At 70.3% G+C, this 55,476-nt stretch carries 36 protein-coding genes and 2 pseudogenes; 17 read left to right on the top strand and 21 right to left on the bottom strand.

What is annotated here, in order from left to right; translation table 11 throughout:
* The 4 genes and pseudogenes from ACGFSA_RS27205 to ACGFSA_RS27190 all read right to left on the bottom strand — a co-directional run.
* Positions 1-368, bottom strand: a pseudogene (locus ACGFSA_RS27205) (hypothetical protein); the annotation flags it as partial.
* A gap of 399 nt (positions 369-767) precedes the next feature.
* Complete coding sequence (gene prfB / locus ACGFSA_RS27200; RefSeq protein WP_393308539.1) at positions 768-1,874, bottom strand: peptide chain release factor 2; 1,107 nt, start codon at positions 1,872-1,874, stop codon at positions 768-770.
* A 78-nt stretch (positions 1,875-1,952) separates the two neighbouring features.
* Positions 1,953-3,191 (bottom strand): serine/threonine-protein kinase, encoded by a 1,239-nt coding sequence (locus tag ACGFSA_RS27195; protein WP_393308537.1) that lies wholly within the window; start codon positions 3,189-3,191, stop codon positions 1,953-1,955.
* 156 nt (positions 3,192-3,347) lie between these two features.
* Entirely contained in the window at positions 3,348-5,012 is a 1,665-nt protein-coding gene (locus ACGFSA_RS27190; RefSeq protein WP_393308535.1) for a serine/threonine-protein kinase, read from the bottom strand.
* 479 nt (positions 5,013-5,491) lie between these two features.
* Between ACGFSA_RS27190 and ACGFSA_RS27185 the strand changes: the two genes are divergently transcribed.
* The 6 genes from ACGFSA_RS27185 (at position 5,492) to ACGFSA_RS27160 (ending at position 17,620) form a co-directional block, all read left to right on the top strand.
* Complete coding sequence (locus tag ACGFSA_RS27185; RefSeq protein WP_393308533.1) at positions 5,492-8,839, top strand: FHA domain-containing protein; 3,348 nt, start codon at positions 5,492-5,494, stop codon at positions 8,837-8,839.
* A gap of 293 nt (positions 8,840-9,132) precedes the next feature.
* A complete protein-coding gene (locus tag ACGFSA_RS27180; protein WP_393308531.1) occupies positions 9,133-10,500 on the top strand; it encodes an ABC transporter substrate-binding protein in 1,368 nt (455 codons plus the stop codon).
* Between the two features lie 4 nt (positions 10,501-10,504).
* A complete protein-coding gene (locus tag ACGFSA_RS27175; protein ID WP_393308529.1) occupies positions 10,505-11,890 on the top strand; it encodes a carbohydrate ABC transporter permease in 1,386 nt (461 codons plus the stop codon).
* A gap of 97 nt (positions 11,891-11,987) precedes the next feature.
* Positions 11,988-12,863: a carbohydrate ABC transporter permease gene (locus ACGFSA_RS27170; RefSeq protein WP_393308527.1), complete on the top strand. Its 876-nt coding sequence runs from the start codon at positions 11,988-11,990 to the stop codon at positions 12,861-12,863.
* A gap of 182 nt (positions 12,864-13,045) precedes the next feature.
* Positions 13,046-15,361 (top strand): CDP-glycerol glycerophosphotransferase family protein, encoded by a 2,316-nt coding sequence (locus ACGFSA_RS27165; RefSeq protein WP_393308525.1) that lies wholly within the window; start codon positions 13,046-13,048, stop codon positions 15,359-15,361.
* A 57-nt stretch (positions 15,362-15,418) separates the two neighbouring features.
* Positions 15,419-17,620 carry a CDP-glycerol glycerophosphotransferase family protein gene (locus ACGFSA_RS27160; RefSeq protein ID WP_393308523.1) on the top strand — a complete coding sequence of 734 codons (2,202 nt, stop codon included), beginning with the start codon at positions 15,419-15,421 and terminating at the stop codon, positions 17,618-17,620.
* A gap of 98 nt (positions 17,621-17,718) precedes the next feature.
* On the opposite strand, the gene ACGFSA_RS27155 is transcribed toward ACGFSA_RS27160, so the two are convergent.
* From ACGFSA_RS27155 to ACGFSA_RS27130, 6 genes and pseudogenes are all read right to left on the bottom strand, one after another.
* Complete coding sequence (locus tag ACGFSA_RS27155; RefSeq protein ID WP_393308520.1) at positions 17,719-18,093, bottom strand: hypothetical protein; 375 nt, start codon at positions 18,091-18,093, stop codon at positions 17,719-17,721.
* Positions 18,094-18,175: 82 nt separating this feature from the next.
* Entirely contained in the window at positions 18,176-19,693 is a 1,518-nt protein-coding gene (locus ACGFSA_RS27150) for a methyltransferase domain-containing protein (RefSeq protein ID WP_393308518.1), read from the bottom strand.
* A gap of 30 nt (positions 19,694-19,723) precedes the next feature.
* Complete coding sequence (locus tag ACGFSA_RS27145) at positions 19,724-20,953, bottom strand: hypothetical protein (protein ID WP_393308549.1); 1,230 nt, start codon at positions 20,951-20,953, stop codon at positions 19,724-19,726.
* Between the two features lie 251 nt (positions 20,954-21,204).
* Positions 21,205-24,747, bottom strand: a complete 3,543-nt coding sequence (locus ACGFSA_RS27140; RefSeq protein WP_393308547.1) for a CDP-glycerol glycerophosphotransferase family protein — start codon at positions 24,745-24,747, stop codon at positions 21,205-21,207.
* Between the two features lie 95 nt (positions 24,748-24,842).
* Positions 24,843-25,227, bottom strand: a pseudogene (locus ACGFSA_RS27135) (CDP-glycerol glycerophosphotransferase family protein); the annotation flags it as partial.
* Positions 25,228-25,350: 123 nt separating this feature from the next.
* Positions 25,351-25,959, bottom strand: coding sequence for a TetR/AcrR family transcriptional regulator (locus ACGFSA_RS27130; protein WP_393308516.1), 609 nt, complete (start codon positions 25,957-25,959; stop codon positions 25,351-25,353).
* Positions 25,960-26,143: 184 nt separating this feature from the next.
* Between ACGFSA_RS27130 and ACGFSA_RS27125 the strand changes: the two genes are divergently transcribed.
* Together ACGFSA_RS27125 and ACGFSA_RS27120 are read left to right on the top strand one after the other, a co-directional pair.
* Positions 26,144-27,058, top strand: a complete 915-nt coding sequence (locus ACGFSA_RS27125; RefSeq protein ID WP_393308514.1) for an ABC transporter permease — start codon at positions 26,144-26,146, stop codon at positions 27,056-27,058.
* Positions 27,059-27,062: 4 nt separating this feature from the next.
* Entirely contained in the window at positions 27,063-27,842 is a 780-nt protein-coding gene (locus ACGFSA_RS27120; RefSeq protein WP_393308545.1) for an ABC transporter ATP-binding protein, read from the top strand.
* 125 nt (positions 27,843-27,967) lie between these two features.
* Here ACGFSA_RS27120 and ACGFSA_RS27115 read toward each other — a convergent pair whose 3' ends face one another.
* The gene (locus ACGFSA_RS27115) at positions 27,968-32,989 is read right to left on the bottom strand and encodes an NAD-glutamate dehydrogenase (protein WP_393308512.1); all 5,022 of its coding nucleotides are present in this window, start codon (positions 32,987-32,989) and stop codon (positions 27,968-27,970) included.
* A gap of 381 nt (positions 32,990-33,370) precedes the next feature.
* On the opposite strand from ACGFSA_RS27115, the gene ACGFSA_RS27110 reads away from it, so the two are divergent.
* The gene (locus ACGFSA_RS27110; protein WP_393308510.1) at positions 33,371-33,937 is read left to right on the top strand and encodes a DJ-1/PfpI family protein; all 567 of its coding nucleotides are present in this window, start codon (positions 33,371-33,373) and stop codon (positions 33,935-33,937) included.
* A gap of 54 nt (positions 33,938-33,991) precedes the next feature.
* Here ACGFSA_RS27110 and ACGFSA_RS27105 read toward each other — a convergent pair whose 3' ends face one another.
* On the bottom strand, positions 33,992-34,705 hold the full coding sequence (locus tag ACGFSA_RS27105; protein WP_393308508.1) for an HAD family hydrolase: 714 nt from the start codon (positions 34,703-34,705) through the stop codon (positions 33,992-33,994).
* Positions 34,706-34,757: 52 nt separating this feature from the next.
* Positions 34,758-35,264, bottom strand: coding sequence for a DUF6912 family protein (locus ACGFSA_RS27100; protein WP_393308506.1), 507 nt, complete (start codon positions 35,262-35,264; stop codon positions 34,758-34,760).
* A gap of 290 nt (positions 35,265-35,554) precedes the next feature.
* On the opposite strand from ACGFSA_RS27100, the gene ACGFSA_RS27095 reads away from it, so the two are divergent.
* Positions 35,555-35,971, top strand: coding sequence for an Rv3235 family protein (locus ACGFSA_RS27095; protein ID WP_393308504.1), 417 nt, complete (start codon positions 35,555-35,557; stop codon positions 35,969-35,971).
* Between the two features lie 291 nt (positions 35,972-36,262).
* Here ACGFSA_RS27095 and secA read toward each other — a convergent pair whose 3' ends face one another.
* Positions 36,263-39,088, bottom strand: a complete 2,826-nt coding sequence (gene secA / locus ACGFSA_RS27090; protein ID WP_393308501.1) for a preprotein translocase subunit SecA — start codon at positions 39,086-39,088, stop codon at positions 36,263-36,265.
* Between the two features lie 240 nt (positions 39,089-39,328).
* Between secA and ACGFSA_RS27085 the strand changes: the two genes are divergently transcribed.
* Positions 39,329-39,952, top strand: a complete 624-nt coding sequence (locus ACGFSA_RS27085) for a GNAT family N-acetyltransferase (RefSeq protein ID WP_393308498.1) — start codon at positions 39,329-39,331, stop codon at positions 39,950-39,952.
* A gap of 34 nt (positions 39,953-39,986) precedes the next feature.
* Positions 39,987-41,162, top strand: a complete 1,176-nt coding sequence (locus ACGFSA_RS27080; RefSeq protein ID WP_393308496.1) for a winged helix-turn-helix domain-containing protein — start codon at positions 39,987-39,989, stop codon at positions 41,160-41,162.
* 24 nt (positions 41,163-41,186) lie between these two features.
* Here ACGFSA_RS27080 and ACGFSA_RS27075 read toward each other — a convergent pair whose 3' ends face one another.
* The 7 genes from ACGFSA_RS27075 to mtnA form a co-directional block, all read right to left on the bottom strand.
* The gene (locus ACGFSA_RS27075) at positions 41,187-41,939 is read right to left on the bottom strand and encodes a response regulator (protein ID WP_393308494.1); all 753 of its coding nucleotides are present in this window, start codon (positions 41,937-41,939) and stop codon (positions 41,187-41,189) included.
* Positions 41,940-42,125: 186 nt separating this feature from the next.
* Complete coding sequence (gene hpf / locus ACGFSA_RS27070) at positions 42,126-42,815, bottom strand: ribosome hibernation-promoting factor, HPF/YfiA family (protein ID WP_366138174.1); 690 nt, start codon at positions 42,813-42,815, stop codon at positions 42,126-42,128.
* A gap of 322 nt (positions 42,816-43,137) precedes the next feature.
* Positions 43,138-43,869 carry a ComF family protein gene (locus ACGFSA_RS27065; protein WP_393308492.1) on the bottom strand — a complete coding sequence of 244 codons (732 nt, stop codon included), beginning with the start codon at positions 43,867-43,869 and terminating at the stop codon, positions 43,138-43,140.
* A gap of 147 nt (positions 43,870-44,016) precedes the next feature.
* Positions 44,017-45,834 (bottom strand): LpqB family beta-propeller domain-containing protein, encoded by a 1,818-nt coding sequence (locus tag ACGFSA_RS27060; RefSeq protein WP_393308543.1) that lies wholly within the window; start codon positions 45,832-45,834, stop codon positions 44,017-44,019.
* 34 nt (positions 45,835-45,868) lie between these two features.
* A complete protein-coding gene (gene mtrB, locus ACGFSA_RS27055; RefSeq protein WP_393308490.1) occupies positions 45,869-47,893 on the bottom strand; it encodes an MtrAB system histidine kinase MtrB in 2,025 nt (674 codons plus the stop codon).
* Position 47,894: 1 nt separating this feature from the next.
* Complete coding sequence (gene mtrA, locus ACGFSA_RS27050; protein WP_187740742.1) at positions 47,895-48,584, bottom strand: two-component system response regulator MtrA; 690 nt, start codon at positions 48,582-48,584, stop codon at positions 47,895-47,897.
* A gap of 4 nt (positions 48,585-48,588) precedes the next feature.
* Positions 48,589-49,731, bottom strand: a complete 1,143-nt coding sequence (gene mtnA / locus ACGFSA_RS27045; RefSeq protein WP_393308486.1) for an S-methyl-5-thioribose-1-phosphate isomerase — start codon at positions 49,729-49,731, stop codon at positions 48,589-48,591.
* A 140-nt stretch (positions 49,732-49,871) separates the two neighbouring features.
* Here mtnA and ACGFSA_RS27040 point away from each other — a divergent pair, with 140 nt between their 5' ends.
* The 5 genes from ACGFSA_RS27040 to ACGFSA_RS27020 are packed head-to-tail and all read left to right on the top strand — an operon-like array spanning position 49,872 to position 55,322.
* Positions 49,872-51,074: a hypothetical protein gene (locus ACGFSA_RS27040; protein WP_393308484.1), complete on the top strand. Its 1,203-nt coding sequence runs from the start codon at positions 49,872-49,874 to the stop codon at positions 51,072-51,074.
* A 4-nt stretch (positions 51,075-51,078) separates the two neighbouring features.
* Positions 51,079-51,768 (top strand): DUF4129 domain-containing protein, encoded by a 690-nt coding sequence (locus tag ACGFSA_RS27035; RefSeq protein ID WP_393308482.1) that lies wholly within the window; start codon positions 51,079-51,081, stop codon positions 51,766-51,768.
* Entirely contained in the window at positions 51,765-53,003 is a 1,239-nt protein-coding gene (locus ACGFSA_RS27030; protein ID WP_393308480.1) for a DUF4350 domain-containing protein, read from the top strand. Before ACGFSA_RS27035 ends, ACGFSA_RS27030 begins: the two co-directional genes overlap by 4 nt.
* Positions 53,000-54,001, top strand: coding sequence for a MoxR family ATPase (locus tag ACGFSA_RS27025; protein ID WP_266984982.1), 1,002 nt, complete (start codon positions 53,000-53,002; stop codon positions 53,999-54,001). Before ACGFSA_RS27030 ends, ACGFSA_RS27025 begins: the two co-directional genes overlap by 4 nt.
* Before the next feature lie 10 nt (positions 54,002-54,011).
* Positions 54,012-55,322: a DUF58 domain-containing protein gene (locus ACGFSA_RS27020; protein ID WP_393308541.1), complete on the top strand. Its 1,311-nt coding sequence runs from the start codon at positions 54,012-54,014 to the stop codon at positions 55,320-55,322.
* Positions 55,323-55,476 lie beyond the last annotated feature (154 nt).

Genomic DNA, 55,476 nt, shown 5'->3' with positions numbered 1-55,476 from the left:
CCCGCACCAGCCTGGTCACCCGCACCACCCTGGTTACCCGCACCAGCCTGGTCACCCGCGCCACCCTGGTTACCCGCACCAGCCTGGTCACCCGCGCCACCCTGGTTACCCGCACCAGCCTGGTCACCCGCGCCACCCTGGTTGGCGGTGCCGCCCGGGTCGACGCCACCAGGTCCCCCGCCGTTATCACCGCCGGCCTCGCCGGCGATGCCGACCTGGGCGTTGACGGAGGCGTCACCGGCGTCCACGCCGATACCGATACCGATACCGACGGCCGAAGCCGCACCGGCAGCGGTGAGCGAGGCACCCGCGGCGATTACCGCACCTGCGGCTATCCGCGCGACGCGGACCCGCGTCTTCTTGGTCATCTGCTGCTACCCCCAGTAGCTGTTCTCGTCAGTGGAGCAGCCATATGCGGGCTCACGGCTCTGCCGGGGGGCACTCGGCCGGGGCCACGTCGTGCCGTAGCCAAGCCACCCTCCCCGTTCACACCTGTCCCAGACATACGCATGCTGCAGTAGCACCCTGTCCACAGATAAGGACGACGTCAAGCCCGTTCCACGCAATGTGCACCGTTTTGCGGCCGGTTGACCGTCATTCAGAATCACGACTGTGACGCAGTCACCACGGCGCCCACGCAACTCGCAGCCCCAACTCCCCTTCCCGGGGCGGAATTCCGTGTACCTGCCCGGCCGGGCCGGCTGCCGAAAACGGCGGTGCCGGAACCCCCTGAAGGGCCCGGCACCGCCGTTCGTACGCTTCGGTGGTTACTTCTCGCGCTGCTTCCGCCAGCGGATGCCCGCCTCCAGGAAGCCGTCGATCTCGCCGTTGAAGACCGCTTCGGGGTTGCCGATCTCGAACTCCGTGCGCAGGTCCTTGACCATCTGGTACGGGTGCAGGACGTACGAACGCATCTGGTTGCCCCAGGAGTTGCCGCCGTCGCCCTTGAGCGCGTCCATCTTGGCCTGCTCCTCCTGGCGGCGGCGCTCAAGGAGCTTCGCCTGGAGGACGTTCATCGCGGACGCCTTGTTCTGGATCTGTGAGCGCTCGTTCTGGCAGGAGACGACGATGCCGGTCGGCAGGTGGGTCAGGCGCACCGCGGAGTCGGTCGTGTTGACGCCCTGGCCACCGGGACCGGAGGAGCGGTACACGTCGACGCGGAGCTCGGACTCGTCGATCTCGATGTGGTCGGTCTGCTCGACGACCGGCAGCACCTCGACGCCCGCGAAGGACGTCTGGCGACGGCCCTGGTTGTCGAAGGGCGAGATCCGGACGAGCCGGTGGGTGCCCTGCTCGACGGAGAGCGTGCCGTAGGCGTACGGAACCTGGACGGCGAAGGTGGTCGACTTGATGCCGGCCTCCTCCGCGTACGACGTCTCGTAGACCTCGGTCTTGTACCCGTGCCGCTCGGCCCAGCGGATGTACATGCGCTGGAGCTTCTCGGCGAAGTCGGCGGCGTCGACGCCACCGGCCTCGGCACGGATGTTGACCAGCGCCTCACGGGAGTCGTACTCGCCGGAGAGGAGGGTACGGACCTCCATCTCGTCGAGCGCCTTCTTGACGGACTCCAGCTCCCTCTCGGCCTCGGCGAGGGTATCGGCATCGCCCTCGTCCTCGGCGAGCTCGAAGAGAACCTCAAGATCGTCGATACGGCCGCGGAGTGCCTCGGTCTTGCGGACCTCGGCCTGGAGGTGCGAAAGCTTGCTGGTGATCTTCTGCGCCGCCTCCGGGTCGTCCCAGAGGGACGGCGCCGCCGCCTGCTCCTCGAGCGCGGCGATGTCCGCCCTCAGCGCTTCGAGGTCCAGGACGGCCTCGATCGACCCCATGGTCGAGGAGAGGGACTTCAGCTCTTCGGAAATATCGACGACTGCCACGGGTCCAGCGTAACGGCTGTCGGCTCGGACCATCCCCGGGCCGTCCTTTCCACGGGGATCCGTGCGGTCGCGGCGCGGTTACGGAGCCGCCGGCACCGAGTTCTTCGTGTCCTGCGGGGTCGTGTCCGCGTCATTGCCGCCGAAGGCCAGCCAGCCGCCCACGCCCAGGGCCACGCACAGCACCAGCGCCACCGCGCCCAGCGTGATGCGGCGCTTGCGGATGGCCGCCGACTTGTTCCGCGCCGAGCCCGGACGGGGCTGGCCCGGGGCGCGGGGGGCCCGGGCGGTGCCCCGGGGGCCGCCGGAGAGCTCGTCGGGGCCCGGGACGCGCATGCTGGTGTGGGTGTCCCTGTTGGAGTCCGGGGAGGCGCCGGGGACCAGCGGGACCGCGCCACGACGGCGGGGTTCGTCGGGGGCCGGGGCGTACTGCTGCTCGTCGTAGGGCTGCGGTTCCGGTTCGGCGCCCGGCTCGTCGACATCCAGGGGCGGGATGCCGGCCAGGTGCGGGAGCTGCTCGCGCAGACGCGCCGCGAGCTCGGAGGCGCGCAGCCGGGAGGCCGGGGCCTTGGCCAGGCACTGCACCAGGAGCTGCCAGAGCTCCTCGGGGATGCCGGGAAGCGGGACCACCGTCTCCGTGACGTGGCGGCGCAGCACCGCGCCGGGGTGGCCGCCGCCGAAGGGCGTGAAGCCCGCGAGGAGCTCGTACAGCACCGTCGCGAGGGCGTAGATGTCGACGGCGGCGCGCGGCGGGAGGCCCTCGACGATCTCGGGGGCCAGATAGTCCGGCGTACCGATGATCTTCGTGGCCTTGGTGCGGCGCGGGGTGTCGATCAGCTTGGCCACGCCGAAGTCGGTGAGCAGCGCGGGGTGCGAGCCGCCGGGGCCGAGCGGTCCCTCCATGTCGAGCAGGATGTTCTCCGGCTTGACGTCGCGGTGGACCACTCCGGCGGCGTGCGCCGCCGCGAGGCCGTCCGCGACGTCCGCGATGATCGCGACCGCCGCCTCGGGGGCGAGGCGGCGCTCGCGGTCGAGGCGGGTGCGCAGATCCGTACCGCGTACCAGATTCATGACCAGCGCCAGGTCGTTGCCGTCCACGACGAGGTCGTGGACGCCGACGATGTGCGGGTGGTCGAGCCCCAGCAGGGCGGTGCGCTCCTGGACGAAGCGTCCGACCAGCTCCTGATCGGACGCGAGGTCCTCGCGGAGCAGCTTGATGGCGACGGGGCCCTCAGGACCCTCGCCGAGCCACACCGTGCCGGCGCTGCCGCGCCCCAGGATCTGGTGGGCGGTGTACCGGCTGCCGATATTCCGTGCCAAGACTGCTCCCTCAGCGGCTGGCGTTGGACCCCCGATCGACAAAGTTACGCGGCGATCGGGGTGTTACGTGCCCTGGATGGCGCCGACCTTCACTTCTGCGGGCGAAATCGCTCCGCAGAAGTCGACAAAGCTACGAAGTTGGTGATGCGGGCTCGGTCAGCCGCCACTGCTGCTGCCCAGTTTCGAGAGCCAGTCGGTGACGGAGGAGACCGCGTCGCCGATCGCCTGCCAGTAGCTCTGCCCCTGCCCGATCCAGTTCTGCAGCGGCGTCAGTTCCCAGATCAGCCAGCCCGCGACGAAGAGCAGCACCACTGTGAAGAGGCAGCCCTTGAGACAGCCGAGACCCGGGATCTTCATCGGGTTGGCGCTGCGCTGCCTCGGCTCGCGGGGCTGGCGCGGGGCCGGCTGCTGGGGCGCCGGCTGCTGCGGAGGTGCGTACTGCTGCTGGGGGTGTTGCGGTTGCTGGCGGCGCTGGGGGTACTGCTGGGGCTGCTGCTGCGGGTACTGCTGGCGCTGCGGCTGCTGCGGGTACTGCTGGTGCTGCGGCGACTGCTGGCGGTGCTGCGGAGCCTGCTGCGGCTGCTGGCGCTGTGGCCGACGGCGCAGCGGATCCTGGCTCGGATCGAGGTACTGGACCTGCGTCTGCTCGTTGCGGTCGCGGGCCGCCTGCAGCTGGGACTGCCACGGGTGCGGGCCGTCGGGCTGCGGCGGGCCGTCGGGGCGCTGCGGTACGGGCGGCATGACCGCGGTCGGGTCGGCGTGCCCGCCCTGGCCCTGCCCCTGTCCGTACCCCTGGCCGGGTGAGTGCTGCATGACGCTGGTCGCCGCGTTCGGGTCGTACGCGCCCGCATTGCTCGGCAGCACCTGCGTCGGGTCGGCCGCACCGGGGGTCTCCGGAACGGCTGCGGGCGCCGGGTCGGGCGCGAGCAGGGCGCCCACGCCGTCGGCGGCCGCGATCTGCGCCGAGGTGGCGTGCACACCGATGCCGGCCGCGACGGTACGCAGGCCGCGGGCCAGGTTCTCCGCGCCGGGCCGTTGGTCCGGGTCCTTGCTCAGGCAGCGCTCCATGACCGTCCAGAGCGGCGCCGGGACGGTGGTGGGGCGGCGGGGCTCCTCACTGAGGTGCCGGTGCAGGACCTCGAGGGCCGTGCCGCCGGCGAACGGCGGGCGCCCGGTGACCAGCTCGTACAGCAGGATGCCCGCGCCGTAGATGTCGACGGCGGAGGTCTGCGGGCGGCCCTCGGCGGACTCCGGCGCCACATAGGCGGGCGTGCCGACGAACTCATGGGTCCGGGTCAGGCCCGGGGAATCGGCGAGCCGTGCGATGCCGAAATCGGTCAGCATCGGATGCATCTGGCCGTCGCGCTCGGACAGCAGGACATTCGCCGGCTTCAGGTCGCGGTGGACGACACCGTCGGCGTGGCTGGCGGCGAGGGCGTCCGCGATCTGGGCGGTGAGGAGGGAAGCGGCGACCGGGGTGAGCGGGCCGTTCTCGCGGAGGTAGCGGTGCAGGTCGGGCCCGTCGACCAGATCCATCACGAGGGCGAGGAGATCGCCTTCGACGACCAGGTCGCGGGTGCGCACGATGTTCTCGTGGGTGAGCCGCAGCAGCACGGACCGCTCGCGCAGGAACCGCATCACCACGTCCGCGTCGTTGGCGAGCTCCTCCTTGAGGACCTTGATAGCCACGGTCTCGCCGGGCTGGCCGGCGACGGCCGCCTCGGTGCCCGCGGTCTCCCGCTGGCGGGCGCGCCAGACGGTGCCCGTCGCGCCGCGTCCCAGCGGCTCTTCGAGCAGGTACTTGCTGCCTACCGGCCGCACGTCATGCGCTCCCTGCTGATCGTGGTGGTTACGGCCTCCCGGAGCACGCCCCGGGAGTTTCCGGCCCACTCTAATGCCGCTCCGACGGCTTCGAACGGGTCACCGGTCGGTCACCTTCCGGTCGTGGACGAGGTGTGAGCCATCGTGTCCGAAAGAAGACGCCCACACCGGACAGATGGTTGCCGTACACACGTGCGCCTGGCCGGTTTCCGATGGTTGCCCCGCTTCTGTGCACGGCTCCGGATACCGGCCCAAGCAGGCACTTTTGGGTTCACAGCCGACCTTTCAAGATCACTTCGAGGTGGCCCCCGGGCGCGTTGTCAGCGGCAGGTGCGAGGATGCCTCCAGCACGGAACTGTGGGGTCGGAACCTCGCGGTACGTGACGACCTGTACCGGACGACGCGTCCGTGCCGGGTGGGGGGAATCACAGGGCGTTTCCCCTGCCGGGCACCCCGCGCAGAAGGGACCGCTGACGGCGATGCAGATCCGGCTGACCGTCCTCGCGCCGCGCAGCGGCCAGACCCCGGCGCGCGCCTGCGACGTGCTCGTCACCGCCCCCGCGGGGACGGCACTCGCCGCCGTGGCCTCCAACCTGGCCGCCGCCGTTTCCGGGCCCGACGGCTCGCTCGGCAGCGGAGCGGTGGTGCTGTTCGCCGGCCGCGACCGGCTCGACGCGCAGCGGTGCGCGCTCGGCGAGCCGCCACTGGTCGACGGCGCGGTGCTCTCGCTCCAGGTCCCCGGGGAGGACGAGTCGGCGGCCGACGCCGTTCCGGCGCAGTTGCACGTGGTCGCGGGGCCCGATGCGGGCGGCGTCCATCTGCTGCACGGCGGACAGATACTGATCGGCCGGTCCGCCGACGCGGACGTCCCGCTCGACGACCCCGATGTGTCCCGGCTGCACTGCGCGGTGACGGTCTCCGAGGACGGCGCGGTCTCGGTCGCCGACCTGGGCTCCACGAACGGCACCTCCCTGGACGGTACGGAGGTCCGCGACCGCCCGGTCCGGCTGAGGCCGGGCGCGCTGCTGCGGCTCGGCGAATCGACGCTCCGGCTGACGTCGGGCTCGCCCACGCCGTCGCTGGCGACCGCGCCGGACGGCGAGGGGCATCTGCGGGTCGCACGGACGGCGGGCGGGAGCCTCTCGGAGGTACCGGACGGGTACGCCACCGGTCATGCGTACAGCGCGGGCGCCGCACCCGTGGCCTACACGGACGGCGCACCGGCCGGGTCCGACGACGGGGGCGTACGGGGCACCGCCCGGCGGGCGTCCGGCCGATTCCCGGACGACGAGACACCCCGGCGCGGCGGGATAGGGGCCTGGGCGCGCCGGCTGGCGGGGAACAAGGGCGAGCCGGTGCACGAGGCGGCGCCCGACGAGGCGGGGGCGGTGGGCCTGCCGGGCCCGCTCGCGTCCGTACCGCGCCCGCGCTCGCCCTCGGCGGGGACATGGCCCGACCCGGCGGCCATGCTGCTGACCGCGCTCGGGCCCGGACCCCGGCTGTGGGAGCGCGACGCCGAGCACCCCGAGGCGCTCGTGGTCCGGCTCGGTACCACGGACCGGGCGGAGCTGCCCGCCGTGCCGGTGACCGTGGGACTTCGGGAGGCCGGTTCGCTGGGGCTCGCCGGTCCGCGGGAGCGGCTGGCCGGGCTCGCCCGCTCGACGGTGGCACAGCTCGCCGCGCTGCACTCCCCGGCCGACCTGGAGATCGTGCTCATCAGCACGGACCGTGCCCGCAGCGCCGACGAGCGCAGGCGCGAGTGGGTGTGGCTCGGCTGGCTGCCCCATCTGCGGCCGATGCACGGACAGGACTGCCGGCTGCTGCTCGCGTACGACCGTGAGCAGGCGACGGCGCGCACGACGGAGCTGGTGCGCCGACTGGACGACGGGCCGCTCGGCACCGACTGGGCCAGCGTCGACCGGAGTACGGTCGCCGAGGCCGCCCGGCGGTACAAGGGGCCGTTCACCGTGGTGATCGTCGACGGCGACCCCGGATCCGCGGTACTGCGCGAGACCACGGCACGGCTGGCCGCCGCGGGTGCGGCGGCCGGGATCCATCTGATCTGTCTGGCCGAGACGCCGGCCGCGTCGCCCACCTCGCCTGTCGCGGCGACATACGAGGCGGCCTGCCATGCGTCGATCGCGTTCCGTGAGTGTGGAGCGGTGGCGATGCTGAGCGGCGACGTGGCGACGGCACTGCGGCTGCTGCGCACGGCGGGCGGACAGGCCGCGGGCCACGGCACGGTGGCCACGGTGGACGCGGTGTCGGCGGCGTGGGCGGAACGGTTCGGGCGGGCGCTGGCACCCTTGCGTACGGAGGGTCCGGCGACGGCGCCCGGCCGCCCGCCGGCGGCAGCCCTCCCCCGGTCCGCCCGCCTGCTGGACGAACTGGGCCTGGCCAGAGCCACCCCGGCCTCCCTGATGGCCCGCTGGGCCTCGACCTCCGAGACCCAGCCGGGGGCGACGGTGCGTGGGTCGGGGAGCTGGAGAGGCGGTGGCGGCGGGACCGCTCCCGGCGGTGCCGGTGATCCGGAGGCGGCTGCCGTGGGCGCCCGTGGTTCGGGCCGTACGGCATACCCGGACACCGACTCGTCCGGCTCGGGCCGCACCCACCACCCCGCCGCGCCCGCACCCCGCGTCGGTGCGCGGCGTTACGGCAGCGCGTCCGGCGACTTCGCCGGCTCCCGAGCCGTTCCCGGGGCGGAGCATGCAACAGACACCGGCATGCCCGCGGCCGCCACCGCCGCGCCCGGCGCCGCAACCCCGCCGCCTCCCGCCTCCGCCGTCGCCTTCGCCGGGCGGCCCGTCGTCGTTCTCGGTGCCGGGCCCCGGGGTGCGGTCAGTGTCGATCTGGCTGATGAAGGGCCCCACCTGCTCATCGAGGGCCCGGCCGGCAGTGGACGTACGGAGTTGCTGCGAGCCGTCGCCGCCTCGCTGGCCGCTGCCGCGCGTCCCGACCGGCTCGGCATCCTGCTGGTCGACGGAGCCGGTGGTGAACGCGGCGAAAGCCTGCACCCCTGCGCGGAACTCCCGCATGCGTTCACCCATTTGGTCGCCTCCGATCCGGTCAGAATGCGCGAGTTCGCCCAGGCCCTGGGTGGCGAGCTGAAGCGGCGGGCCGAGCTGCTCGGGCGGCTCGACTTCAACGACTGGCATGCCCGGCACGACGTGGCGCAGCAGACGGTCGGCCGACGCGCCCCCAGCGCCGCCGAGCAGCGCGGTGACCTGGACCCGGCGATGAGCGGCACGCTCCGGCTGCGGCCCGCCGCCGCGCGGTCCGCGGATCCCGGTCCGTCGCCGCTGCCCCGGCTCGTCGTGCTGGTCGACGACTTCGACGCCCTGGTCGCCCCCGCGCTCGGCAGCCCGGGACGGCCCGCCGCCGGTTCGGTCGTACGGGCGCTGGAGTCCGTCGCCAGGGACGGTGGCCGGCTGGGCGTGCATCTGGTCGCGACGTCCGCCCGCGCCGACCGCACGGAGGACACGGAGCTTGCCCGTGGGGCGCGGCTGCGCGCGGTGCTCGACGCACCCGTCGCCACACCCTCGCCGGAGGATCCGGCACCCGGCCGCGGTCGGCTGGGGCATCCGGACGGGCGGGTGACGCCGTTCCAGGGCGGCCGGGTCACGGGCCGCATTCCGCGCACCGCGACCCTGCGGCCCACCGTCGTCCCACTGGAGTGGGAGCGGATGGGCGATCCGCCGACCCGGCGCCCGGTCCGGGAACTGGGCAACGGACCGACGGACCTGGCGCTGCTGGCCAGCGCGCTGGAGCGGGCCGCCCGTTCGGTGAACGCCGAGCGAATAGCTCCGCTCGCGCCCTACCACTCCTGAGGCGTCCTCGCCCCGGTCGCCGGCGCGTCCTCGATCTCTCCCATGGCCTCAAGGGCATGGGAGGGACCCCCTCGACGGGCTTCATCCGCAAGCCCGTCCGGCGATCCGAAAATGCCTGACTTCACGTCACGAGCCCATCACAATCGATTAGTTGGGGCTGAAAGCGGTATTGCGGCGTCCGCGCACCGGGCGTAGGACTGGTGCGCACAGGACGACCTGATGGGCGAGCGGCACCGCCGACCGACCGGCGGTCCCGCCCGTCCGTTCACGCGCACAGGAGAGACGGGGCAGCGATGCGCACAACGCTTCGGATTCGCAGGGCCGCGATGGTGTTCACCGCCGTCGGCGCACTGGCCCTCACCGGCTGCGGCGACGACGGCGGCAGCGGAAAGGGAAAGACGGGCGGAGGGTCCGGCAGTGACGAGCCGAGTTCCTCGGCCGTCGCACTGCCCAAGCTGGACGGCGAGAAGATCTCGGTCGCGGCCGTCTGGACCGGGCCCGAGCAGGCCAACTTCATGAAGGTCCTCAAGGAGTTCGAGAAGCGCACGGGCGCCACGGTCACCTTCGTCCCGGCACAGGACCCGATCGTCAACTTCCTCGGTACGAAGATCGCGGGGGGCCAGCCGCCGGACGTCGCGATGATCCCGCAGGTGGGTGCGATCAAGCAGGCTGTGGAGAAGAAGTGGGCCAAGCCGGTCGGCGCCGACGCGAAGGCGCAGCTGGCGAAGAACTACGCGAAGGTCTGGCAGGACCTCGGCGCGGTGGACGGCACCCAGTACGGCGTCTACTTCAAGGCCGCCAACAAGTCCCTGATCTGGTACAACGCCAAGGCGTTCGAGAACGCGGGGGCGAGTGAGCCGAAGACCTGGAAGGACTTCATGGCGACGGCCGAGAAGGTCTCCGCCTCGGGTGTCACCCCGGTCTCGGTCGGCGGCGCGGACGGCTGGACGCTCACCGACTGGTTCGAGAACGTCTATCTCTCCCAGGCGGGCCCGGAGAAGTACGACCAGCTGGCACAGCACAAGATCAAGTGGACCGACCCGTCCGTCAAGGACGCGCTGACGACGCTCGCCGAACTCTTCGGCAAGCCGTCCCTGATCGCGGGCGGCGCCGACGGTGCCCTGCAGACGGAGTTCCCGGTCTCGGTCACCCAGACCTTCACCGGCGGTGACCAGCCGAAGGGCGCCATGGTCTTCGAGGGCGACTTCGTCGGCGTCAACATCGCGCAGACCAAGGCGAAGATCGGTACGGACGCCAAGGTGTTCCCGTTCCCGGCGGTCGGCGCCGAGTCGCCCGTGGTGACGGGTGGCGACGCGGCAGTGGCGCTGAAGGACAGCAAGGGTGCCCAGGCCCTGCTGACCTGGCTGGCCTCGGCCGATGCCGCGAAGATCTGGGCCGAGCAGGGCGGGTTCATCTCGCCGAACAAGTCCCTGGACACCGCCGCGTATCCGAACGAGGTGCAGCGCACCATGGCGAAGGCACTGATCGCGGCCGGTGACGCCGTCCGGTTCGACATGTCCGACCAGGCCCCGCAGTCGTTCGGCGGGACGCCCGGGAAGGGCGAGTGGAAGACGCTCCAGGACTTCCTGAAGAACCCGAAGGACATCGCGGGGACCCAGGCGAAACTGGAGTCCGACGCGGCCAAGGCGTACAAGAGCTGACGGGATGACGACAGCGACAGCGGGGGGCACCGACGCGGTGCCCCCCGCCGACAAGCGTCCCCCCGAGCGCTCCGAGCGCCCTGATCACACAAGCACGCGCCGGAGTGTGACCGGCACCCGGAAGATCATCGCGACGCTCTTCCTGCTGCCCGCGCTGGTGCTGCTCGGTGCGCTCGTGGTCTATCCGATCGTGTACTCCGTCTACCGGTCGTTCTTCGACCAGGCGGGTACGGGCTTCGCCGGCCTCGACAACTACAAGGCGCTGTTCACGGACGACACCATCCGCACAGCGGTCAAGAACAACGCGATCTGGGTCGTCTTCGCGCCGACGATCTCCACCGCGCTGGGGCTGATCTTCGCGGTGCTGACCGAGCGGATCCGCTGGGGCACGGCGTTCAAGCTGATCGTCTTCATGCCGATGGCGATCTCGATGCTGGCGGCTGGCATCATCTTCCGGCTGGTGTACGACCAGGCGCCGGAGCGGGGGGTCGCCAACGCCGTCTGGGTGGGCGTGCACGACACGTTCGCGGAGTCGGCCGGCTATCCGAAGGCACACCCGCTGCCGGTCCATCCGCTGAAAGCGGGCGGCGGCGGGTCGTTCGTCACGAAGGCGCCGGTACGGGCCGGTATACCCGTGCGATTGCCGCTGGTCGGTGTGGCGCCCGCGAAGATGCCGACGGACGCGAAGCCGGCGAAGGCAGCCCCGACGGAGTCCGGGAAGGTCACCGGCACCGCGTGGCTGGACTTCACCATGGGCGGCGGTGGGAAGCCCAATGTCGTCGACGCCAAGGAACTCGGCCTCAAGGGGCTGAAGGTCGAGGCGGTCAAGGACGGCAAGGTGGTCGGCTCGGCGACGGCGGCCGCGGACGGTACGTTCACTCTGCCCGCCTCCGCCGAAGGCGCCTTGCTCAGGCTTCCCGCATCGAACTTCAGGGAGCCGTACAACGGGGTCGACTGGCTCGGCCCGTCCCTGGTGACGCCCGGGATCATCGGGAGTTACGTCTGGATGTGGGCGGGCTTCGCCATGGTGCTGATCGCGGCGGGCCTTGCGGGTCTGCCGCGTGAACTCCTCGAAGCGGCCCGGGTGGACGGGGCGAACGAGTGGCAGGTGTTCCGCCGGATCACCGTGCCGATGCTCGCGCCCGTCCTGGCGGTGGTGCTGGTCACCCTGATGATCAACGTGCTGAAGATCTTCGATCTGGTCTTCATCATCGCGCCGGGCTCCTCCCTCGACGACGCGAACGTCCTGGCGCTGCAGCTGTACCGGTCCTCGTTCGGCACGGACGCGGATCTCGGGATCGGCAGCGCCATCGCCGTACTCCTGCTGCTGCTGGTGATCCCGGTGATGATCTTCAACATTCGCCGGATCCGCAGGGAGGGGCGCCGATGACGACTCCGTCGACCACGGCCGCCTCCGGCCGGGGGTCCGGGGGTTGCCTCCCGGGAAAGCACAGCGACATTCGCCGGATACGGAAGGAGGGGCGCCGATGACCACCCCTACGATGAAGGCGACGCAGTCCCTCGGCTCACGGATCGCGGCCCGCACCGGCGGCGGCGCGATGCGGGTCTTCCTCCTCCTGGTGGGCCTGTTCTGGCTGATGCCGACCATCGGGCTGCTGCTCTCCTCGTTGCGCGGCGCCGACGACATCGCGGCGACCGGCTGGTGGAAGGTCTTCACCGCTCCGTCCGAGCTCACCTTCGACAACTACAGCCGGTTGCTGGACAATTCGACCATCACCCACTCCCTGGTGAGTACGGTCATGATCACCGTGCCCGCGACCGTCCTGGTCGTGGTGATCGGTTCACTGGCCGGGTACGCCTTCGCCTGGCTGGACTTCCCCGGCCGCGACTGGTGGTTCCTGCTGGTCGTCGGGTTGTTGGTGGTCCCCGTGCAGGTCGCCCTCGTCCCGGTCTCCAAGCTCTTCGGCGAAATCGGGATCTTCGAGACGACCTTCGGCGTGATTCTCTTCCACACCGCCTTCGGGCTGCCGTTCGCGATCTTCCTGCTGCGGAACTTCTTCGCGGAGATCCCGCGTGAACTCCTGGAGGCGGCACGGCTCGACGGGGCCGGCGAGATCCGGCTCTTCACCCGGGTCGTGATGCCACTGGGCGGTCCGGCGATCGCCTCGCTGGGGATCTTCCAGTTCCTCTGGGTGTGGAACGACATGCTGGTCGCCCTGATCTTCGCGGACTCCGACTCCCCGCCGATCACTGTGGCGCTGCAGCAGCAGGTGCGGCAGTTCGGCAACAACATCGATGTGCTGGCGCCCGGCGCGTTCGTCTCGATGGTGATTCCGCTCGCGGTGTTCTTCGCCTTCCAGCGCCAGTTCGTCTCCGGTGTGATGGCGGGCGCGGTCAAGTAACCGCACACCGAACCGACCGCAATCCACCAGCTGTACGTCAACGTGGGGCGGGTCCCGTTACCCCTAACGAGACCCGCCCCACCTGCCACTTCGCGCGAACGCCACGTTCGGCGTAACCTTCCCACCCCATCGGTCGTTTGCGGAACACCCGCCCGCGCCAGCGAACGACCCATGGATGTGTTGTGCCCCGGTTCAGTGTCATCGTGCCCGCGTACCAGGTTCAGGCGTATCTGGACGAGAGCCTGGACTCGGTGCTGACCCAGTCCTTCGAGGACTTCGAGATCATCGCGGTCGACGACTGCTCCCCCGATTCCTGCGGCGCGATCATCGACGGGTTCGCCGCCCGCGACAGCCGGGTACGGGCCCTGCACCTGCTGGAGAACGTGGGTCTTGGCCTCGCCCGCAACGCCGGGATCGCGCAGGCCACCGGCGACTATCTGATCTTCCTGGACAGCGACGACACCCTCGCCCCCGGCGCCCTGCGGGCCATCGCCGACCGGATCGGGGAGACCGGCGAACCGGACGTCCTGGTCTACGACTACGCCCGGACGTACTGGACCGGCGAGAGCGTACGCAACACGCTCGCCGAGCATCTCGCCGAGACCGGCCCTGTCACGTTCACGCTCGCCGACCGGCCCGGACTGCTGAAGGTCCTGATGGTCGTCTGGAACAAGGCGTACCGCCGAACGTTCGTCGAGGCCGAGGGGTTCACCTTCCCGCCCGGCTACTACGAGGACACCCCCTGGACCTACCCGGTGCTGATGGCCGCCGGTTCGATCGCGGTCCTCGACCAGGTGTGCGTCGGCTACCGGCAGCGGCGTCAGGGCAACATCCTCTCCACCACCAGCCGCAAGCACTTCGACATCTTCGACCAGTACGACCGGGTCTTCGCGTTCATCGACGCCCGCCCCGCACTCGCCGCGTGGCGGCCGCTCATCTTCCGCAGGATGCTCGACCACTTCTCGACGCTGTTCACCACCCGCGGCAGGCTGCCGCACGGCAGCCGCACCGAGTTCTTCCGCCGAGCCCGCGCCCACTGCGCCCGCCACCGCACCCCCGGCGCGCCCGCCACGCGCCGCACCCGGCTGCGCCACGGACTGATCCGGGTCGGCGCCCACCGCACGTACCGTGCCCTGTGGTCCGCCAAGCTGCTGCGCGGGCGGCTGCGCCGGCTCACCGGGGCCGTGCGCCGGGTGGCGCGGGCCGCCTCGCTCCAGGCCTACTACCGCATCCAGCTGCGGCTGCCGGTCCGCGCGGACCGGGCGGTGTTCGCCGCGTACTGGCACCGCGGCTACGCCTGCAACCCGGCGGCGATCGAGGCGAAGGCCCGCGAACTGGTGCCCGGGCTGCACACGTCCTGGATCTGCCGCCCCGAGGACGCGCACACCGTCCCCACCGGGACCCGTCCGCTCGCCCCGGGGACGTACCGCTACTGGCAGGCTCTCGCCCGCTCCACGTACCTGGTGAACAACGTCAACTTCGACCGACGGCTGGTGAAGCGGCCCGGCCAGGTACTGCTCCAGACCCATCACGGCACCCCGCTGAAGACGATGGGCCTGGACCTTCGGGACCGTCCCGCGGCGGCCCGCTCCATGGACTTCGAGCGGCTGCTCGCCAACGTCGACAAGTGGGACTTCTCCCTCTCCGCGAACCGGCACTCCACCCTCGTATGGGAGAAGGCGTATCCGTCGGGATCGGCCGGCTGCACGACGCTCGAGTACGGCTATCCGCGCAACGACCTCTTCCACCGGGCCACCGCCGCCGATGTGGCGCGGCTGCGCGAGTCGATCGGCGTCCCCGAGGGCGCCACCGCCCTGCTGTACGCCCCCACCCACCGCGACTACCGGCGCACCCAGCACCTCGACCTCGACCTGGAGCGGGTGGTCCGGGAGCTCGGTCCGGGCTTTGTGATCCTGACCCGCGCGCACTACTCGTACGAGGCTCCGCTGGTCCGCGAGCCGCACCCGCGGATCATCGACGTCAGCGGCCATCCGTCGGTCGAGGCGGTCGCGCTCGCCTCCGACGCCCTGGTCACGGACTACTCGTCGCTGATGTTCGACTACGCCAATCTGGACCGGCCCATCGTCATCCACAGCAGCGACCGGGAGGCGTACGAGGCCGCCCGCGGCACCTACTTCGACCTGCACTCCTGCCCGCCGGGCGCGATCGCGCACAGCGAGGACGAGCTGCTCGACATCTTCGCCACCGGCCACTGGCGTGGCTCCCGCTCCGCACAGCTGCGGGCGGTGTTCCGGGCGCGGTTCTGTCCGTACGACGACGGGCACGCGGCGGAGCGGGTGGTGCGCCGGGTCTTCCTGGGCGACACCGACGTGCAGGTGACCGCGGTCCCGCCGGCGGAACAGCGGCCGGTGCCCGTCGTCGTACGTGCGCCCGCCACGGATCCGGGACCGCCGGCCTTCCGGGGCCGCTCCGGCGGACGGCAGGCGGCGCCCGCCGAGCACGGCCTCGCCGGGACGCAGTCCGTCAACGGGACCTGATCGCCGTCTCTCCTCCCAGCTTTGCCCCACTGTGCCAGTGACCGAGAAAGAGCGTGTATGCCCCGGCTGAGTGTCATCATCCCCGTCCGTCGCGCCCGCGGACATCTGCGCGAGTGCCTGGAGTCGGTGCTCTCACAGTCGTTCACAGACATCGAGGTGGTCGGTGTCGATGACGGGGCGCCGGACGGCTCGGGACTGCTGCTCGACGAGTTCGCCGCCCGGGACGACCGAGTGCAGGCCCTTCACCTCCCGGCGGACGAGGGTGCGGGCGCCGCCGGTCGGCGCAACGCCGGGGCGGAGCGGGCGCTCGGCGACTACTTCCTCTTCCTGGAGGGCAACTTCGTCCTGTTGCCGGGCGCGTTGCAGGCCGTCGCCGACCGGCTCGATGCCACGGGCGACCCGGACCTGCTGCTGTTCGGCCACCACAAGCGGCCGTTCCGCGGCCGTCCCCAGCCGACCCGGTCGCTGGAGTTGCTGGGCGAACTGCCCGCGGGCCGGCTCACCCTCGCCGAGCATTCCGGGCTTCTCGACATCGCCCCGGTCTCCTGGAACCGGGCCGTGCGCCGCAGCCTCCACGAATCGGAGAAGCTGGCCTTCGGACCGGGACAGCACGGAGAGCGGATGTACGCGCTCCGGACACTGGCCACCGCCGCATCGGTCGCCGTTCTGCCGCTCGCCTGTGTCGAACACCGCCGACAGCGTTATCTGTCGGACCTCGCCGACGAGTCGGAGCCGACGGACGGCACGACACCGCTCCAGCTCGTGGAGGCGTACACCGGGCTGATGACGTTCCTCCGGGAACGGCCGGTGCTGCACCCGCTGCGCGCCCTGCTCTTCGACCGGGCCGCCCAGGAACTCCTCGGCGGGTATCCGTCGGTGAAGCGGCGCCGCAGGCGGTACGTACGGTCCGTGGCCACGTTCCACCGTACGCACCGGCCCGAGGGGCACCGGTTCCCCGGCGGCGCCAAGGGACTGCGGCCGCAGCTGATCGGCGCCGGCCGGTACGTGGCGCTCGGCGCCCTCGACACCGTGCTCGCCCTGCGCCGGGGTGCGCGCTCCGCACCCGCCGTACTCCGCGCGCTGGCCAAGCGCACGCTGTCCGCGCGCTACTACTGGTACCAGCGCAGACGCCCGCTCGACCGCGGGCTCGCCGTCTACGCCGCGTACTGGAACCGCGGCGTCAGCTGCAATCCGGAAGCGATCTTCCGCAAGGCCGAGGAGCTGGCTCCCGGAGTGCGCGGGGTGTGGGTGGTGTCGAAGAACCAGGTGGACGCGGTGCCGCCCGGCATCGACCACGTGGTGCCGGGGACCCGCCGCTACTGGGCGCTGCTGGCCCGCGCCACGTACTTCTTCAACAACGTCAACTTCCCTGACCACCTGGTCAAGCGCCCCGGCCAGATCCATGTCATGACCCACCACGGCACCCCACTGAAAATCATGGGCCTGGACCAGATGGAATATCCGGCGGCGGCGCAGGGCCTGAACTTCGACCGGCTGCTCCAGCGGGTCGACCGGTGGGACTGGAGCGTTTCCGCCAACCCGCACTCCACGGAGGTGTGGGCCCGCGCCTACCCGAGCGCCGCGCGCTCGCTGGAATCCGGCTACCCGCGCAATGACGTTCTGACGACCGCCACGGGCGCACAGATCGCGAAGATCCGGGCCGGGCTCGGTATCCGGCCCGGGCAGCGCGCCGTGCTGTACGCGCCGACGCACCGCGACTACGAGGCGTCGTTCACCAGCCGGATCGATCTGGAACGGCTCGCCGATGCGCTCGGCCCCGGCACCGTGATCATGGTCCGCGCTCACTACTTCTACGACGGTGCGGGGCTGCCGGACCGTCCGACTCTCCTCGATGTCTGCGACCATCCGCGGATCGAGGAGCTGTGCCTGGCGGCCGACGCGCTGGTGACGGACTACTCGTCGGTGATGTTCGACTACGCGGCGCTGGACCGCCCGATCGTGGTGCACGCCCCGGACTGGGAGACGTACCGCACGGTCCGCGGGGTCTGCTTCGATCTGCTGTCCGGGTCGCCGGGCGACACCCCCGGGGCGGTCTCCACCAGTACGGAGGAGCTGGCCCGGATCTTCCTCGACGGCAGCTGGGACAGCGCGGAGAACGGGGCGCTGCGGGCGGCGTTCCGGGCGCGGTTCTGTCCGTACGACGACGGGCACGCGGCGGAGCGGGTGGTGCGGGCGGTGCTGCTGGGGGAACCGGCGGCGCCCGGCGGGCGTTTGCCATCGATCGCCGGACGGGCTTGATCGTCCCGCCCGGAGATCGATGGCGCACCCGGCTCCGGGGATGCGCCTTATGGCCTGCCCCACGGTAGGGAGTGGGCTCCCGACCGCGGGGGAGGCCGTTAGCGTTGCTGGCCCGCCATGACCGTGGCGAGTCCGATGACGACAAGCAGCGAGCCGCCCCAGGTCCACATCGAGGTCCGCTCGTGCAGCACCGTCGATCCGGCCATCACGATCAGCAAGTAGCCGAGCGCGTTGAACGGGTACGCGATGCTGAGCGGCACCTTGGCCAGTGTCGCCATCCAGGCGAGCGCGGAGACCGCGAAGACGACCAGCCCGAGGATGACCCACGGGCTGGTCGCGGCGCGGATCACGAGCGATCCCCCGTCGCGCCCGGCCGTCGCCGCGGCACCCTTCATACCGTGTTTGAGCATGATCTGGCCGCCCGCCGACGCGAACACGGCGAACAGGAGCAGCGTCAGACTGGGCAGGGTCAAGGTCTTGCTCCTGACTGCGGGGGCGGGCGGCGGCCCGGGTGCGCGTGAGGGGGCGGGCACGGAGGCGGCGGGAGCCGCGGTCTCAGACCCCGATCCGGTCGGCAGGGTCGTACGGTCGGTTGAGGATGTCCTGAACATCGACGTGCTCTCCAGCGATGATCGTCTCGGCCGCATGCGGGGTGAGCAGTGCGACGTGCTGATAGCCGAACAGCGTCGGCCGGATCCGGGTCAGCAGCTTCGAGAGCCCGCTGAGGATCATGGGGAGGGGGCCGCGGCCGCCGAGCAGGGACCAGAACGGCGCCCCGGTGGAGGCGATGTCGAGGACGTCGTAGCCCGCGTTCCGGACGGTGCGGCGGAGGCTGGCCCGGGTGAAGAAACGCAGATGCGTTTCGTCGAGGATGCCGCGCCGGTCGTAGTCGAAGATCCCGAGCGCGACCCGCAGCCGTGAGTACCAGTGGCTGAAGTTCGGCACGGAGAGCAGCACCTGGCCGCCCGGCCGCAACACGGTGGCCACCTCGGAGAGGACACGTTCGGGGCGGGAGAGGTGCTCGATGACATCGCCGGCGACCACGTAGTCGAAGTCGACGCCGATCTCGGCGGGCAGCCCCTCCTCCAGGTTGGCGAGATGGAAGTGTGTGCACTTCTCGCGGACCCCTGGCACCTCGATGTAGTCGACGCCGGTCACTTCGTGGCCGAGGGCTTCGAGGCGCTGGGCGAACAGCCCGCCGGAACAGCCGAGATCGAGCACCCGGCCGGGCGGGAGCGCCCGCATCTTCTCCAGGATGACGGCGTGCGAGGAGCCGTCGCCCTCCTTGAAGGCGTACTCGACCGGCTTGGGGATCCAGGCGCAGGTACCGAACCCCTTGACGGCGAGGCGGTATTCGAGGACGTCCTTGACGACATCCTTCGCGTACTTCATGCCGTTGACGTAACAGATCTCGTCGCCGTAGTACGTCGGTACGGGGATCTCCTTGATCCGCATTCCTTCGTTGAGCAGCTGGACGATGATCTGCGTGTCGAAGTCGAACGCGTCGGTGTTCCGGCCGATCGGCAGTTTCTTGAGTGCCGCGACGCTGTAGGCGCGGTAGCCGGAGTGGAATTCGGTGAGCTGCGAGCCGAGGAGCCCGTTCTCCAGCCGGGTGAGAATGCGGTTGCCGAGCCATTTGTACATCGGCATGCCGCCCTTGAGGGCGCTGCCGGACTTCATCATCCGCGATCCGAACACGGCTTCGCATTCGCCGCGTTCAATGGGGGCGACCATGTCGGGAAGCAATTCGGGGGCGTACTGTCCGTCGGCGTGCAGCAGCACGATGATGTCGAGTCCGTGTTCGGCGGCCAGCGCGTATCCGGCCTTCTGGTTCCCGCCGTACCCGAGGTTCTTGGTGTGCCGCATCACGACGGTCCGGGGCATCCCCTCCGTCTGGGACCAGCGGCATCCTGCGGTGAAGGTCGCGTCATGGCTCGCGTCGTCGAGAATGAGGACCTCCGAGATCCGGGACCGGAAATCCTCCGGAATGCGGTCGAGGGTGTTCTCCAGCGTCGTCTCGGCGTTGTACGCGACCACCAGGATGCCGATCCTGGGGCTGGTGCTTTCCTTCACGGGAGGTTCTCCAGTTGTGCTCGGGTGTGGTCAGTTGCCGGCGGAACCGGACGGCTGTGAGGCACGGAGCGCCGTGACCGACGCCCGTTCGACGGAGGTCGACGAGGGCGCGGTCGGCGGGGCGGCAAGGATCTTGCGGACGCCGGCGACCAGTCCGATCGCGAGGACGAACCACCCGGCGGCGCCGAGCTGCAGCACCGTTTCGCTCCAGCGCACGGCGGAGCGCCCGTGGTAGCCGAGGACGGCCGTCCAGCCGAGCACGCAGTTGTACGCGAGTCCCTCCCAGAACCCGATGACGAACATCGCGGCTGCCGCCCAGGTCAGGTACTGGAGGCCGGAGGCGGTGGAGAGGAGGAGCAGCAGGCCCATCGTCACGGCGACGACCACGGGCAGCTGCGCGGGCCGCACCCAGGCCAGCCAGACGCCGACGGCCACGCAGATCAGCACGAAGAGGAAGTGGCCCTCGCCGCGGATGAAGGCGATGAACGGCTCCGGCAGACCGAGCACATCGGCGAACCGGACGAGCCCCCAGAGGCGATAGTTGCCGCCCGCGTACTCCAGGACGTTCTCCTTGAGGTTCTCCGGCACGGTCACCAGGACCGGCCCCCAGACGAGGGCGACCAGGGCGGTGAACCCCGCCGTGAAGCGGACGAACACCGGCCGCCCGCCGCGCAGCGCGACGACGAACAGCGCGGGGATCACCACGACAGGGATGAACTTGACGCTGATGGAGAGCGCGGCGGCCACCCCCGCGGCCAGCGGCGCCTTCCGGTCGGCCAGCAGATACCCGGCGGCGAGGGCGAAGGTGATGGCAACCGCGTCGGTGTTGCCGTGGTACCCGGAGGTGGCGATCAGTACGGGGCTGAGGGCCACGCCCGCTCCGCAGGCGACCGCGGTACGGAGAGAGCCGCGCCGCCGGACGATTTCGAACACGACGAGCGCGCAGAAGAAGTCGGCGATCGAGGCAGGTGATCGGATCAGCGTCCCGAACGGAATTCCGAGTTTGGCAAGTTCGTTCAACCCGAGAAGCATCCATCCGGCCAGCGGCGGATGGTTGTAGACGGGCAGGCCGGGCAGCGGCTGCTCATAAATGCGAATGGGGCCGTAAACAGTGATGGCCTTTGCGAAACCTTGGAAGATGCGCACGTCGGCGGGGCCCGGCTTGTTTGCCGCGATCAGCATTCTGACGAGCAGCCCGACGGCTGCGGTGAAGAGCACGACAGCTCTTGCGCGTCGTACGCTCCAGGTGTCGCACCGCATTCGGATACCCATGAAAACAGAACATAGCAACCTGAGGCCGCTATACAGCGCACCGATCAACATACTTAAGTGGGACGGGAATCGATTACCTGCTCAACAGCACCCGCACCGGATGGCGCGAATCACTCGAACGGTCCATGCAGCCCGCATTCCCACGAGCCCGTTCGCGTTCATCGCCGCTTCACGACCGAGCCCGATGCCGGTCCCCCCGGTGTACGGGGGCCGGCACCCGGGAACACCGGTCGCGCCGCCTAGAGCATCCGGTCGACCACCCGCCGCGCCGCGTGCCCGTCGTCGAGATCGCAGAAGTCCCGCCGAAACGCCTCGTACGCCTGCGCGTGTCCCTCGGTCGCCCGGACCGGATCCCGCAGCGCCTCGACGAGGTCGGCGGAGTCGGGGATCAGGGGACCGGGGGCGCGGTGCTCGAAGTCGAAACAGAAGCCGCGCAGGGTGTCGCGGTAGTGGGCCAGGTCGTACGTGTGGAACAGCATCGGGCGTCCGGTCTGCGCGAAGTCGAACATCAGCGAGGAGTAGTCGGTGACCAGCGCGTCGCTGATCAGCATCAGCTCGCCGACGTCCCCGTAGCGCGAGACGTCCCGCACGAAGCCGCTTCCGGTGTCCGGGAGCCGGTCGGTGACCAGATAGTGGCGGCGCACCAACAGCACGCTGTCGGAACCGAGTTCCCGTTCGGCGGCCGCCAGATCGAGCTGCAGGTCCAGGGCATACCTGCCGCCGCCCTGCGGCCGGTCCTCGCGCCAGGTCGGCGCGTACAGCACGACCCGCCTGCCCGAAGGGATCCCCAGCCGCTCCCGCACCGAGGCGGCCACCTTGGTGCGGTCCGAGGCGTGGAAGAGGTCGTTGCGGGGGTAGCCGCACTCCAGCATCTCCCCCCGGTAGCCGAAGGAGCGCCGCAGGACGGGGGTGGAGAAGCTGTTCGGGGAAACGAGGACGCTCCACTGACTCGCACGCTGCTCAATGGTGGCGATGTAGGCGGCGTTGGCCTGGGCGGTGCCCGCGAGGTCGAGGCCGATGCGCTTGAGGGGGGTGCCGTGCCAGGTCTGCACGACGGTCTGGCCGTCGCGCCGTTCGAACCAGTCGGGCAGCTGGGTGTTGGTGACGATGTGACGGCTGCGGGCCAGCGCCTCGTGCCAGGCGGCGGAGCCGTGGACGACGGCGGTGGCGCCCGCCGGGATGCGGGCCTGCTGATCACGGACGACCCACAGGTGCTCGAATTCGTTCGTGCGGGCGGCCAGTTCCTCGTAGATCGCCCGCGGTGAGTCGGAGTACTGGCGGCCGTCGAAGCTGCTGTAGAGCACGGCCTCGCGCAGGGGTGCCGCCGTGCGCTGCCGTCCGTACGCCTCGCGCAGCAGCCGCTTGCCGCGGACGCCGCGTTCGGCGGCGGTGAGCACCGACGCGCAGTCGATGAGCAGCTGGTCGTGGTAGCGCCGCTCGACGGCGTACCGGCGCCCCTCAAGGGTTCGCGTGGCGGGGAGGGTGCGGTGGGCGGCGGTCGGGATGCGCAGCGGCAGGTCGAGCGCGTCGTCGGTGGCACCCTTCTCGCGGAGGAAGAGGTACCAGTGGCCCTCGCCGAGCGGCAGTGCCCCGCCGGGTGCCTCGACGGCGTCCGGCCGCAGCTCGGCCCGGAACCGGCGCGCCTCGGCGGGTCCGGAGAGGGCCACCGCGAACACGGCCTCCTCCCGGTGTCCGCTGTGCCGGGCGACCAGCTCGACGGGGCGGTCCGGGTCGTCGGGGAAGGTGCCCTCCAGAAGCAGCAGGCCGTCCTCGGTCCAGCTCGCCAGCTCGCAGACGGGCTGTACGGTCCGGTCGCTGATCAGCAGATTGCCGCGGGAGGTGGCGGTGAGAGCGAGCTCCCGCCTGCCGCCGTCCGCGCCGCGCGCGACCGGGTAGCGGCCCGGCAGGACGGGACCCGGCACATCGATCGGTGTCCGGCGGCCGTCCGGTCCGACGAGGTGGAGGCTGTACGGGACGGTGCCCGCGCCCGTCGGCGGCCGGGCAGCGGTCAACGCGCCGAGCGGGATCTCGGCGGTGAAGCGCCGCCAGCCCGCCGCCGACGGCACGGCGCCCTCGTGGACCGCCGCCGGACAGTCGAAGGAGGTGCCGGAGGGCCGGTGGGTGAGGCCGATCCGCAACGGGCCCGTGCCGAGGCGGTCGCGGATCATGCCGTCGATCACCACGGTGCGTGTCCCGTCACCCGCGTCGCCCTCCCGGTGCGTCTCGAACCGGGCGTCGATCCGCTCGGCGTGCAGCACCAGATTGCCACTCTCGAAGGCGGGCACGATCCGGTGGTCACCGTCCGGCCGGTGCACGGGCGGCGCCGCCGCCGCCTCATCGGTGGAGACGTCGGAGCGGCGCAGCATCCCGTGCCCGGCGATGCCGATTTCGAGCCGCCAGGTGAGCCGTTCGGCAGGGCCGCCGGGATCGATCCGGAGCCTGGCCGGGTCGACGACCGTCTCGAAGCCGGACCGGTCGTAGTCGTGCAGGCTCTGCCGGGAGCGTGCGGTGGCCTCCGGCTCGTCGACGGTACGCAGCCGCAGCGGCACGAGATGCCGTCTGCCGGCCCGCAGCCAGCCCGCCCTGAACTCGCTGCGCCGCGAGGCGGCGGGCAGGTTGCGGATGTAGGCGTACCCCTTGAGGTGCAGCTGTCCGCCCTGCCAATGGGCCTCGCGCAGCCGGGCGGTGAGCGGCAGGTCCCGGTCGCCGACGCGCAGCACCGACCGTGGCACGGGCCGCGTCAGTCCCGGGTACGAGGCGGTGCGGCGCCGCACGCCCCGTACGGCGAACGCGCCCGGTTCGGCCTTGTCGTGGGCGAGCAGCGCCAGCAGTTCGTCGGTGCGCCGTTCGCGTACGAGGTGCCACATCAGGCGCAGGCGCAGCGGCAGTCCGTCGAGGACGGTGGGGTCGACCTGGTCGGTGAACTCGTTGGCGTACGTGAGGAAGGCGCGGCGGTACTCGTCGTCGCCGTCGGGCAGCGCCTCCATGAAGTACCAGAGGTCGTTGGCGAGGACATGCGCCTCGTAGCGGCGCTTGTCGGCGGCGCTGCGGTGCTCGTCGAGGAAGGTGGAGACGCCCAGTACGTGCGAGGCCCGGTCCTGGATGCCGCGGACGACGGCGCGGCGGGTGGTGATCGAGCCCGCCCGGTCGCGCCAGTGGTAGACGGGGTCCTTGACGATGTCGACGGTGCGGGCCAGGAAGTGGGCGGGGAGGACGACGGGAATGTCCTCGTAGAGGGCGCCGACCGGGAAGGCGAAGGCGTGCTCGTTCCAGAAGGACCGGCGGAAGACCTTGTTGCAGGCGATCCGGTCGGCGGCCAGGTCCCAGTCGCGGGAGATGTGGGTGCGCAGCCGGGTGCTCGCCATGGGTTTGCGGAAGTTGGGCGACTGCTGGAGCTTGCCGGAGGCGCGCAGCCGGAGCACATTGCCGGACGCGAGGTCGGAGCCGGTCTCGTCGAGTGCGCTGACGAGGAGTTCGTACGCGCGGGGCGGAAGGATGTCGTCGCTGTCGACGAAGGCGAGGTAGCTGCTGCCCGGATCGCAGTTGCGGACACCGGTGTTGCGGGCGTGCCCGAGTCCGCCGTTCTTCTGGCTGACCAGCCGGAAGCGGCTGTCCTGCGCGGCGAATGCGGTGGCCAGGGCGGCACTGTCGTCGGTGGATCCGTCGTCGACCATCACCACCTCCAGATCGGCCATGGTCTGCTCCGCGAGGGACTTCAGGCAGTCCGTCAGGTAGAGCTCGACGTTGTGGACGGGGACGACGACACTGAGCCGTGGCGGCATGTTGAGCACGTCCGTTCATCGGGGGCCTGGTTGTCCGTACGGCTCAACCCCGCGAACGCCCGGGGGTCACCGGTTACGGCCTCGAACGTGTGACATTAGGCGCCGTCCAGGAACAGTCGTCGGACCACGCGTTCGGCGGCGCGCCCGTCGTCGTACGGACAGAACCGCCCCCGGAACGCGGCCCGGAGCGCGGTGGCCTCCGCCGACCGTCGCTCCCCCGACCTGAACACCTCGAGCAGTTCGTCCTCGGTGGTGGCGGCGGCGCCCGGGGTGTCGCCGGGGCGGCGGCCGGACAGCAGGTCGAAGTAGGTGCCGCGCGAGGCCCGGTAGGCGGCCCGGTCCGGGGCGTAGCTGACGATCGGGCGGTCCGGACAGGCGTGGTCGAACATTCAGGGACCAGCAGTCGGTGATCAACACGTCGGAGGCGAGGCAGAGTTCCTCGACGGACGGGTGCCCGGTCACGTCGATCACACAGGCGCCGTGCAGCTGCGCGGAGCGCGGGGGTGCGCGGCCGAAGTCGCTGGTGCTGACGTGCGACGGGGCGCGGGCCTGGCGGGGCGGCGGCCAGGGTCGTGGACCGGCTGCTGGCGGCGGAGGGGGCGGTCAGTTCTTCTTGAGGGCGGCGACCGCCGAGGCGGCGAGATCGTCCAGGTACCCCTTGGGCAGCTCGCCGCGGACGACCGCGAGCCGCCAGTAGAGCGGTCCGACGATCAGGTCCAGCGCGCGGTCCGGGTCGCTGCCCTCGGGCAGCTCGCCGCGGGCGACGGCGTCCCGGACGACCACGGCGGCGATGCCCTGCTGCGGGTCCAGCAGGGCCGCCTTGATCGTGTCCGAGATCTCCGGGTTGCGTGCCGCCTCGACCAGCAGGTCCGGGATGACCTGCGAGGCGACGGGGTGACGCAGGGCGTAGGCGGCCAGCTGCAGGACTGCGCGGACGTCCCCGTACAGCGAACCGGTGGCCGGTGCCGGCATGCCCTGGACCGCGACGGCGGAGACCAGGTCGAGAACCAGCGCCAGCTTGGACTTCCAGCGGCGGTAGACGGCGGTCTTGCCGACGCCCGCGCGCCGGGCGATGCCCTCGATCGACATCCGGGCGAAGCCGACCGCCGCCAGTTCCTCGAAAACGGCGCTGCGAATGGCATCGGTGACGTCCTCGCGCAGCACAGCGGCTCCGGCGGGTACGCGACGGCGGGTTCCGGGGTCGGTGGTCATGGCCAGAATGATAGTCCGTAACGACGAAACGGTTGCGTTGCGACGTCCTCGCGCCTTAACCTCGACGTAGCGACGATACGGTTCCGTTCCGACGATCGCGATTGTTCCTGTCCTCCCGTCGAAAGCGATCGTGGTGAGCCAGACAACAGCCTCAGCGACCCCGCCGGCCGCATGTGCCCAGGCGGTGACCGATGCGGTCCCCGCCCACGCGCTCCACCCGGTGTACGAACCGGGCGAGCTCGCGGCGCTCGCGGCCCGGCACGGGCTGACCGTGAGCGGCGCCCGGCCGACCCTGGGCGCCTACATCCGGCAGCTGTGGGGGCGCAGGCACTTCATCACGGCGTTCGCCACCGCCAAGCTCACCGCCCAGTACAGTCAGGCGAAGCTCGGCCAGATCTGGCAGATCATGACCCCGCTGCTCAACGCGACGGTCTACTACTTCATCTTCGGCGTCCTGATGAACACGAAGCTCAACGTCGAGGACTTCGTGCCGTTCCTCGTCACGGGCGTCTTCGTCTGGACCTTCACCAGCAGCTCGATCACTGCGGGCACCCGCGCGATCAGCGGCAACCTCGGCCTCGTACGGGCCCTGCACTTCCCGCGCGCCTCGCTGCCGATCGCCCTGGCCCTGCAGCAGCTCCAGCAGCTGCTGTTCTCGCTGGGCGCGCTGGTGCTGATCCTCGTCGGGTGCGGGCAGTTCCCGCAGCCGTCCTGGCTGCTGGCCATTCCGGCGCTCTTCCTGCAGGCCGTGTTCAACACCGGCATCTCGATGGTGGTGGCACGGCTGGCCGCCCGGACCCCGGACATCGCCCAGCTGACGCCGTTCGTCCTGCGCACCTGGATGTACGCCTCCGGCGTCATGTGGAGCATGGACGCGCTGCTCAAGGGAGACCGGGTCCCGCACCTCGTGAAGGTCGCGCTGGAGTGCAATCCGGCCGCCGTCTTCATCGACCTGGTGCGGTTCGCCCTGATCGAGAGTTTCAGCGGGTCCCAGCTGCCCCCGCATGCATGGGCCGTCGCCGCGGGCTGGGCGCTCGTGTGCGGGGTCGGCGGCTTCGTGTACTTCTGGAAGGCCGAGGAGCTGTACGGACGTGGCTGAGAACATGAAGGGCACCGACGAGCGGGTCCCGACCGTCGTCGTCGACGACGTCCACGTCACGTACAAGGTCAATGGCGCCCGTAGCGGAAGGGGCAGCGCCACCTCCGCCCTCAGCCGGATCGCCTCGCGGCGGCAAACCCCCGGAGTACGCGAGGTGCACGCCGTGAAGGGTGTCAGCTTCGCCGCGTACAAGGGCGAGGCGATCGGCCTGATCGGCTCCAACGGCTCCGGGAAGTCGACGTTGCTGAAGGCGATCGCGGGTCTGCTGCCGCCGTCGAAGGGCCGGGTCCACACCCAGGGCCAGCCGTCGCTGCTCGGCGTCAACGCGGCCCTGATGAGCGATCTGACCGGCGAGCGGAACGTCATCCTCGGCGGGCTCGCGATGGGCATGACCCGCGCGGAGATCCGCGAGCGCTACGAGCAGATCGTCAGCTTCTCCGGCATCAACGAGAAGGGCGATTTCATCACCCTCCCGATGCGGACGTATTCCTCGGGCATGGGCGCCCGGCTGCGCTTCTCCATCGCCGCCGCCAAGAGCCATGACGTCCTGCTGATCGACGAGGCGCTGTCCACGGGCGACGCCAAGTTCCAGCGGCGCAGCAAGGAGCGCATCATCGAGCTGCGCGAGGAAGCGGGCACGGTCTTCCTGGTCAGCCACAGCAACAAGTCGATCACCGAGACCTGCGACCGGGCGATCTGGCTGGAGGCGGGAACGCTGCGGATGGACGGTCCGGCGAAGGACGTCGTCGCCGCGTACGAGAAGTTCACCGCCGCCAAGAAGTAACGGCCTCCCCCGCGACAGGGAGTGGGCCCCCTGTCGCGGGGGAGGCCGTAAGCGCACCCGAACCGAAGGGGGGCGCCCCGGGCCGAAAGCCCCGGGCGCCCCCCTTCCGTACAACCGCCGCCCGATCAGCCGTGCGTACGCAGCAGCGTCCGCATCGTCCGCATGGCCACCGACAGGTTCGCCAGGTCGAACGCGTCCGACCCCTGGATCTCCTCCAGCGTGGAGCGCGAACGCGTCAGGATCGCCGCGTTCTTCTCCTCCCACGCCCCGAACCGCTCCGGCGGCGTCGACGTCCCGTTGCCCACGCTGAGCACATCCGCGGTGAGCGCGGCATGCGCGGCGTACAGGTCCTCACGGATGGAGGCACGGGCCATGGACTGCCAGCGGTCGCTCCGCGGCAGCTCGATGATCCGGTCCATCAGCTGGGCGATGCCCAGCCGGTCCGCGAGGTCGTAGTAGACCTCCGCGACAGCGAGCGGGTCCTTGCCGACGCGCTCCGCGATCGCCACGATGTCGAGCGCCGGGAAGGCGGAGGAGAACCCGGCGACGCGCTGCGCCAGCTCGTCCGGGACGCCCGCCTCGGTGAGCTCGTCCAGGATCGACTGGTACCACTCCTCGTCGGCGCCCTTCAGCATCTTGGGCAGCTCGGCCCAGACCTGGTCGACGCCGTCCTTGAAGAAGCCGATCGTCCCGGCGATCTCCAGCGGCTGCGGCCGGTTGCCGAGCAGCCAGCGCGAGCCGCGCTCGACGAGCCGACGCGAGTGCAGCCTGATACGGGTCTGCACACCGGCGGCGACCTTGTTGTCGAGCGCCTCGACGGCGTCCCACACCTGGCCCAGGCCGAAGATCTCGCGGGCTGCGGCCTGCGCCCGCACGATCTCCTCGATCGATGCGCCGGTCTCTTCCCGCAGCCGGTGCAGGAAGGTCGAACCACCGGTGTTCACCGTGTCGTTGACCAGCACCGTGGTGATGATCTCGCGACGCAGCGCGTGTCCGTCGACCGCCTCGGGGAACTGCGCGCGCAGCTGATCCGGGAAGTAGGCGTACAGCAGCTTCTGCAGGTACGGGTCGTCCGGCAGGCTGGTCCGGATCAGCTCGTCGGATGCGGTGATCTTCGTGTAGGCCAGCAGTACGGCGAGCTCGGGCTGGGTGAGCCCCTTGCCGCTGTTCAGCAGCTCCCGGATCTGCCGGTCGGTGGGCAGGAACTCCAGCGCACGGTCCAGGTGCCCGTCGCGGCCCAGGCGGCGCATGAAGCGCTGCTGGGCGTGGAGCAGGGAGGCGGACTGGGTGACGGAGTTGGCGAGCGCGGTGTTCTGCGCGTAGTTGTTGCGCAGCACCAGACGGCCGATCTCGTCGGTCATGTCCGCAAGCAGCTTGTTGCGCTGCTTGACGGTCATGTCGCCGTCCCGGACCAGTCCGTTGAGCAGGATCTTGATGTTCACCTCGTGGTCGGAGGTGTCCACACCGGCGCTGTTGTCGATCGCGTCGGTGTTGATCCGGCCGCCGCCCCGGGCGAACTCGATCCGGCCGAGCTGGGTCGCGCCGAGGTTGCCGCCCTCGCCGACGACCTTGGCCCGCAGGTCCTGGCCGTTGACGCGAATCGCGTCGTTGGCCTTGTCGCCGACGTCCGCGTTCGACTCGGCCGACGACTTGATGTACGTGCCGATGCCGCCGTTCCACACCAGGTCGACGGGCGCCTTGAGGATGGTCTGCATCAGGTCGGCGGGCGTCATCTTGGTGACCCCCGACTCGATGCCGAGCGCCTCGCGGACGTGCGCGTTGACCGGGATCGACTTCGCGGTACGGGGGTGGATGCCGCCGCCCGCGGAGAGCAGGTCCTTGCTGTAGTCGGCCCAGGAGCTGCGCGGCAGGTCGAAGAGGCGGCGCCGCTCGGCGTACGAGGCGGCGGCGTCCGGGGTCGGGTCGAGGAAGATGTGCCGGTGGTCGAACGCGGCGACGAGCCGGATGTGCTCGGAGAGCAGCATGCCGTTGCCGAACACGTCACCGGACATGTCGCCGACGCCGACGACCGTGAAGTCCTCGGTCTGGGTGTCGTGGCCGAGCTCGCGGAAATGCCGCTTCACGGACTCCCAGGCGCCGCGGGCGGTGATGCCCATGCCCTTGTGGTCGTAACCGGCGGAACCACCGGAGGCGAACGCGTCGCCGAGCCAGAAGCCGTACCCGACGGCGACCTCGTTGGCGATGTCGGAGAAGCTCGCGGTGCCCTTGTCGGCGGCGACGACGAGGTACGTGTCGTCCTCGTCGTGGCGCACGACGTCGACGGGCGGCACGACCTCGCCGGCCACCAGGTTGTCGGTGATGTCGAGCAGCGCCGAGATGAATGTCCGGTACGAGGCGATGCCCTCGGCCATCCAGGCGTCACGGTCGACGGCCGGGTCCGGCAGCTGCTTGGCGACGAAGCCGCCCTTGGCGCCGACCGGCACGATGACGGTGTTCTTCACCATCTGTGCCTTGACCAGGCCGAGGATCTCCGTACGGAAGTCCTCCCGCCGGTCCGACCAGCGCAGACCACCGCGGGCGACCTTGCCGAAGCGCAGGTGGACACCCTCGACGCGCGGCGAGTACACCCAGATCTCGAACGCCGGGCGGGGCGCCGGAAGGTCCGGGATGGCCTGCGGGTCGAACTTCATCGAGACGTACGCGTGCGGCTTGCCGCTGTCCGCCGTCTGGAAGAAGTTCGTGCGCAGGGTCGCCTTGATGACGGTGAGGAAGGACCGCAGGATCCGGTCCTCGTCGAGCGAGGCGACCTGGTCGAGCGCCCCGTCGAGCTCTTCGAGGAGACCGTCGGTCAGCTCCGTGCCGGCGCTCTGCCGACCGGGCGACATCCGGGCCTCGAAGAGGGAGATCAGCAGCCGGGTGGTGTGGACGTTGTTACGGAGGGTGTCCTCCATGTAGTCCTGGCTGAAGGTCGAACCGGCCTGCCGCAGGTACTTCGCGTAGGCGCGCAGGACCATCGCCTGCCGCCAGTTCAGACCGGCGCCGAGCACCAGGGAGTTGAAGCCGTCGTTCTCGGCCTGCCCGGTCCACACCGCGGCGAACGCGTCCTGGAATCGATCGCGGGCGTCGTCGGCGAGGTAGGTGCCGCTGCCGTTGACCTGCGGCATCCGCAGCCCGAAGTCGTAGATCCAGGCGTGCGTACGGTCCGCGCAGCGCAGCTCGTACGGACGCTCGTCGACGACCTCGACCCCGAGCCGCTGGAGCGCGGGGAGAACGGCGGAGAGGGAGACCTGCTCACCCGTCCGGTAGATCTTGAAGCGGCGCTCACCGGGGCCTGCGCCGACCGGCTCGTACAGGCTGAGCGCGAAGTCCTTCCCGTCCTTCTTCAGCGCTTCGAGGTGGACCAGGTCGGCGACGGCGGCGCGCGACGTGTGATCAGCCTTGTAGCCCTCGGGGAACGAGTGACCGTAGTGGCGCAGCAGTTCGGCGGCGCGCTCCTCACCGCACTCGGCGGTCAGCGCCTCCTGGAAGCCGTCGGCCCAGGAGCGGGCGGCCTCGACGAGACGCGCCTCGATGCGTTCGGCCTCGGCGCCGGTCAGGTCGGGCAGCTCGGTGCCGGGTGCGACACGGACGACGAAGTGCAGCCGGGAGAGGATCGACTCCGTGTTCCAGGCGGTGAAGTCGACGCTGGTGCCGGCCAGCTCCTCCTTCAGGATGTCGATCAGCCGGAGCCGCACACCGGTGGTGTAGCGGTCGCGCGGCAGGTAGACGATCGCGGAGTAGTAGCGCCCGTACTCGTCCTGGCGGAGGTAGAGGCGCAGCCGGCGCCGCTCCTGGAGGTACAGCACCGACGTGACGATGGAGCGCAGCTGGTCGACGGGCGTCTGGAAGAGCTCGTCGCGCGGGTACGTCTCCAGGATCTGCACCAGATCGCGCCCGTCGTGGCTGTTGGGCGAGAAGCCCGCGCCCTCCAGGACCTCGGCGACCTTGCGGCGGATGACGGGCACCCGGCGCACGGACTCGGTGTAGGCGGCGGACGAGAACAGTCCGAGGAAGCGGCGCTCACCGATGACATTGCCGTCGGTGTCGAACTTCTTCACGCCCACGTAGTCGAGGTAGCTGGGGCGGTGCACGGTCGACCGGCTGTTCGCCTTGGTGAGGATCAGCAGCCTGTGCTCGCGGGCCTTGGCGCGGACGTCGGCGGGCAGCCGGTCGAAGGACGGGCTGACCGGGTGCGCCTCGTCCTCGCTGTGGTGCGGGTCGGAGCGCAGGATGCCGAGGCCGGTGCCGGGGACGGCGGCCAGTGCGTCGCCGTCCTTCAGCTCGTACTCGCGGTAACCGAGGAAGGTGAAGTGGTCGGCGGAGAGCCAGCGCAGCAGCTCCCGGGCCTCGTTCACCTCTTCGTCGGCGAGCTCGTCGAGCGGCTCGCCCGGCAGGTCGTCGGCGATGCGCAGCGCGGCGTCGCGCATCTTGTCCCAGTCCTCGACGGTCTCCCGTACGTCGGACAGCACGCGGAGCAGATCCAGGGAGATCTGCTTGAGGTCGGAGCGGTCGGTCTCGCGGTCGATCTCGACGTGGATCCAGGACTCGACGAGCGCGTCGTGCGGCAGCGCGTGCGTGGTCCCGTTGGCGCCCTTGCGGCCCTGCTGGCCGGCAGAGAGGCCGTTGCCCTCGGCAAGGACCTCGATGAGCTTGCCGGTGACATCGCGACGGACGACGACCTGCGGGTGGATCACGACATGGATGCCGCGCCCCTGCCGGGACAGCTCATTGGTGACGGAGTCGACCAGGAACGGCATGTCGTCGGTGACGACCTCGACGACGGAGTGGCTGGACGTCCAGCCGTTCTCCTCGACGGTCGGGGTGTGCACCCGGACGTTCGCGGTGCCCTGCGGGCGGTTCTCCGCGAGCCGGTAGTGGGAGGAAGCAGCACCGAAGACATCGACCGGGTCGCGGCCGGCGAGGTCCTCCGGAGCGGTGTGCAGGTAGTAGCGCTGGAGGTACGAGAGCAGCACGTCCGGGCCCGGACGCTCGTCCTGCCCGGCACCGGTGGCGTCGGCCCCGGTGCCCTCAACGTGCACCCGGGGGGTACCGCCCGGGCCGCCGACACCACCGCCCGGACTGTTGTCAGCTACCCGGGCCGCCCGTGCGAGCAGCTCGGCCTTGGCTTCGTCCAGCTTGGTCTGCATGTCCTCTGGCTCCTGTCGCGCGCCGTTGCGTGACGTAGGTGAAAAAAGCGACGTACCGCCACGACACGGGGTTTCCGGTCTGAGACGACGCTATGCCGCTACGAGAGATGCCCGGGACCATATTCGCCATTTTCGGCAGCGGGTCCGGGACGAGGGGATCAGTGATCGCCCGGGCACGGTGGCACTCCGGGCGCAGGCCGGGGGCTTCGCTGCCCCCGAGGCGTATCGCGCTGATCACGGGTCCAGGCTATCTCGCCGGTACCCGGAACCGTCATGAGCCGTATGTGTACAAAAGAAGGCCCCGAACTTTGACACTCTGGACAGCGCGCAACGGGCAGATGCACGCTTGACGCAGACGTCCGCGCGAGGGGAGCCCGCACCATGGCACCGAAGGTCCTGATCGTCACCGGCGACGCCGCCGAGTCCCTGGAAGTCCTGTACCCGTACCAGCGGCTGCGCGAGGAGGGGTACGACGTCCATATCGCGGCCCCCGCCCGCAAGACGCTCCGCTTCGTCGTCCACGACTTCGAGCCCGGCTTCGACACGTACACCGAGAAGCCCGGCTACACCTGGCCGGCCGACCTGGCGTTCTCCGAGGTCGACGCCGGAGACTACGCCGCCCTGGTCATCCCGGGCGGACGCGCCCCCGAGTACCTGCGCAACGACGCCGAGCTCCGCAAGATCCTCAAGGCCTTCTTCGACTCGGACAGGCCGGTCGCCCAGATCTGTCACGGCCCTCTGCTGACTGCGGCGATCGGCGAACTGAGCGGCCGCCGCGTCACGGCCTACCCCGCACTGGAACTCGACATGCAGGCGGCGGGTGCCACCTTCGAGGACCACGAAGCGGTGGTGGACGGCACCCTGATCTCGTCCCGCGCCTGGCCGGACCACTCGGCGTGGATGCGCGAGTTCCTGAAGGTCCTGCGCACGAAGGCCCCGGCGAACTGAAACCTGGGGAGGCCGTAAGGCCTCGCCGAGCCGAAACGTCGTCGAAGAACCCCCTCAGCCTCCCGCCGGACCCCGCCGGACCCCTCCGGGCGCCCCTCGGCCGGTCATCTGCTCGGCAAGCTCCACCGCCTCGGCCAGGCTGTCCACCACCGGCACGCCGGCCGCCTCCAGGCTGGCCCGGCTGTGCGACCCCCCGGTATAGAGCACCGCCCCCGCACCGACATGTGCCGCGGCCAGCGCGTCGTCCACCGCGTCGCCGATGACCACCGTGTGCTCGGGCGATATCCCGTCCAGAGCGGCAAGGTGCCGCTCCATGTGCTGCGCCTTGCGGCCGCCGGACGGCCCGGTGCGGCCGTCGACCCGCGTGAAGTGCCGCTCGATCCCGTACCCCCGGACCACCGGCACCAGCTGCTCGTGGACATACATGCTCAGGAGCGACTGGCTGCGCCCGGCGAGCTGCCACTGCGCCAGCAGCTCCGCGGCCCCCGCGGTCAGCCCGCAGGCGACCCGCTGCTCGGTGTAGTACCGGTGGAAGATCCCGTCCATCCGCTCCCACTCGGCCTCGGTGGGCAGCCGGCCCATCAGCCGCTCGTAGAAGCGGGGGATCGGGATGCAGTACATCTCCCGGTACTGCTCCAGTGTGAGCGGCTCCAGGCCGACCTCGGCGAACGCGGCATTCGTCGCGCCGACAACCGCGTCGTTGTCGTCGAGCAGTGTGCCGTTCCAGTCCCAGACCAGATGCGTGCGGTGCTTCCCGTGCGTCCCCATGGATAGAAAGTACCTGCCGGGTACGACAACGGGTCAGCCGGTCAGGTACGGGTCAGCCGATCAGGTTGGGAATCTCCTGCACCCCGAACCAGAGCAGTTCGTGGTCCTCGGCACCGTCCACGGTGAACTGCGCGTCGTCGTCCCCGAGGTCCGCCGCGCCGAGCACCGCGGCGGCCGCCGCTACGTCCTTCGCCGCGTCGTCCGCGTCGACATGCACTGCGGCCGCCTTCTTCAGCGCCACCGCGGACGCGATCCGCACCTCACCGAGCGACGACGGATCGAGGCTGTGGTCGGGGTCGGCGACGGCTTCCCCGTCCGGTACGTCGACGGCGACGACCACGCGCCTGCGCACGGCACCCGGGTCCCCGGCGATCATCCGCAACGAGGCGGACGCCGCCCGGTTGAGCGCCGCGTACTCCAGCTCCTCGATGTCGTCGGAGACGTACCACTCGCGGAGCGCGGGAGTGACCGCGTACGCGGTCAGCGGACCGGGGCCGACCTCGCCCGCCCGGTGCGCCGCTGCGAGACCGGAGAGGGTCAGGGGGACGTACACGCGCATGGCTGGCCGCTTTCGTAGTCGGAAGACGCTCTCAGGATACGTGCGACGTCCCCCATCGGGGTTACGGGTAGGGCCTCCGGCCCGTCCACCCCACGCACACAATTCACCCCCCACACCGCCCCCACGCACCTTGCGGCACCACGCCAGTCACCCGGATAGGTGAACCTCTGGGACCGCGCCCGGCGCCCCGACGGTGCTTGCGGCCGCGTACGCCGCCGCCGTAGAAGATCCCCAGCAGAAGTTACTGCCCGGTAGACAACCGGGCCTCGGATCAACGGGGGCAATGAACGATGAGCGTGAACAGGACCCGGCCCGCCGGACGTCACGACCAGCGCAGGCCCGAAGCCGTACCGGAGCAGCGTCGCCGGACAGCGCAGCGAATGCGCCCGCACCACTGGTTCGCGGAACGCCTCCTCGCGGTTCTCAGCGGCCAGCGACCGGTCCACTGGATGCTCGGCCACACGATCGGCGAGGCCTACGACCAATTGGCCGAGCTGGCCCCGGCAACCCCGCTCAGGGCCCGCGGGGCCCGCCCGGTGGTACGCCGCTGCCACGGCGCCCAGCCCGCACCGGGAGTGGTGGAAGCGTGCGCGAGCATCGCGGCGGGCGAAGAGGTACGCGCCATGGCCTTCCGCCTGGAACAGGGCCCGGACCTCCGCTGGCGCTGCTCAGCGGTAGAGCTGGGCGGCACCAAGTCCGGCAGCTGAGAGCCCCCGGCACCCACCGTTCGCGGCACGGCGCGACCTCAGCAGCGATCCCCGAGCCCGTCCGGCGCTTCACGCCCTTCCGGCGTTCGAGGACAGGCCCCGGCCCCCGCGGGGGGCTTGCACCGGCAGGCCCTTCGGGCCCGTCCGGCGCGTGAGGACAGAGCGGCCGCCGGGCGACCCCGGCGCCTCAGCCCGCCCCCGCACACGGCTGGGGCCGGACACCCCTCGGTGCCCGGCCCCAGCCGCCGTACAAAGCGAACTCACGCCCGCGAGACGCAGGCGCAGCCGCACCTACTTCTTGCGGCGCCGCCCCCCGCCACCGCTCTTCTGCGCCTTGCGCCGCTCCGCCCGGGTGAGCCCGTCCGACTCCGACCCGGCCCCACCGTCACCGTTGGCGAAGTCGCCCTCGACGACACCGCCCTCCCCGTCCACCGTGGGAGCGGAGAAGTGCAGCCGGTCCGGCCGCTGCGGAGCGTCGAGCCCCTTGGCGCGGATCTCCGGACGCGCCGTGGCCGGAACCGTGGCGTCCTCCTTGGCCAGCGAGGTCCGCTCGGCCGCATCCTGCACCGGAACCTCCTCGACCTGCTGCTCGACCTGGACCTCCAGGTTGAACAGGTAGCCGACGGACTCCTCCTTGATGCCCTCCATCATGGCGTTGAACATGTCGAAGCCCTCGCGCTGGTACTCGACCAGCGGGTCCTTCTGCGCCATGGCCCGCAGGCCGATGCCCTCCTGGAGGTAGTCCATCTCGTAGAGGTGCTCACGCCACTTGCGGTCCAGGACGGACAGCACGACGCGCCGCTCCAGCTCACGCATGATGTCCGAGCCGAGCTGCTTCTCGCGCTCGTCGTACTGCTCGTGGATGTCGTCCTTGATGGACTCCCCGATGAACTCGGCGGTGATCCCGGCCCGGTCCCCGGCCGCGTCCTCCAGCTCTTCGACGCTGACCTTCACCGGGTAGAGCTGCCTGAACGCGCTCCACAGCCGGTCGAGGTCCCACTCCTCGGCGAAGCCTTCGGCGGTCTCCTGCCGGATGTAGTCGTCGATGGTGTCGTCCATGAAGTGGCGGATCTGCTCCTGCAGGTCCTCGCCCTCCAGGACGCGACGGCGCTCGCCGTAGATGACCTCGCGCTGCCGGTTGAGCACCTCGTCGTACTTCAGGACGTTCTTACGCGTCTCGAAGTTCTGCTGCTCGACCTGCGACTGCGCCGACGCGATCGCCCGCGTCACCATCTTGTTCTCGATCGGCACGTCGTCCGGCACGTTCGCCATCGACATCACTCGCTCGACCATCTGCGCCTTGAACAGTCGCATCAGGTCGTCGCCGAGCGACAGGTAGAAGCGGGACTCGCCGGGGTCGCCCTGACGACCGGAACGACCGCGCAGCTGGTTGTCGATACGCCGCGACTCGTGCCGCTCCGTACCGAGGACGTACAGCCCGCCGAGTTCCTTGACCTCTTCGAACTCCGCCCTGACTGCCAGCTCGGCCTTCTCCAGCGCGGCGGGCAGCGCGGCCGCCCACTCCTCGACGTGCTCGACGGGGTCGAGACCACGCTGGCGCAGCTCCGCCTCGGCCAGGTCGTCGGGGTTGCCGCCGAGCTTGATGTCCGTACCGCGGCCGGCCATGTTCGTCGCGACCGTGACCGCGCCCTTGCGGCCGGCCTGGGCGACGATCGTCGCCTCACGGTCGTGCTGCTTGGCGTTGAGGACCTCGTGCTGCACACCGCGCTTGGAGAGCTGCTGCGAAAGGTACTCGGACTTCTCGACCGAGGTGGTGCCGACCAGGATCGGCTGGCCCTTCTCGTGCTTCTCGGCGATGTCGTCGACGACCGCGGCGAACTTCGCGACCTCGGTCCGGTAGATCAGGTCCGACTGGTCGGCGCGGACCATCGGCCGGTTCGTCGGGATCGGCACGACGCCGAGCTTGTAGATCTGGTGGAACTCGGCGGCCTCGGTCATCGCCGTGCCGGTCATGCCTGACAGCTTGCCGTAAAGGCGGAAGAAGTTCTGCAGGGTGATCGTGGCGAGGGTCTGGTTCTCGTCCTTGATGTCCACCCCTTCCTTCGCCTCGATCGCCTGGTGCATGCCCTCGTTGTAGCGGCGGCCGGCGAGAATACGGCCGGTGTGCTCGTCGACGATCATGACTTCGCCGTCGATGACGACGTAGTCCTTGTCCTTCTTGAAGAGTTCCTTGGCCTTGATGGCGTTGTTGAGGTATCCGACGAGCGGGGTGTTCACCGACTCGTAGAGGTTGTCGATACCGAGCCAGTCCTCGACCTTCGCGACACCGGGCTCATGGATCGCGACGGTCCGCTTCTTCTCGTCGACCTCGTAGTCGCCGGTCTCCTCGATGCCCTTGAGCGGGTTGCCCGCCTCGCCCTTCTTGAGGCGCGTGACCAGCTTGGCGAAGTCGCCGTACCACTTGGTCGCCTGATCCGCCGGGCCGGAGATGATCAGCGGCGTGCGGGCCTCGTCGACGAGGATCGAGTCGACCTCGTCGACCACCGCGAAGTTGTGGCCGCGCTGGACGAGCTCGTCCGCGGACCACGCCATGTTGTCGCGAAGGTAGTCGAAGCCGAACTCGTTGTTCGTGCCGTACGTGATGTCGCAGGCGTACTGCTCACGTCGCTGGGCCGGCGTCATGTTCGCGAGGATGCAGCCGACGGACAGGCCCAGGAACTTGTGGACCCGGCCCATCATCTCGGAGTCGCGCTCGGCCAGATAGTCATTGACCGTGATCAGGTGCACGCCCTTGCCGGAGAGTGCGTTGAGATACGCGGGCAGGGTGCCGACGAGGGTTTTGCCCTCACCGGTCTTCATCTCGGCCACATAGCCGAGGTGCAGCGCCGCGCCACCCATCATCTGGACGTCGTAGTGGCGCTGTCCGAGTACTCGCTTGGCGGCCTCACGGACCGTCGCGAATGCCTCGGGGAGCAGGTCGTCCAGGCTCTCGCCGTCCGCGTACCGTTCCTTGTACTCGTCGGTGAGCGCCCGCAGCTCGGCGTCGGAGAGGTTGACGAAGTCCTCTTCGATGGAGCTGACCTGGTCCGCGATGCGGTGCAGTTTGCGCAGGATCTTGCCTTCGCCTGCACGCATGAGCTTGTTGAAGACGGACACTGAGGCTGGTCTCCTTGCCGGTCGGGCCTGGCACTGGGTCGTGTGATGGACGCTGGCACGGGCACGGCAGGTGAGCCCCACCGCAACGGCCATCGTAAGCGAGGACCCCGCCGCGCCGGGAGGGCTGCCGCCGCGTTGAGCCCGCTGTGCCCTTTCGAGTCAACGGATGGAGGACTCGGAAGGTGCCGGAAAGCGCGAAAACTGGTCGCATCACCGTCGGCACGTCACCAGAATCCGTACATGGAGCCGATCACTCTCACCACCGAACGTCTGCTGCTGCGCCCCTTTCGCCGGAGCGACGCGGACGAGGTGTACGCCGCCTGTCAGGACCCGGACATCCAGCGCTGGACGGTCGTCCCCTCCCCGTACAGCCGGGCCGATGCCGAACTCTTCACGGAGAAGCTGTCCCAAAGCGGCTGGCAGGACGACTCCATGTACAACTTCGCGGTGGTGCGGCGCGACGGCGGGGTGATGACCGGTGCGCTCGGCATCGACCGGCGCACGCTGCCGGGCACGTACGAGGTGGGGTTCTGGACGGCGAAGGAGCACCGCGGTCTCGGCTATACGACGGAGGCGGTACGGGCTGCCGCCCACTGGACGTTCACCGCGCTCGGCGGGGACCGGCTGGAGTGGCGGGCCGAGGTCGGCAACGTGCCCTCGCGGGCCGTGGCGCAGCGGGCGGGCTTCCGCCTGGAGGGCGGTCAGCGCTCGGGACTGCTGAACAAGGGCGTGCGGCGGGACACCTGGGTCGGTGCACTGCTCCCGTCCGACCTGGGCCTGCCGGGCGTCCACCCGTATCTGCCGACGAAGTCCCCGGCCGGCGCCCCCGCCTCCGGCCGCACGGGCCGGTCCACCGCTCCGTGAACGAATGTCAGTGCGACCCCCTAGGGTTCGGCCCATGACGCCTGTGCCGCCTCCCGCTGCCGAACTCTCCGCCGACCAGGCACGCAGGATCGCCCTGCGCGCCCAGGGCTTCCTCGGGGCACCGGACCGCCGGGCGGGGGTGCCGGGCGTGCTGCGGCACCTCGGCGCCGTACAGCTCGACACGATCTCGGTGCTGGCCCGTTCGCACGAGCTGATTCCGTACGCGCGCCTCGGCGCCGTCGGCCGGCGCACGGTCGAGGACGCGTATTGGTCGGGTGGCCGCACCTTCGAGTACTGGTCGCATGCGGCGTGCATCCTGCCGGTCGAGGAGTGGCCGCACTTCGCGTTCCGCCGCCGCTCCTACCGCGCGCGCCCGCAGTGGAACCACGATCTGCCCGACGGTGCGTACGACACGGTGATCAAACAGCTGCACGCCGAGGGACCGCTGACGGCGACGGAGCTGGGCGGAGCGAAGAACGGCGGGGAGTGGTGGGACTGGTCGGCGTCGAAGGTCGCCGTCGAGCGGGCCCTGATGTACGGCGAAGTGGTGTGCACCGAGCGGCGCGGCTGGAAGCGGGTGTACGACCTCGCGGAGCGTGCGCTGCCCGATGCCGTGCTGCATGACGATCTGGACGACACGGAATGTCTGCGCCGGCTGGTCGCACTCGCCGGGCAGTCCCTGGGGGTCGGCACCCGTGCGGACATCGCCGACTACCACCGGCTGAAGGCCGAGCAGTTCGACGCGGTGGTGGCGGACTCCGGGCTGGTGCCGGTGACGGTGGAGGGCTGGGCGAAGCCCGCCTGGGCCGACCCGGCGGCGCTGGCTGCGGAGCCGCGCGGACGGCACCGTACGACGCTGCTGTCGCCGTTCGACTCACTGATCTGGGAGCGGGCACGGACGGAGCGGATCTTCGGCTTCACCCACCGCCTGGAGGCGTACGTCCCCAGGCCCAAGCGGATCCATGGCTATTTCGCGATGCCGCTGCTGGCGGGCGGAAAGCTCCAGGGCCGGGTCGATCCGGCGCGCGAGGGCACGACTCTGGTCGCTCGGCAGGTGTCCCTGGCAGGCAGGAAGGCCGTGGCGCCGATGGCCGAGGCGCTCGTGGAGGCGGCGTCCTGGGTCGGCTGCACGGCGGTCCGGGTGGAACGGGTGGACGCACCGGAGCTCCGCGAGGCGCTCAGCCAGGAAGTCGCCCGCGCCCTCGGCTGACCCGGCTGTACCGGCGTACCCGATTCACCTGATCTCCAGGATCTTCTCCCGCATGGCATAGACCACTGCTTCCATTCTGGAGTGCAGCTGCAGCTTCTCCAGAATGTTGCGGACGTGGTTCTTCACGGTGTTCTCGGAAATGAACAGTTCCTTCGCGATATCGCGATTGTTCATGCCCGTGGCAACCAGTTTGAGGACTTCGAGCTCCCGGTCGGTGAGCCGCGGCGCCGGCACCAGCCTGCGCTCGTCGGTCCGCTGGATCATCGACTTGAATTCGGTGAGCAGTTTGGACGCCATGGACGGGCTGATCTGGGACTGCCCGTCGGCGACCGCACGGATCGCCGTGGCCACCTCGTCGGTGGAGATCTCCTTGAGGAGATAGCCGGTGGCACCCGCCTTGATCGCGTCGTAGAGGTCGGCCTCCTCGTCACTGATCGTCAGCATGATGATCTTCGCGCTGGGGGCCACCTCCTTGATGGAGGTGCAGGCCTCGATGCCGCCGCGCCTGGGCATCCGTACGTCCATCAGCACGATGTCGGGCAGCAGGTCGGCTGCCTTGTCGACGGCCTCCGCCCCGTCACCCGCCTCGCCGACGACCTGGATGTCCTCCTCCTGGGCGAGGACGATTTCCAGACCTCTGCGGAAGAGCGCATGGTCATCCACCACCAGGACGCGGATCGGCTCCTTGCGGGAACTCTCCGCGTCCGCGCCGATATCGGCACAGGCAGTGTCGTCGGCATCATTCGCATCGCGCACGGGCCCGAAGGTGTCCGCCATCGTTCCTCCCCCTGAAGGCCACGGCCTGAAGTTCACAAACTGTCCGCCAACGGCAGTTCACGGAGCACCGATTGGCTTGGGACGTCATGATTCCATGCCTGGACGTCAGAGCGGTGGTCCTGTGGTCCCACTCGGGTGCCCCTGGTGGCGTGATTGCGCCCCCAGGGGCACCACCGATGCGGGGCGTCAGCCGCCGAGCGCACCGCCTGCGCCGCCCGCCTCGTCGGCGGCCAGCGGGTCGGTCCTCAGATGAATGACACCGTAGTCGTAGGCATGCCGCCGGTAGACGACACTGGGTTCCTTCGTCTCGGCATCGACGAACAGATAGAAGTCGTGCCCGACCAGCTCCATCTCGTAGAGCGCCTGATCGAGCAGCATCGGTGCCGCGACGTGCGTCTTTTCGCGCATCACCAGCGGCCCTTCGCCCTGCACCTCGAGCGAGCCGATCCTGGTGGTGGGTACGGACTGTGCCGCGCCCTCGCCGGCCAGGTCACCCTCACTGTTGAACGACGCCGCACCCGGCACGGTCTCGGCGACTTCGGCAGCGGGAATCCGGCCGTTGCCCCGGCGGCTGTAGCGCTTGTCGTGCTGCTTGCGCAGCCGCGCCTCCAGCTTGCCGGTGGCCAGGTCCAGCGCTGCGTAGGGGTCGGCTGCGGCCGCTTCCGCACGAATGACCGGTCCCCGCGAGCGAAGCGTGATCTCCACCCGGTCGGAACGGTCGGCCTGACGGGGGTTTGGCTCCTTGGACACCTCGACGTCGAGGCTGATCACCTTGCCGTCGAACTTCTGGATCTTGTCCAGCTTCAGCTTCTCGGCCACGTGCTTGCGGAACCGCTCGGGCACCTCGGTCTTGCGGCCCTTGACGACGATGTCCACGCAGAACTCCGTTCCCGGATCGCTCCGCCCGGCGGCGGAGCATCTCCCTTTTGCACCAGGCTCCGGTGATCGCCGGAGCCGCGGACTCGGTGGCTTCGACCTCCTCCTCCCCCATCCGGGAAGTCTCCACCCCACCGACTTTTCAGCTTCTGGGCTACCGGTGAGTTACCTGCCCGAAACCTGGGGGTGCATTCGTCGAGGTCCGGCATTCACCATTCCTCACCACCGAACATAGCCTGCTCGGCCGGATGTCGGCACCCGCTACCCGCACGTACCTCCGTTCAGGGGTCTTTGCCCACTCACTACCTGCAACGATGAAAGTTCATTGGCAGTTCCGGTTCATTTCGAAGGCGGACGGAGATGCTGCGACAACGGCCGCCTGCCGCATTCCAGGACCCTTGCCTTCGCGCAGGCCCGCCGCGTCGAGCGCGCGTGCCGCCTCGGCCAGCGAGGCCCCGGTCGTCAGAAGGTCGTCCACAAGCACCACCCGTTCGGTCGCAAGCAGCCGCTCACCACCGGCCACCACCTCCAGCGCGCCCGCCAGATTCTCCTGCCGCTGCCGGGCACCGAGCCCCGACTGATCGACCACCGCCCGCCGTTGCCGCAGCACGGATGCCACCTGCACCCGCACGCCACCGCGCCGCAACTCGCCCGCGGCCGACAGCGCGATCCTGCGCGTCGGATCGTGCCCGCGCGCCGCCACCGCCCGCCGCGCCGACGGCACCGGCACGAGCAACAGCGGTCCCGGCCGACCACCCACCTGCCCCGTCCCGGCCCTTACCGCACCCGCCAGCGCCCTGCCGAGCTCCCGCGACAGTCCTAGTGCGCCACGCTCCTTGTGGGCCAGGAGCGTCGCCCGTACCGCGTTCTCGTACGCCGCGGCCGCATGCACCACCGGCAGCCCGGCCGGCTCCGGCACGGGCCTCACCCGTCGCGGCACCGCTCCGTGAAGCGCCGCCCGGCAGTCCTCACACAGCTCCGCCCGCGGTCCGCCGCAGCCACTGCAGGCCACAGGCAGGATCAGCCCGGCGATCTCCCGCCACCACCCCCGCATGACACCACTGTGCGCCCGCAGCACGAACCTGGCCACCCCTGTGGAAAACGCAGCCGAACCGGACGAAAGGGAGCGCCCGTCACCGCGCGATCAGGGTTGGTCCCGGGCACCCGGCACCGTTGGTCCGGGGACTCCCCGGACCGGAGCTCAACCCGGATAGACCAGCGACGAGCCCTTCTTGAGCACCGTCTGCCAGTTGTCCCCCGGCGACAGCTTCACTATCCCGTCGTCCTCGGTGTCCGCCATCAGCGGCAGCTGCTCGTCGTCCGCCGCCGCGACCGACGACACCTGATTCGCCCCGGGCAGCACACCCGACGCCGGTGCCGAACCGTCCACCTGGACATAGCGCACCTGCTGTACGCCGCCCTGCTCCTTGCCGACCACCACGAGGCGGCTCCGGCCCGACCAGGACATCGCGGTCACGTCCGCCAGCTGCGGCGCGGCCTTCCGCAGCTCCACGACGGAGACGCCCTGCCGGGTGTCCGGACCCCCCTGGCGCTCGATCCGGCCGATCTTCAGCGTGGTGTGGCCGTCCTCGGTCAGCAGCAACGCGATCCGGACACCGTCCGCCGACAGCCGCAGCGCCTCGATCCGCGCGCCGCCCAGGTCCGGCACCGCGACGTTCGACGGCTCGCCCGTACCGCCGGGCAGCCGCAACAGGCGGCGATCATCCGGATTCCGGTCCGCCACCCAGAGATCACCCCGCCCGTCCCAACTCGGCGCCGACAACCGGTCCTCCGGCTTCTTCGCCTCGCTGGTCACGGCGGGCCCGGGAAGCTCGCCGCCCGAAACGACGGAGGCGACGTACAGAGACGCGCTGTTCCGCGAGACCGCCGCCGCCAGCTGCTCGTCGCGGGCCACGCCGACCGTGCTCATCGGCTCCGGTCCGTCACCGAGCGGGCCGGCCACCGGCTCCGGATCACCGCTGCCTTTGGTGCTCCCGGGGATGCGCTGGACATGCCCCTTGTCATCGACGAAGTACTGGCTGTCGGGGCCACCCGAGGAACCGTCCGGAGCGAACTCCTCCGCCTGGTCCGAACCCAGGACACAGAGCGACGAACCGTCGGACCGCTGCAGCTCGACCTGCTCGACCCGGGCGGACGTCAGATCGCGCACGGTGTACAGCACCTGAGAGGCCATCATGCGGCAGGAGCGCTGCCCGACTCCGTCCGCCTTCTTGTTGAGCGGAACCTTCAGTACGCTGCGGTCGTCGGGCGCCAGCGCGGTGACGCCCTTGCGCAGGACCGTACCGATGGGGAAGCGGGAATCGACCACCGGCCGCAGCCAGTTGGTCGGTCCCTCGACGAGACTGCGGACCGTCTGTGTCACGGTGTCCATCCCCGTGATCGGATCCGTCCGGTTGCGCACATAGACAGGGTCGGCGACCAGCGTCGACTGACCTGCCGCCGACCCGGTGGCGAAGTAGTACTTGTTGACGGAGCGGTAGAGCCGCTTGAAGTCGGACTGACCGAGCAGCAGGCCGTCCGGCACGAAGTCGATACGCCACTCCTTGCTGCCGTTCTGCCGCACCATGTGCAGGCTCCGGTTGAAGCCCGTCGGCGCGACGGGCTGGTAGGCGCTCTGCGCGTCGACCGTCGCCACCTTCTCGCCGGTCAGCGTGAAGGTGAGCTCCGTGCTGCTCCGGTCGCTGTCGCGGACCGGGTGCTCGCTCCGGTTCGGCGCCTTGGAGAGCACCGTGGTGAACGCGCTCGGCTTCCAGGTGCGCGACGCCTCCTTCGTCAGGTACTTCCGGGTCGTCCGGAAGCCGGGGTCGTCACTGGTCATGGACTCCAGGAAGCCGTCGACCACCTCACCCGGAGTGGCGTTTTCGCGGGGCGCCACCGCGTACACCTGTACCTGGGATTCACCGGGCTGCGAGGCGTCGACCGACTTGATGTCCCCGGTGACGGGCATCGAGCCGCACGCCGACAGCAGCACGACGCCGCATCCCAGCAGAGCGATCATCCCCACCGCACGTCCACGGCCGCCCTCACGACGGTCAGCTCCCACGAGTCGTGTCCTCCCGCTCCGGGTCCTGCGCAGCAGAGTCGATGGTGTCGCCCGGCCGGTTCTCGGCGGGGCGGGCGACCACACGGGCGCCGTTGCCCGGCAGGGCGGCCGGATTCACCGACGCCGGCGCCGTCCGGGGCGCCGCGGGGGCACGCGCGGGTACGGGCAGCGGCGAACGGTCCGGGCTGCCCGGCTGGGTCGACACCGTCGTGAGCCGGTGCTCGCTCCCGGTCGTACCGACGTCCGTGGGCAGCTCCCGGTTCTCCCGGTTGCGTCGCGAGTCCTCGGGCTCCAGCGGTATCGGGGAGCCGCGCAGCGGCTCGTCCGCCGTACGCGGCAGCGTCAGCCGGAACTGCGAACCGCCGCCCGGCTCGCCCCATGCCTGCAGCCAGCCGCCGTGCAGCCGGGCGTCCTCGACGGCGATCGACAGTCCGAGACCGGTGCCGCCGGTCGTCCGTGCCCGCGCGGGGTCGGCACGCCAGAACCGGTTGAAGACCCGGGTCGCCTCGCCGGGCTTGAGTCCCACGCCGTAGTCCCGGACTGCGACCGCGACCGCGCCTCCGGCCACCCCCATGCGCACCACGACATCCCGGCCCTCACCGTGCTCGACGGCATTGACGACCAGATTGCGCAGCACGCGCTCGACCCGCCGCGCGTCGGCCTCCGCGATCACCGGCTGCTCGTCGCCGACCACCCGGATCCGGGTGCCCTTGCGGTCGGCGAGCGGCTCGGCGCCGCCGATCACGCGCCGGACGACCTGCCGCAGGTCGATCGGTTCGGCCTCCAGCGCCGCGGCACCCGCATCGAACCGGCTGATCTCCAGCAGGTCGGAGAGCAGCGACTCGAACCGGTCGAGCTGATCGCCGAGCAGTTCAGCGGAGCGCGCGGTCACCGGATCGAAGTCGACGCGTGCCTCATGGATGACATCGGCGGCCATCCGGACGGTCGTGAGCGGCGTCCGCAGCTCGTGCGAGACGTCCGAGACGAAGCGTCGCTGCATCCGGGAGAGCTCCTCCAGCTGCTGGATCTTCAGCTGAAGGTTCTGGGCCATCTTGTTGAAGGCCTCACCGAGCCGGGCGATGTCGTCCTCGCCGGTGACCTTCATGCGCTCCTGGAGCCTGCCTGCGGAGAGCCGCTCGGCGATCCCCGCAGCCATCCGTACGGGGGTGACGACCTGCCGCACCACGAACCAGGCGATGGCGCCGAGCAGCACGACCACGAACAGTCCTGCGGTCGCCAGCGTGCCCTTGACCAGGGTGAGAGACTTCTCCTCCTGCGTCAGCGGGAAGAGGTAGTAGAGCTGGTACGGGTTGTGGTCGATGTCGTAGAGACGCTTGCCGACGACAAGCCCGGGCTGCGACTCCTGCCCGTTCGCATACCGGATCACGGAGTACGTCTGGAACGCGCCGGGCCCCTTGTCCACCGCCTCCCGCAGGCTCTGCGGAATGCTGGCCGCTTCGACACTGCCCGAGCCGCGCGGCGCACGGCTGCCCTCGTCGGCGCTGAGCGCCACCACGTTGAAGGCGTTCTTGCCACCGCTGGCGAGCTGGTCGACGAGCTCCGTCCGCCACGAGTTGTTGGCGGTCGCGCCGTCCCCGGCGTCACCGTCCTGCCCATCGGGGGCGAGCGGAGCATTCGCCTTGTCCTGGGCCGCCGCGAAACCGCCGGCGGCCTGCGTCTGGGCAGCCTTGCCCTTCGCGTCGAGCAGGCCGTTGCGGACCTGCCCGATCACGACCAGGCCGAGCAGCAGCACGACACCGAGAGACATGAGCAGCGTGCCCGCGACGACCCGCAGCTGCAGGTTGCGCCGCCACAGCCGGACGGCGGGCAGCAGCGGACGCCGCACCCAGCGCATCAGCAGTCGCGGCACAGGACCGCCGGGCGCCCGGTCGTGGAACAACCGGCCGCCCTGCAGAAGACGTCCGAACGTGGACGTCCTGTGTCCGGAACCGGTAGCCCGCCCCGTACGGACTCCCGGCTCCCCGGGCTTCGGGGCAGCGCTACCCAGGGACACGTCAGCTCGGTCCGGCCTTGTAGCCGACGCCTCGGACGGTCACCACGATCTCCGGCCGTTCCGGGTCCTTCTCGACCTTGGAACGCAGCCGCTGGACATGCACATTCACCAGCCGGGTGTCGGCGGCGTGGCGGTATCCCCACACCTGCTCGAGCAGCACCTCACGGGTGAAGACCTGCCACGGCTTGCGGGCGAGCGCGACCAGCAGGTCGAACTCCAGCGGGGTCAGGGCGATCGACTGCCCGTCCCGCTTCACCGAGTGACCGGCCACATCGATGACCAGGTCCCCGATGGTCAGCTGTTCCGGTGCCGGCTCCTCGGACCTGCGCAGACGTGCCCTGATCCGGGCAACCAACTCCTTAGGTTTGAACGGCTTGACGATGTAGTCGTCGGCCCCTGACTCCAGGCCCACCACCACATCGACGGTGTCGCTCTTGGCAGTGAGCATGACGATCGGCACACCCGACTCGGCCCTGATCAACCTGCAGACCTCGATGCCGTCCCGTCCGGGCAGCATGAGATCGAGCAGGACCAGGTCCGGCTTGGCCTCTCGAAATGCGGCAAGTGCCTTGTCGCCGTCCGCTACGAACGACGGCTCGAACCCTTCACCACGCAGCACAATCCCGAGCATCTCGGCCAGTGCGGTGTCGTCGTCGACGACAAGGACGCGTCCCTTCATAATCGACATCATCCCATTAGCTAATCGTTACCTGCGATGATCTGGCACACAGCTCTGCCAGTCCGACCCCCGTGACCGGGGAAACTGCACCCTCCTCCGTGACGATCGCCGTGATCAGTTCCGGCGGCGTGATGTCGAATGCGGGGTTGTACGCCTGGGTTCCCAGCGGTGCGACAGGCAGTCCGCCCGCTTCCCCACCCGCCCCGATCCGGGACGATGTGAGCTCCGTCACTTCCCACCCGGGGCGCTGCTCCACGATGACCGATGCCCCGTCCGGGGTCTGCAGATCCACGGTTGTGGTCGGCGCCACCACAATGAACGGCACGCGGTGGTATTTGGCAAGCACCGCCAGCGGATAACTCCCGACCTTGTTGGCCACGGACCCGTCCGCAGCAATGCGATCAGCCCCGATGAGCACGGCATCCACCTCCCCCGCGGCGAACAGCGAACCCGCGGCATTGTCCGTGAGCAAGCTGTACGCCATCCCGTGGCGCGCCGCCTCGTACGCGGTCAGCCGGGCCCCCTGAAGCAGCGGCCGCGTCTCGTCCACCCAGAGTCGTCGCAACCGTCCCGCCCGGTGCGCCCCGAGCGCCACAGCAAAAGCCGTGCCCTCACCGCCCGAGACGAGCGCCCCCGAATTGCAGTGGGTCAGAAGCTGATGCCCGCCACCGGGCAGCAGCTCTTCGAGGAGCGCGAGCCCGTACTGCGCCATGCGCCGGCTGGCCTCGGCATCCTCCCGGTGCAGCGCCTCGGCCTCCGCCAAGGCCACCGAGGCCACCCGCTGCGCATCCTCGCCCTTGTCCAGCGCCGCCCAGTACGCCCGCGCCGCGCGCCGCACCCCGTACCCGAGGTTCACCGCGGTGGGCCGCGCCCGCTCCAACAGCCCAGACGCCTCTGCCATGTCATCGCCCCGGGCCGCGGCCAGAGCGACCCCGTAAGCCCCCGCAATGCCCAGCAGCGGTGCCCCGCGCACGGCCAGCGTCTGAATGGCCCGCACCAGTGCCGGCACATCCGTACACAGCAGCTCGGCCTCCTCGGCGGGCAACCGCGTCTGGTCGAGAACCGCCACTGCGGGACCTTCCGGGGGCTCGGCCCAGCGGATGGAGGGAAGCGCCGAAGGCTCGATGCCCACCGGCGATTGCGCGTCCTGATCAGCCATCCGCCCAGTCTGCACGCTGAGCCGCCCACACATGAAGGTAGGACGGTGATGGAGCACCCGGCCCGTACCGGAGCAACGCGTGGCACGATGGCTGCCAACCTGCCGCCCCGATGAGCGGACAGGACCGTGAAGGAGCGAGAATGAATGACACTCCGGGCTGGGCCTCGCCCGGATCCGCCCCCTCCGACGGCCAGGAGGCGGGCGTCCCCCGGCCTTCCGCGCCCATCGACGGCAGCGGCCCTGCGGGAAACTGGTCTTCCATGCAACCGCCGGCAGGGCAGTGGTCCCCGCCGGGCCCCTCCGGCAAGGGCCCCGGCGCACCGCCACCCGCCCCCGGCTGGGGCGGCAGGCCGCAGGCAGTCGGCTGGGCTCAGCCGCCCGCTGCCGCGAAGCCCGGGGTCATCCCGCTCCGCCCGCTCGGCGTCGGAGAGATCCTCGACGGTGCGGTGTCCACGATGCGCGCCCACTGGCGCACGGTTCTCGGCATCACCCTCACCGTCTCCGTCATCGCCCAGGTCGCGATCGTCCTCGTGCAGCGCTATCTGCTGCCGGAACCCGCCTCGGTCGACCCGAACGCAACCGGCGCGGAGGCACTCCGCCAGGCCGCCGACTCCGTGCAGTCGAGCCTGATCTACAGCGCGCCGTCGACGCTCGTCACCCTGATCGCGACGCTCTTCACCACCTCCGTGCTCACCATCGTGATCAGCCGCTCGGTGGTGGGCCGTTCCGTCACGCTCTCCGAAGCGTGGACCGAGGCCCGACCGCGCCTCCTTCAGCTGCTCGGCCTGACCCTGCTCCTGACCCTGATGACCGCCGCCATCATGGCGGTGGGCGTGCTCCCGGGCGTGCTGATCGGCTCCACCGCCGGCGTCGCTCTCGCCCTCCTCGGATTCCTGGCAGCCACCGCCGTCATCATCTGGCTGATGGTCCGCTTCTGCCTCGCCTCGCCGGCACTGATGCTGGAGCGGCAGTCGATCACCGTCTCGATGCGCCGCTCCGCGAAACTGGTACGCGGCGCCTGGTGGCGGACGTTCGGCATCCTGATCCTCACCTGGCTGCTGACACTCATCGTGACCATGATGATCGCGATGCCGTTCGGCATCATCGCGATCATCATGGACGGCGACGGGATGGGAGCGTTCCTCACCGGGAAGCCCACCGACTTCGGCTGGCCGTTCCTGATCATCTCCGGTATCGGCAAGGTGATCATCTCGACGATCACCTACCCACTCTCCGCCGGTGTGATGGCCCTGCTCTACGTGGACCAGCGCATCCGTCGCGAGGCACTCGACCTCGAACTCGCCCGGGCCGCAGGCCTGCCCGGCTACGACACCAGGAGCTGATGCCGTGTCGGGGGCGGGGGGCGCGACAACAGCACGACTGCTGATCCACGCGAGCAGCGACATACCGGTGGACACTCCACGCGTGCCCGCCCGCGAGGCGGCGAGGCACGAACTGTCCAAACCGATGTACCACGAGAACGACCCGAACCTCCTCCAGCGCGGTCTCGACCGCCTCTGGACGTGGCTCGGCGATCTCTTCTCAGCAGCCTCGAACACCGCACCCGGCGGACCGCTCGGGCTGATCGTCCTCGTGCTGGTCGTCATCGGTCTGGCCGCCGCCCTCTGGTGGCGGCTGGGCACCCCGCAACGCACCGCCCGCCCCGCCGACGCCCTGTTCGACGACGGCCCCCGCAGCGCCGCCGAACACCGGACCGCCGCCGAGACATACGCTGCCGCCCACCGCTGGGACGAGGCCGTCCAGGAACGCATGCGCGCCATCGTCCGCTCGCTGGAGGAACGCGCCCTGCTCGACCCCCGCCCCGGCCGCACCGCCGACGAGGCCGCCACCGAGGCAGGCCACTCGCTGCCGGCGCACGCGCTGCCCCTCCGCGCCGCCGCCCGGGAGTTCGACGCCATCACGTACGGCGGCCGGAACACCGACCGGCAGGCGTATCTGACGGTGCGGGACCTTGACCTCGACCTCGAAAACGCCAAGCCCCTGCTGACCGCCCCGGCCCAGGGAGCGGCCGAATGACCGCGCCCACTGCCACCTCCGCCGCGCCCCCTACCTCGGTCTCCCCCACCCCGCGCCAGGTCTGGACCCGCACCCGCGGCCTGCTGCTTGCTCTTCTCCTTCTCATAGCAGCCGGAATCGTCCTGGCCACTGCACACTCCGGTGCCCAGCACGGCCGACTCGACCCCCGCTCGGCCGATCAGCACGGAAGCCGGGCCGTCGCCGAACTCCTCAAGGACCGCGGCGTCTCCGTACAGGTGGCCACCACACTCGAGGAGGCCACCACCGCGGTCGGCCCGGACACGACCCTGCTCGTCACCACTCCCGATCTGCTGACACCGGGCCAGCAGCGCAAGCTCCGCGCCGCGACCTCCGACTCGGCCGGCCGCACCGTCCTCCTCGCGCCAGGTCCCCCGTCCGTGGACACACTGGTCCCCGGGGTCCGCACGACGTCCACCGGACCGGTTGCCCCTCATGCACCGCAGTGCTTGCTGCCCGCAGCCCACAGCGCGGGAACCGCCGACACTGGAGGCTTCCGCTACACCGCGGACGGCCTCGAAAGCCTCGCCTGCTACCCCAGCGGGGGTCTCCCCACCCTGCTCGTGGTCCAGGAGCAGGCCTCCGGCGACACCACCGTTCTCGGCTCCGCGGACTTCCTCTACAACAGCCGTCTCGACAGCCAGGGCAACGCCTCCCTGGCCCTGCAACTTCTCGGCTCCCGCCCACATCTGGTCTGGTACCTCCCCTCGCTCGCTGATCCCTCCACCGCCGGGAAGGGCGGAGACAGTGGCGACAGCACAGGCCGTGACGAGGCCGGCATCGACCGCAGCTTCGCCGACCTGATCCCGTCGGGCTGGCTGTGGGGCACTCTGCAACTCGCAGTCGCCGCCGTGCTCGCCGCCATCTGGCGCGCCCGTCGTCTGGGCCCCCTGGTCACCGAACGGCTGCCCGTGGCCATTCGCGCCTCCGAATCCACCGAGGGCCGCGCCCGCCTCTACCGCAAGGCGAACGCCCGCGACCGGGCCGCCTCCTCGTTGCGCTCCTCCACTCGCACCCGCATCGCCCCGCTCCTCGGGGTCTCACCCCGCAATGCTCACTCCCCCGCGGTGCTTCTTCCCGCCGTCTCCGCACGCCTCAGCACCATCGAAGGCGGCCTCGACGCCGTGCTGTTCGGCACGGCTCCGGCCGATGACGCCGCCCTTGTCCGTCTGGCAGACCAACTCGACATCCTCGAAAGAGAGGTACGCACTTCATGAGCGCCCCGCCCCCAGTGCCCGCCGGGACAACCGAGACCGTCGGGAACGACGACGCAGCCCGCGCATCCCTGGAAGCCCTGCGCTCCGAGATCGCCAAGGCCGTGGTCGGCCAGGACCCCGCCGTCACCGGCCTCGTCGTCGCGCTGCTCTGCCGAGGCCACGTCCTCCTGGAAGGCGTTCCCGGTGTGGCCAAGACCCTGCTGGTCCGCGCCCTCGCCGCCTCACTCGAGCTCGATACCAAGCGCGTCCAGTTCACCCCCGACCTGATGCCGAGCGACGTCACCGGCTCTCTGGTCTACGACGCCCGTACAGCTGAGTTCTCCTTCCAGCCAGGCCCGGTCTTCACCAACCTCCTCCTGGCCGACGAGATCAACCGCACTCCCCCGAAAACGCAGTCATCGCTCCTGGAAGCGATGGAGGAGCGCCAGGTCACCGTCGACGGAACCCCCCGTCTCCTGCCGGACCCCTTCCTGGTCGCGGCCACTCAGAATCCCGTCGAGTACGAGGGCACGTACCCCCTCCCCGAGGCCCAGCTGGATCGCTTCCTTCTCAAGCTGACGGTGCCACTGCCGTCGCGTGACGAGGAGATCAATGTCCTGACCCGCCATGCCGACGGCTTCAACCCCCGCGACCTGGTCTCAGCAGGTGTACGCCCCGTCGCAGGCCCTGCCGATCTGGAATCCGCCCGCGCCGCGGTCGCCAAGACCACGGTGTCCCCCGAGATCGCCGGCTACGTCGTCGATATCTGTCGTGCCACGCGTGAATCCCCCTCGCTCTCTCTCGGGGTCTCCCCCCGAGGTGCTACTGCCTTGCTCTCCACGGCCCGCGCCTGGGCCTGGTTGACCGGCCGTGACTACGTCATCCCGGACGACGTGAAAGCCCTGGCACTCCCCACGCTCCGCCATCGCATCCACCTGCGCCCTGAGGCGGAGATGGAAGGAGTCACCCCTGACTCCGTCATCACCGCGGTCCTCGCCCACGTCCCCGTACCCCGATGAGGCAGTGACCGTGGCCCTCACCGGACGAACAGCGCTGCTCGCCGCCTTGGGGTCACTCCCTGTAGGCTTCCTTGCCCCGAGCTGGACGGGCATGCTCGCGATCAACGCCCCGCTCTCTCTAGCAATTCTGTGCGACTACGCTCTGGCCGCGCCAGTGCGAACGCTCCAGTTCACCCGATCCGGTGACACAACCGTTCGGCTCGGTGATGGTGCGGAAGTGCAACTGACCGTGACCAACGCGTCGCGTCGGCGCCTGCGCGCGCATCTCCGCGATGCCTGGCCGCCCAGCAGCTGGTTCACAGGTACGGAACAGGCGGCGTCCCGCCACAGGCTGGACATCCCGGCAGGTGAACGCCGCCGCCTCACCACGCGCCTGCGTCCCACCCGCCGCGGCGACCGCCGAGCCGAACGCATCACCGTACGCTCGTACGGGCCACTGGGCCTGGCAGCCCGGCAGGGAAGTCATCAAGTTCCGTGGACGGTGCGCGTACTGCCGCCGTTCACCAGCCGCAAGCACTTGCCGTCCCGCCTCGCCAGGCTCCGTGAACTGGACGGGCGCACCAGCGTCCTCACCCGCGGCGAAGGCACGGAGTTCGACAGCCTCCGCGCCTATGTCCCCGGAGACGACACCCGTTCCATCGACTGGCGGGCTACGGCACGGCAATCGGCCGTCGCAGTCCGTACGTGGCGCCCCGAGCGGGACCGCCACATCCTCATCGTCCTTGATACCGGCCGCACCTCGGCAGGCCGAGTCGGTGATGTGCCCCGCCTCGATGCTGCAATGGACGCGACGCTGCTCCTCACCGCGCTCGCTACACGCGCCGGCGACCGTGTGGACCTGCTCGCGTATGACCGCCGCATCCGCGCCCAGGTCCAGGGACGCGCCGCGGGTGAAGTCCTGTCGGCCATGGTCACTGCAATGGCACCGCTCGAACCTGAATTGGTGGAAACGGACGCCCGAGGACTCAGCGCCGCTGCCCTGACAAGCGCCCCTCGTCGCTCTCTGCTCGTGCTCCTCACCAGCCTGGACGCGGCTCCGATCGAGGAGGGTCTGCTCCCCGTCCTCCCCCAGTTGACTCAGCGCCACACGGTGCTGGTGGCTGCCGTGGCCGACCCGCACATCGAGCAGATGGCCGAGGCCCGGGGCACGGTGGACGCTGTCTACGAGGCGGCAGCCGCGGCCCAGGCCAAAGCTCAGCGGCAGCGCACTGCGGAGCAGCTCCAGCGCCATGGCGTGGTGGTTGTCGACGCCACCCCGGACCATCTCGCACCGGCTCTCGCCGATGCCTACCTGGCCCTCAAGGGAACCGGCCGGCTCTGATCCAACACTCCGTGCCAACCACACCACTCACTCACCATGAGGAGCTGCGGTTGTCACCTGTCCGTGAACGCAGAAAAGCCCCGCACCAGAGGTGCGGGGCTTTCCCGGAATAATTGTTCGGCGGCGTCCTACTCTCCCACAGGGTCCCCCCTGC

The organism is Streptomyces sp. NPDC048496 (genome assembly GCF_043200055.1).
Classification (GTDB): Bacteria; Actinomycetota; Actinomycetes; order Streptomycetales; family Streptomycetaceae; genus Streptomyces.
Note: the sequence above shows the minus strand (reverse complement) of the source record. Positions and strands in the feature narration are given on the sequence as shown.

What these genes read in the sequence shown, in the direction of transcription:
- ACGFSA_RS27185 (WP_393308533.1), top strand. Translation starts at nt 5,492, where the DNA reads ATGCAGATCCGGCTGACCGTCCTCGCGCCGCGCAGCGGCCAGACCCCG.
- ACGFSA_RS27180 (WP_393308531.1), top strand. Translation starts at nt 9,133, where the DNA reads ATGCGCACAACGCTTCGGATTCGCAGGGCCGCGATGGTGTTCACCGCC.
- ACGFSA_RS27175 (WP_393308529.1), top strand. Translation starts at nt 10,505, where the DNA reads ATGACGACAGCGACAGCGGGGGGCACCGACGCGGTGCCCCCCGCCGAC.
- ACGFSA_RS27170 (WP_393308527.1), top strand. Translation starts at nt 11,988, where the DNA reads ATGACCACCCCTACGATGAAGGCGACGCAGTCCCTCGGCTCACGGATC.
- ACGFSA_RS27160 (WP_393308523.1), top strand. Translation starts at nt 15,419, where the DNA reads ATGCCCCGGCTGAGTGTCATCATCCCCGTCCGTCGCGCCCGCGGACAT.
- ACGFSA_RS27145 (WP_393308549.1), bottom strand. Translation starts at nt 20,953, where the DNA reads ATGCGGTGCGACACCTGGAGCGTACGACGCGCAAGAGCTGTCGTGCTC.
- ACGFSA_RS27140 (WP_393308547.1), bottom strand. Translation starts at nt 24,747, where the DNA reads ATGCCGCCACGGCTCAGTGTCGTCGTCCCCGTCCACAACGTCGAGCTC.
- ACGFSA_RS27130 (WP_393308516.1), bottom strand. Translation starts at nt 25,959, where the DNA reads ATGACCACCGACCCCGGAACCCGCCGTCGCGTACCCGCCGGAGCCGCT.
- ACGFSA_RS27120 (WP_393308545.1), top strand. Translation starts at nt 27,063, where the DNA reads ATGAAGGGCACCGACGAGCGGGTCCCGACCGTCGTCGTCGACGACGTC.
- ACGFSA_RS27115 (WP_393308512.1), bottom strand. Translation starts at nt 32,989, where the DNA reads ATGCAGACCAAGCTGGACGAAGCCAAGGCCGAGCTGCTCGCACGGGCG.
- ACGFSA_RS27110 (WP_393308510.1), top strand. Translation starts at nt 33,371, where the DNA reads ATGGCACCGAAGGTCCTGATCGTCACCGGCGACGCCGCCGAGTCCCTG.
- ACGFSA_RS27105 (WP_393308508.1), bottom strand. Translation starts at nt 34,705, where the DNA reads ATGGGGACGCACGGGAAGCACCGCACGCATCTGGTCTGGGACTGGAAC.
- ACGFSA_RS27100 (WP_393308506.1), bottom strand. Translation starts at nt 35,264, where the DNA reads ATGCGCGTGTACGTCCCCCTGACCCTCTCCGGTCTCGCAGCGGCGCAC.
- ACGFSA_RS27095 (WP_393308504.1), top strand. Translation starts at nt 35,555, where the DNA reads ATGAGCGTGAACAGGACCCGGCCCGCCGGACGTCACGACCAGCGCAGG.
- ACGFSA_RS27085 (WP_393308498.1), top strand. Translation starts at nt 39,329, where the DNA reads ATGGAGCCGATCACTCTCACCACCGAACGTCTGCTGCTGCGCCCCTTT.
- ACGFSA_RS27080 (WP_393308496.1), top strand. Translation starts at nt 39,987, where the DNA reads ATGACGCCTGTGCCGCCTCCCGCTGCCGAACTCTCCGCCGACCAGGCA.
- ACGFSA_RS27075 (WP_393308494.1), bottom strand. Translation starts at nt 41,939, where the DNA reads ATGGCGGACACCTTCGGGCCCGTGCGCGATGCGAATGATGCCGACGAC.
- ACGFSA_RS27065 (WP_393308492.1), bottom strand. Translation starts at nt 43,869, where the DNA reads ATGCGGGGGTGGTGGCGGGAGATCGCCGGGCTGATCCTGCCTGTGGCC.
- ACGFSA_RS27060 (WP_393308543.1), bottom strand. Translation starts at nt 45,834, where the DNA reads ATGATCGCTCTGCTGGGATGCGGCGTCGTGCTGCTGTCGGCGTGCGGC.
- mtrA (WP_187740742.1), bottom strand. Translation starts at nt 48,584, where the DNA reads ATGATGTCGATTATGAAGGGACGCGTCCTTGTCGTCGACGACGACACC.
- mtnA (WP_393308486.1), bottom strand. Translation starts at nt 49,731, where the DNA reads ATGGCTGATCAGGACGCGCAATCGCCGGTGGGCATCGAGCCTTCGGCG.
- ACGFSA_RS27040 (WP_393308484.1), top strand. Translation starts at nt 49,872, where the DNA reads ATGAATGACACTCCGGGCTGGGCCTCGCCCGGATCCGCCCCCTCCGAC.
- ACGFSA_RS27030 (WP_393308480.1), top strand. Translation starts at nt 51,765, where the DNA reads ATGACCGCGCCCACTGCCACCTCCGCCGCGCCCCCTACCTCGGTCTCC.
- ACGFSA_RS27025 (WP_266984982.1), top strand. Translation starts at nt 53,000, where the DNA reads ATGAGCGCCCCGCCCCCAGTGCCCGCCGGGACAACCGAGACCGTCGGG.